This is a genomic window from Streptomyces harbinensis (assembly GCF_900116145.1).
Taxonomy (GTDB): Bacteria; Actinomycetota; Actinomycetes; order Streptomycetales; family Streptomycetaceae; genus Streptomyces; species Streptomyces carpaticus.
The window spans coordinates 112,281-168,166 of record NZ_FPAB01000004.1; the positions used below are offsets into that span (position 1 = coordinate 112,281).

Below are 55,886 nucleotides of genomic sequence, written 5' to 3' on the forward strand. Positions count from 1 at the left end.
GTGGTCGGCTGCTGGACGGTGGCGGTCGGCCTCAGCCGGATCTATCTCGGCGTGCACTATGTCACCGATGTGGTGGGCGGCTGGCTGCTCACGGGCTGCCTGGTGTCCCTGGTCCTCCCCGCCGTCCCCGCGCTGGCCCCCAAACGGATGGCCCTGCCGGTCTGACGCACCGGCGCCCCCGAACGGCGCGCCCGGGGCCGCGCGGTCCTTCCCGGACGGTGCCCGGAAGTGGCTGACCGTGGACAGACGGGAGTGGTGCGAGGGCCTGTTTCAGCTGATCGCGTACCGAACGGTGCGGCGCACCCACCCCGCCGTGCCCGCCGCCACCGCCAGCGTCCACGGGAGAGCCGCCCACAGCGGTATCCCCTGCACCGGGGCCAGCAGCGCCAGGGTCACCAGCGGCCCGCGGGCGTACCACAGGGCGGTCTGGAAGGGGCCGGTGTTCCCGGCCGGGGTCTCCACCCCGATCATCACGTGCGGCGGGACCTGCCCCCGGTAGGAGCTGACCAGCGCCGCCCCCACCAGCGCCGGGGCGGCGACCGCGAGCAGGGCCCCGCCGGCCGCGAGCGCCGGGGCGAGCAGCAGCACCGGCAGCGCCCCGTGCCACAGGGCCAGCGTGCCGGGCGCGTACGGCAGTTGGCCGGCCCGCCGGGTGTCGTCGCTGTCCAGCCGGGCGGGTTCGGTGAGCGCCCCGGCCGCCGGGTAGCCGGCGATCAGCGCGGCGAGTGGCCAGCCGGCGTGGGCCAGCAGGACCGCGAGCGCCGCCCACAGCGCCGCCGTCACCAGCCGTCCGGGGGCCCGCAGCAGTCCGGTGGCGTCCCGCCACGGGATCAGCAGCGCGGGCCGCCGGGGGAACGGCAGCCGCAGCCGCGGCGGTCGCGCGGGTGGCCGGCCGGTGTCGCGCACCACCGCGCGAGCCTGCCGCAGATTGCCGGTCAGGACCGAGGCGGCCAGCAGCGAGCCGGCCGCCGTGCGGGTACGCAGTGCGGCGGCCGGGATCGCGCCCGCCGCGCGATGGGCCACCAGCAGCAGCCACCCGGTGCCCGCCGAGCCGGCCAGCACCGCCAGCGGCCACCACGCGGCACCGCCGAGGCCGAGCGCCGCCGCCAGCGGCGCCACCGCCCAGCCCCACGGCCCGCTCCACAGCAGCCCGGCCCCCGCTGCCGCCGCCAGCCCCAGCACGGCCACCAGGGCCGCCGCCGTGCGGAACAGCCACCGGCCGTGCCGGGCGACCGCGCCCTCGTACCGTTCGACGAGCGTGCCGGCCGCCACCGCCAGCAGTCCGGTGAGCAGTCCGCCCCACGCGCCGGCCGCCACGGCCGGGGCCCAGGCCGCACCGCCGCCCGGCACCATCGCCCGCAGCAGGAACCCGGCAGCCGCGCCCGCGAGCAGCGTCGCCACCGCCACCCGGGCCAGCGCCGCCCACCAGTACGGCAGCAGCAGGCGGCGCCGGTCCACCGGGGTGGGCAGCAGCCAGCTGACCACCTCACCCGGCAGCCGCACCGGCCCGCGCCACAGCGCGGTGCGCGCCGCGCCGTACAGGGCGAGGGCCAGCGCGGCGGGCAGTACGCCCGGCAGCGCCTCCAGCAGCCAGGCCGTCCGGTCGTTGACCCACAGCCCGCCGTCCGCCTCCGTCCCGGCGGTGCGTCCGGCGTCCACCAGATACGGCACCAGCCAGAACGCGACGATCAGCGACACCCCGTACAGCAGCAGCGCGTCCCCGCGCCGCTTGGCGCGCCGCTGGGGGCCGGTGAGCCGGTGCAGATGGCGCAGCGCGTCCTGCGGCGCACCGGCCAGGTCCTCGCTACCGTCCCGCACGGGGCCTCACCGTCACCGCGCCGTCGTCGAACTCCACCAGCCGGTCCGCCAGGCCCGGTTCCGCCGCGAGCGCCGCGTCATGGGTGGCCAGCAGGATCGCGGTACCGGCCGTCCGCTTGCGCCGGGCCAGCCGGGCGCCGAGCGAGGCCCTGGCGCGGGCGTCCAGCCGCTGCTCCGGCTCGTCGAGGACCAGCAGGTCGTGCGGCCTGACCAGCGCGGCGGCCAGCAGCATCGCCTGGGTCTGGCCGGAGGACAGCGCGCGGGGCAGCACGTCGGCGCGCTCGGTCAGCCGGTGTTCGGCCAGTTGATCCGTAACGGCCCGCTCGGCGGCCTCGCCGAGGCCGTGGGCGAGGGCGATGAGCATCAGATGCTCGCGCACCGTCAGATCCGGGTAGTACGCGGTGGGGTCGAGCGCCGTGGCGATCCGGGCCCGGGTGCCGGGGTCGTTCTCGTCCACCGGCCGGCCGGCGAACAGCACCTCGCCGGTCGTCGGCCGCAGTTGCCCGGTGGCCAGCCGCAGCAGGGTGGACTTGCCGCAGCCGTTCGGGCCCAGCAGCACCACGCACTCCCCGGGCGACAGATCGAGCGACACCGAGTGCAGAACCGGGGTCTCCCCGTAGGCGTGGCCGACCTCGCGCAGCGTGAGCAGCGCGGGTTCCGGTCCGGTCATGCCAGGAATTCCCGGACCGCCCGCGCCGTGCCCGCCGGGTCCTCGTCGTGAATCCAGTGGCCGGTGCCCGGGAACTCCAGCAGCCGGGTGCCGGGCCGCCGCGCGGTCATCTCCCGCGCCAGCGGCGCGGGCAGCAGGGTGCTGTGCTCGCCGTGCAGGACCAGCGCGGGACAGCTGGAGCCGAGCCATGCCTCCCACCAGTCGCCGACGCCGCCCCACTGGACCTCCATCATCGTGTCCCAGTCGAACAGCAGCCGCCAGCCGCCCTGTTCCGGGTCCTGGACGGCGCTGGCCATGAAGTAGGTGGCGTCCGGCACTCCGGCCGCTTCAATGGCCGCCGCGAGTGCCTCGCGGGTGGGCGCGGTGGCGGGCCAGCCGCGGACGTCCAGCACGGGGTGGGCGATCTCGGGCCGCCGCATCACCGGGCCGACGTCCTCGATGATCAGCGCCGAGACCAGGTCGGGGCGGTGGGCCGCCAGCCGGTAGGCGATGATCCCGCCGAGGGAGTGGCCGAACACCGCGATGGGCCGGCCGAGGTCCAGTTCGGTCAGCAGCCGTTCGGCGTCCGCCACGAACCGGTCGATGCCGAAGCCGCCCTCGCGGGGCGGGCAGTGGCCGTGACCGCGCTGGTCGGGGGCGATGACCCGGAAGGCCGGGCCGAGATCGGCGGCCAGCCGTTCGAAAACCGCGCCGCGGCCGAAGCTGCCGTGCAGCGCCAGCAGGGGTATGCCGTCACCGCCGGAATCGAGTCCAGGTCCTGTCCGTCGCATGATCGCAGCTTCTCATTCCCGGGCGGCGGACGGCCCGCGCTTTTTTCCGGGCCGCCCGCACGCGCGGGGGCCCGGTGCGGATACCGCACCGGGCCCCACCGCTGTCGGTTCAGCCGCGCCGCTCGGGGCGCCACACCACGACGGCGCCCTGGTGGGTGACGTCCTGGTACGGCACGAGATCGCGCCGGTAGGAGGCGTGCACCTGGGCCTCGCGCTGCCGCATGGCCAGCGCCGCGCCCTCCAGCGCCTGCTGCATCTCGGCGACCTGGGAGCGCAGGACGGCCACCTGGTGCTCCAGCTCGATGATGCGCTTGATCCCGGCGAGGTTGATGCCCTCGTCCTGGCTCAGCCGCTGCACCTCGCGCAGCAACTGGATGTCGCGCGCGGAGTACCGCCGCCCGCGCCCGGCCGTGCGGTCCGGGCAGACCAGGCCGAGCCGGTCGTACTGCCGCAGGGTCTGCGGGTGGAGACCGGACAGCTGGGCCGCGACCGAGATGACGTACACCGGGGTGTCGTCGGTCAGCGGGCCGGGGCCCGGCCCGCGGCCTCCACCTGGTGAGCGGGGCCCGGTTCCTGGTGCGTTCCAGCCGTCCATCTCGTCACTCTCCCTTCGCGGCCTCGAACAGCGCCGCCCGGGGATCCTCGTCCCCGGCTGCCGCTCGGTACTCCTCCAGGGCCTTGCGCGCCGGCTCGCTCAGATCGCGCGGGACCACTACCTCTATCGTGACCAGCAAATCACCGAGCGAACCGTCCTTGCGCACCGCGCCCTTGCCCCGGGCGCGCATGGTGCGCCCGCCGGGGGTACCGGGCGGCAGCTTCAGCGTGACGGGCGGGCCGCCGAGGGTGGGCACCGAGATCTCGCCGCCGAGGGCCGCCTCGGTGAAGCTCACCGGCACGGTGATGGTCAGATTGTCGCCACGGCGGCCGAAGACCGGGTGGTCGTCCACGTGCACGACCACGTACAGATCACCGGCCGGACCGCCGCGCTCGCCCGGGGCGCCCTTGCCGCGCAGCCGGATGCGCTGCCCGTCGCCGACGCCCGCCGGAATGCGCACCTGCATGGTGCGCGAACTGGTCGCCCGGCCACTGCCCCGGCACACCGAGCACGGGTCCTGGGCGATCAGCCCCCGGCCCTTGCAGTCCACGCACGGATCGGTGAGCGAGAACCCGCCCCCGCCGCCCCGGCTCACCTGGCCGGTGCCGACACAGGTCGGACACACCCGGGGGGTGCCGTTCTTGTCACCGGTACCCGAACACGCCTTGCACGCCGCGCTGGAGGACATCCGCAGCGGCACGGTGGCGCCCGAGACCGCCTCGGTGAAGCTGAGCGTCACCTCGGACTCCACGTCCTGCCCCCGGCGCGGCGCGGTGGTACGGGTCCCCGCGCCGCCCCGGTTGAACAGTCCGCCGAAGACATCGCCGATGCCTCCGCCGCCGAAGCCGCCGGCCGGGCCACCGGGCCCGCCCGGCGCGCCGGGACCGCCCTGGGTGCCGCCGAAGAGGTCACCCAGGTCGAAGTTGAACTGCTGGCCGCCCGCCCCGGGACCGGGCCGGAAGCCGCCACCGCCGAACAGGGCGCGCGCCTCGTCGTACTCCTTGCGGCGCTTCACGTCGCCGAGCACGTCGTAGGCCTCGGAGACGTCCTTGAACCGCTCCTCGGCGCGGGCGTCGCCCTTGTTGGCGTCCGGATGGTTCTCGCGGGCGAGCTTCCGGTACGCCTTCTTGATCTCCGCCTCGGTGGCGTCGCGCGGGACGCCGAGGACCTTGTAGTAGTCCTTCTCGATGAAGTCCTTGGTGCTCATCCCCGGCATCCCTCCTCCCCGATCGGTCCGTTCAGCAGCCGCATTCCCTCCGCCTCAGCCCTCGTCCGAACCGGCGGCACCGCTGCCGCCGGCCCCGTTCTCCGGCTCGGTGGACGATGCGCCGTCCTCCGGCTGGTCGGGCTTCGCCTCGTCCCCGGACGGCCCCGCCGCCTGCGCGGGGGCGCCCGGCTGCGGCTCGGCGACGCCGACCCGCGCGGGGCGGATCGTCCGGTCGCCGATCCGATACCCGGGCTGGAGGATCTGCACGCACGTCGTCTCGGTGACGTCCGGCGAGTAGCTGTGCATCAGGGCCTCGTGGATCGTCGGGTCGAAGGGCTCGCCCTCCTTGCCGAACTGCATCAGGCCCATCTTGGCCGCCACCGTCTCCAGCGACTCGGCCACCTGCTTGAAGCCACCCACCAGCTCGCCGTGGTCCCGGGCGCGGCCGATGTCGTCCAGCACCGGCAGCAGCTCGGTGAGCAGGTTCGCGACCGCGATCTCCTTGACGGCGACCCGGTCACGCTCCACCCGGCGGCGGTAGTTCTGGAACTCCGCCTGGAGCCGCTGGAGGTCCTGAGTGCGTTCGTTCAGCGCCGAGCGGGTCTGGTCGAGCTGCGCGGTCAGCGCCACCTCGACCGAGGGCTGCCCGGCGTCACCGCCCGCGCCACCCGGACCGGCGCCCTCACCCGGGCCCTGCGCCGCCCCGCCGTCCGGCTGCTCCGGCTCGGCGGGGGCGGCGTCCGGGTTCGGATGCGCGGCCTCGGCGTCGGGGACCTCGGGCTCCTTGTCGAAGCCCTGCGGGTCCTGGGTCACGCCGCACCACCCTTCGGCTTGTCGTCGTCCACGATCTCGGCGTCGACGACATCGTCGTCGCCGCCGGCCGCACCGCCCTGGGCACCGCCGGCCGCGCCCGCGCCCGCACCGGCACCCGCGCCGGCCGCCTGGGCGCCCTGCGCGTCGGCGTACATCGCCTGGCCCAGCTTCTGGCTGGTGGCGGCGACCTTCTCGGACGCCTCACGGATGGCCGCGGTGTCCTCGCCCTTCAGCTTCTCCTTGAGGTCGGCGACCGCGGTCTCCACCTCGGTCTTCACCTCGCCGGGAACCTTCTCGGCGTTCTCCTTGAGGAAGTTCTCCGTGGTGTAGACGAGCTGCTCGGCCTGGTTGCGGGTCTCCGCGGCCTCACGGCGGCGGTGGTCCTCGTCCGCGTACTGCTCGGCGTCGCGCATCATGCGCTCGATGTCGTCCTTCGGCAGCGCGGAGCCACCGGTGACGGTCATCCGCTGCTCCTTGCCGGTACCGAGGTCCTTGGCGGAGACGTGCATGATGCCGTTGGCGTCGATGTCGAAGGTGACCTCGATCTGCGGGACGCCGCGCGGCGCCGGCGGCAGACCGGTCAGCTCGAACATCCCGAGCTTCTTGTTGTACGCGGCGATCTCGCGCTCGCCCTGGTAGACCTGGATCTGCACGGACGGCTGGTTGTCCTCGGCCGTGGTGAAGATCTCCGAACGCTTGGTCGGGATCGTGGTGTTGCGCTCGATCAGCTTGGTCATGATGCCGCCCTTGGTCTCGATACCGAGGGACAGCGGGGTGACGTCCAGCAGCAGGACGTCCTTGACCTCACCCTTGAGCACACCGGCCTGGAGGCTGGCGCCGATGGCGACGACCTCGTCCGGGTTGACGCCCTTGTTGGCGTCCTTGCCGCCGGTCAGCTCGCGCACCAGCTCGGCGACCGCGGGCATCCGGGTGGAGCCACCGACGAGCACCACGTGGTCGATCTCGGACAGCTGGATGCCGGCGTCCTTGATGACGTTGTGGAACGGGGTCTTGCAGCGCTCCAGCAGGTCCGCGGTCAGCTGCTGGAACTGCGCCCGGGTGAGCTTCTCGTCCATGTGCAGCGGGCCCTCGGCGGACGCCGTGATGTAGGGCAGGTTGATCGTGGTCTCGGTGGACGAGGACAGCTCGATCTTGGCCTTCTCGGCGGACTCGCGCAGCCGCTGGAGGGCCATCTTGTCCTTGCTGAGGTCCACGCCGTGCGCGTTGGCGAACTGGCGCACCAGGTGGTCCACGACCCGCTGGTCCCAGTCGTCACCACCGAGGTGGTTGTCACCGTTGGTGGCCTTGACCTCCACCACGCCGTCGCCGATCTCCAGCAGCGAGACGTCGAACGTACCGCCACCGAGGTCGAAGACCAGGATGGTCTGGTCGTCCTTCTCCAGGCCGTAGGCGAGGGCGGCGGCGGTCGGCTCGTTGACGATCCGCAGCACGTTCAGGCCCGCGATCTCGCCGGCCTCCTTGGTGGCCTGCCGCTCGTGGTCGTTGAAGTACGCCGGGACGGTGATCACCGCGTCGGTGACCTTCTCGCCCAGGTATGCCTCCGCGTCCCGCTTCAGCTTCTGGAGGATGAACGCGGACATCTGCTGCGGATTGAAGTCCTTGCCGTCCAGGTTCACCTTCCAGTCGGTGCCCATGTGACGCTTGACCGAGCGGATGGTCCGGTCCACGTTGGTGACGGCCTGCCGCTTGGCGACCTCGCCGACGAGCACCTCACCGTTCTTCGCGAAGGCGACGACGGACGGCGTGGTCCTGGCGCCCTCGGCGTTGGTGATGACGGTGGGCTCACCGCCTTCGAGAACACTGACGACGGAGTTCGTCGTGCCCAGGTCGATGCCGACCGCTCGTGCCATTTCGGTTTCCTCCAGCACTGTTGAGTGAATCTGACTCAAGAGTGCCGCAGGCGGTGACCCACGTCAAATGACCTGAGCGAAGCAGGCTCAACTCTTATCCGTTCCTTACGCTCAAGGGGGCCCGGACGGCATCCGCGGCTCCTTCCGCACCGCCTCCTCCCCGGGCACGTCCGGCGCGTCCGGCGCCCCCGCCCCGCCACCGGCCAGGGCCTGCGCCGCCTCCGACCGCAGCCGGGCGGCCTCCGCCCGGATCGCCGGCAGCGCCGCGTACAGCGCCTCGCCGGGACAGTGCGTGTACGAGGTGTCGCGGTGCCCGGAGATCACCTCCACCTCCACCGCCGCCCCCTCCGCGAACCGGCTGTCGCCGTTCGTCGACACCAGCTGGGTACGCGCCCGCGGATCCACCCCCGAGCGCAGCTTCCAGGCGGCGATCCGGGCGATCGCGTCCAGCACCTCGCGCGGCGGCTCCAGCTGGTCGTAGGTACCGAGCACCGCGACCCCCACCGTGTCGCTGTTGAAGCCCTCGGTGTGCGCCCCGTAGGCGTTGCGCTCCAGACCGCCGGAGCGGCCCTCGTAGATCGTGCCGCACTTGTCGACCATGAAGTTGTAGCCGAGGTCGTCCCAGCCGCGCAGCCCCACGTGGTACGCGTACATCTCGCGCAGCAGATCGGGCGCCTCGGCGCAGTCGTAGGTGTCTGGGTGCGCGGTGTGGTGCACGAAGACGGCCTTGACGGCGCCGGTGTAGGTGGTCGGCCCCGAGCGCAGCGTCTCGTCCGCGCCCCACTCCGCCCGGGTGACGATCCCGGGCGGGCGGGCGATCGCCGCCTGCGTCACGGCCTCGGCGTCCTGCGCCCGCTCGCCGCCCGCCTCCTGCGGCCCGGCGCCGCGCACCCCGTCCCAGGTCACCAGCAGGGCCAGCGGCAGGACGGCGGCGGCCAGCGCGAAGCGGCGCCGGGTCGCCCCGGCGGCGGTGATGTCGGTCGTCTCCCTCACGCCACCCCTAGGAAATGATCTTGAGCGCGCCGGCCCAGTCGAAACCGAGCCGGTCCTGGACCGTCATGAGCAGGAACTGGAACCCCTCCAGCTCCCGCGCCCGGCGCAGCGGCCCGACGTCCAGCGGACGCAGCTCGCCGGAGGAGACCAGCTCGGCGACGGTGGCCTTGGCCCCCTCGTCGTCACCGGCGATGAACACATCCAGCCGCTGCCCGGCCACCTCCCCGGCGAGCAGCGTGCCGGCGAAGGTGGTGTTGAACGCCTTCACCACCGGCACCCCGGGCGCGGCCTCGGCGGCGATCTCCTCGGCCGCCGAGAGACCGAGGGGGGTGACGAGCGCGTCGAAGGTGCGGAAGTCCACCGGGTTGCAGATGTCGACGACGACCGAGCCGGTGAGCGCCGTGCCGTAGTCGGCGACCACCTCGCGCCCGGCGGGGTACGGCACGGCGAGCACGACGATGTCGGCGTCCTCGACGCCGATGGCGTCGGAGGGCTGCACATGTCCGGCCGGGTGCGCCTGGCGCAGTTCGTCGGCGAGGGCGCGCGCCTTGTCGGCGGAGTGGTCGATGAGTCGTACGGTGTGCCCGCCGACCAGGGCGCGGGTGGCGATGCCCCGCGCCATGCTGCCGGCGCCCACGATGGTGACGATCATGGGCATATCGCACCACGCGGGCCGGAACCCCGCATGTCGGCCCACCCGCTCGGGGGACCCGCAAGCCATGGAATCGTCCGCGCGGGGCAGGCATCGCCCATGATCCGCTCCACCTCCCCGCCCCGGCGGCACCACACGCCCGGACGCGGCCGGGCGGGCGGTCGGGCACCGCCACCGTCCGCCCGTACCGGCCGGGGTTGCCGGGCCGGTGCACCGGATGTTTCCGCGCGGGCCGGTGAAGTGGGTACCCTCATACGAAGCCGTCAAGTTACTGCCCAGTAAGACCGACAGGAGCTGACATGCAACTGGCCGCCATCGTTGTCTCGCTGGTGCTCACCGCTGTCGCCGTGGCGCTGTTCGCCCGGGCAGTCGTGGAGATCGTCCGCTTCGTCCGGCTGGGCCAGTCCGTCCCCGCGGGCACCCGGACGGACGACCCCGGAGCGCGGACCCTCACCCTGGTCAAGGAGTTCCTCGGCCACACCCGGATGAACCGCTGGGGCGTCGTCGGCGTCGCCCACTGGCTGGTCGCGCTCGGCTTCCTCACCCTGGTCCCCACCCTCGTCCAGGCGTACGGCCAGCTCTTCCGCGCCGACTGGCTGCTGCCGGTGATCGGCGGCTTCACCCCGTTCGAGATGTGGACCGAGTTCTTCGCCGCCGGCACCGTCGCCGGGATCCTCGTCCTCATCACGATCCGGCTGCTGAGCCTGCCGGCCCGGGCGGGCCGCAAATCACGCTTCACCGGCTCGACGGCCTGGCAGGCGTACTTCGTCGAGTACGTCATCCTCACCATCGGCGTCGCCATCCTGCTGCTGCGCGGCCTGGAAGGCGCCCTGCACCACGCCGACGGCTACCAGGCGGCCTACTTCCTCTCCTACCCGCTGGTCGCCGCCTTCGACGGACTGAGCGTCGGCACCCTCCAGAACCTCGTCTACCTGGTCGCGCTCATCAAGATCAGCGTCTCCATGGTGTGGGCCATCACCGTCGCCCTCAACACCTCCATGGGCGTCGCCTGGCACCGCTTCCTCGCCTTCCCCAACATCTGGTTCAAGCGCGAGGCCACCGGCGGCACGGCGCTCGGCGCCCTCCAGCCGATGACCTCGGGCGGCAAGCCGATCGACTTCGAGGACCCGGGCGAGGACGACCAGTTCGGCGTCTCCCAGGTCGAGCACTTCTCCTGGAAGGGCCTGCTCGACTTCTCCACCTGCACCGAGTGCGGACGCTGCCAGTCGCAGTGCCCCGCCTGGAACACCGGCAAGCCCCTCTCCCCCAAGCTGCTGGTCATGTCGCTGCGCGACCACGCCCACGCCAAGGCCCCCTACCTGCTGGCCGGCGAGGAGGCGCCGGAGCGCCCGCTGATCGGCACCGAGGCCGAGGGCGGCGTCATCGACCCCGACGTGCTGTGGTCGTGCACCACCTGCGGCGCCTGCGTCGAGCAGTGCCCGGTGGACATCGAGCACGTCGACCACATCGTGGACATGCGCCGCTACCAGGTGATGATCGAGTCGGCGTTCCCCAGCGAGGCCGGCACGATGCTGAAGAACCTGGAGCGCAAGGGCAACCCCTGGGGGCTGGCCAAGAAGAAGCGCCTGGAGTGGACCAAGGAGGTCGACTTCGAGGTCCCGGTCGTCGGCCAGGACGTCGAGGACCTCACCGAGGTCGACTACCTCTACTGGGTGGGCTGCGCCGGCGCCCTGGAGGACCGGGCCAAGAAGACCACCAAGGCGTTCGCCGAACTGCTCCACACCGCCGGCGTGAAATTCGCGATCATGGGCGGCGACGAGACCTGCACCGGCGACTCGGCGCGACGCCTGGGCAACGAGTTCCTGTACCAGCAGCTGGGGCAGCAGAACGTCGAGACGCTGAACGAGGCGTTCGGCACCGTCCCCGTCAAGCGCATCGTGGCCACCTGCCCGCACTGCTTCAACACGCTCGCCAACGAGTACCCGCAGCTGGGCGGCCGGTACGAGGTCATCCACCACACCCAGCTGCTCCAGCACCTGATCGACGAGGGCCGGCTGGTGCCCGTCACCCCGGTCGAGGGCCTGATCACGTACCACGACCCCTGCTACCTGGGCCGGCACAACAAGGTCTACACGCCGCCGCGCGAGATCATCGGCAAGGTGCCGGGGCTGCGGAACGAGGAGATGCACCGCCACAAGGAGCGCGGCTTCTGCTGTGGCGCCGGCGGCGCCCGGATGTGGATGGAGGAGCGCATCGGCAAGCGCGTCAACGACGAGCGGGTCGACGAGGCGCTCTCCCTCAACCCGGACATCGTCTCCACCGCCTGCCCCTTCTGTCTCGTGATGCTGACGGACTCGGTGAACGGCAAGAAGGAGAGCGGCGCGGCCAAGGAGAACCTGCAGGTCGTGGACGTGGCGCAGCTCCTGCTCAGCTCGGTGAAGACCCCGGAGGCCGACGCCGAGCCGGAGTCCACGGTGGAGAACCCCGTCAGCTGACACCGACCGGGATCGGGAGGGGGCCGGGAGGGGGTACGTTCGTACTTGTGCCCGGACAACGAAGGAAGCGCGAGCAAGAACCGCAGCAGCCGTATCCGTCGCCGTACCAGGCCGAGCCGTACTACGACGACGGACACGGCGACGGCTACGGCCACGGCTACGGGACGCCGGCGGCGGCCGGCCCCGCGGAGCCCCCTCCCCCGCCGCCGCAGCCCCCGCTGCCGTGGAAGGAACTGCTGCCGTCCCTGATCCTCAAGCCGGACCCGACGTTCTGGCGGATGCGGGACTACCCGATGTGGGGCCCGGCCCTGATCGTCACGTTCCTGTACGGCACGGTGGCGGTCTTCGGCCTGGACAAGGCGCGCGAGGACATACTCAACACCACGGTCTCCAACGCCGTGATCTATCTGCTGATCACCGGCGTCGCCATGGTGCTGGGCTCGCTGCTGCTCTCTACGGTGACCCACAACCTGGCCCGGCAGTTCGGCGGCAACGGCCTGTGGGCCCCGACCACGGGGCTGGCCATGCTGATCATGGCGCTCACCGATGTGCCGCGCCTCCTGGTGGCGATCTTCGTGGGCGGCGCGACCCCGGTGGTCCAGATACTGGGCTGGGCGACCTGGCTGTTCGCGGGCGCGCTCTTCACCATGATGATCGCCCGCTCGCACGAACTCCCCTGGCCGCGCGCCCTGGCGGCGTCGGCGATCCAGCTGCTGTCGCTGCTGATGCTGGTGAAACTCGGCACGCTGTGACGCTGTAGCCTTCGGGGGTGCTTCTCTCAGACAAGGACATCCGGACCGAAATCGACGCCGGACGGGTACGGATCGACCCGTACGACCCGTCGATGGTGCAGCCCTCCAGCATCGACGTACGGCTGGACCGCTTCTTCCGGGTGTTCGAGAACCACCGCTACCCGCACATCGACCCCTCGGTCGAGCAGCCGGACCTGACCCGGGTGATCGAACCGGCGGGCGACGAGCCGTTCATCCTGCACCCCGGGGAGTTCGTCCTGGCCTCGACCTACGAGGTGGTGACGCTCCCCGAGGATGTGGCCTCCCGCCTGGAGGGCAAGTCCTCCCTCGGCCGGCTCGGCCTGCTGACCCACTCGACGGCCGGCTTCATCGACCCGGGCTTCTCGGGCCATGTGACGCTGGAGCTGTCCAACGTGGCGACGCTCCCGATCAAGCTGTGGCCGGGGATGAAGATCGGCCAGCTGTGCATGTTCCGCCTGACCTCGCCGGCCGAGCACCCCTACGGATCGAGCGGGGTCGGCTCTCGCTACCAGAACCAGCGCGGGCCGACCCCGTCCCGGTCATACCTGAACTTCCACCGCACCCAGGTCTGAGACGGGCACGGCACTGCGCAGCCGCGCACACCGCGGACACCTCAACAACCGCGCGGGCCCGATCCGGTCCCGCCGCAGCTGCCGCAGCGGAAAACGGGGGGCGGCGAACACATGCCCCTCGGCACAACGGACAACGGTGACCTGCAAAGCACCCCTCCAGAGACGCCGACAACGCGGCCACACTAAGGGATGCCACCGACACCGGTCCCCAGCCACTCCAGAGATGCGCTAAACTAGCTCCAGCTCCCGGCGGGCGTAGTTTAATGGTAGAACATGAGCTTCCCAAGCTCAGAGCGCGAGTTCGATTCTCGTCGCCCGCTCCAACGGTTAAGGTCCAGGTCAGGGACGTGATCCCCGACCTGGGCCTTCGTCGTGTTCGAACCGATTAGGACTCCCGCACCACTCGAGCACCAGATGGGTTGATCTTGTTCCGCATGACGCGCACGTGAGCGTCGATGCCGGCGGCCACTTCCCGTTGCCGTTCACGGTCCGAGTGCTGGTAGATCAACGCCGCCTTCTCCGAGGATTGGCCCGCGCGAACCATCGTGTCCCGCAACGTCGCCCCACTGCGGGTCGCCAGGGTGTGACCGGTGTGCCGCAGGTCGTAGAAGCGGAAGCCCTCCGGCATCCCCACCTTGTCCCGCGCCCTCCGCCACTTCCGCCCGAAGGTGGACCGGCGGAACGGCTTGCCACGCTCCCCCACGAACAGCAGTCCGTCCGGCCCCTTCTCCGCGTACCAGTCCAGATGCCGCCTCAGCTCTTTGGCCAGAAAGGCGGGCAACACGATGAACCGCTTCCCCGCCTCGGACTTGGTGTCGCCGACCGCACGCCGCCCGGTGGTCAGCTCGGGAGCAGCCCGGCGCACCCAGACGCCGGGCACTTCCACGTCCACATCCCGCCGCCGCATCTCCGCCAGTTCCTCCGGCCGCGCGGGACCGTAGGCCGCGATGTACACCATCAACCGTCAACGCGGCCCCATCACGTCGGCCAGGGCGTCCACCTGGACTACGGTGGCGATCGGACGCTCAGCCGCCGACTCCTTACCCGCTCCCCTGATCCGGCACGGGTTGCGGCGAATCAGCTCGTCATCGGCGGCCGTCTCCAGGACCGCCTTCAACAGCCGGTAGGACTTCGCAACGGTCGTCGCCCCCGTCGCCTTCAGCAGCTCGGCCCGCCAGGACCGAACCCGGGGCGGCGTGATCTGGTCGAGGTCGAGCGCGCCGAAGGTCGGTAGCAGGTGCAGCCGCAGGAGCCGTTGGTACAACTCCTCCGTCGTCGCGGCCAAGTCCCGTTCCTCGACCCACCGCACTGCGTACGTCCCGAAGTCCACCTTCCCGGCATCCGGGTCCCGCCAGTCTCCTCGCGTCAGGTCCGCTCGCACTTGGGCCAGCCACACCTCGGCATCCGTCTTGGTGGCGAACGTCTGAGGCGAGCGGCGTTCCTCCCCGTCCGGGTCCCGGTAGCTGGCGGTCCACCGACCTGAGCGGTACTGCCGCACGGCGCCGAAGTTCCGCCGAGAGCCCTTCTTGTTCCCCATCAGGCCGCCTTTCCGTAGCGGCGACCGCGCCGTTGAACCGGGCGAACGGTACGAGCTTCCAGAAACTCCCTGAGGGCGCTTTCCGGGATGCGCACATGTCTCCCGACCTTGACGAAGGTGATCCGACGCTCGGCGATCAGCCGCCGGGGGAACCGGACCGTCGTCCCCAGAACCTCGGCCACTTGGTCCACGCTGAGGAACCGGTCATTCATCGGCGTACCCCTCTCCGGAATCGTCGGCCAGCGAAGCCGACAACCACGCTTCGGCGGGACTGAGTCCGGTGCCGGCGTAGGTCCAGTGCGCGAGGACAAGCGTGGTTTCCTCGGGGCCGTGGTCGCCCGCTTGTTGTCTTCTCCATTCGGCACGGGCGTTGCGGAGTGCGGTGAGGGTGGTGGAGTAGTGGCGGGATTTGGTGGAGAAGTGGCCTCGGAAGCCGAGCATGTGGGCCCAGGCGCGGAGGCGTAGGTGTTCGAGTTCGGTACGTGCGCCGAGGTGCCAGGCGGTTCGGATGAGGCGTCGGGCGTGGTCGGAGATGTCCAGGGGCGCCAGCTCGGCGAGGAATCTGAGTGGCCGGTCAAGGGTGCCGGTGGTTGTTTCGGCGCCTTTGGTGGCGTACTTGGCGATGTAGCCGGCAACAGCTTGGTCGGTGAGTTCGGTGTCGCCGTCGAGGTCGGTGGAGCGGATGGTGCGGACGTCGGTTTGGCGGCCGAAGGTGAGGGTGTGGGTGCGGCCGTCGAGGGTGGGGCCGGTGAGGTGGGTGCGTTGGGCGGCGGTGTGGATGGCGTCGGTCAGCAGTTCGGCTGTTGCCCACAACGGGGGCGGAGAGGAACCGCCCTCAGGGCCGTCGAGGCGGATGACGGCGTGGAAGTGGACGGCGCCGCGCTTTTGGAACTCGGCGACCTTGGCGAACGAGACGCGGGCGTGGTCGGCCAGGGCTCGTTGGGTGAGTCCGGCGCGGGCGGCGATGGCGCGTCGGAGGTGGGTGGTGAAGCGGCGCCAGAGGTGGCCGGCGTGGGCGTTCCAGAGCACCGCGGATGCGTAGTCGTACCAGTCAGGATCGAGCGGTTGGCCGAGTCGGGCGTCGTCGGGGTGGTGGGTGGTGCCGCAGCGGCAACGGCCATGCGGGTTGGTTCGGTTGTGGACGGGGCCGAAGCTGGGCGCCGTGAGGTCGCGAACACGCGCGGGTGTGTGGCGACGCGTTCGGGGGTGCCCTTGCCGCCTTTGAGGCCGGCGGTGATGAGGTGGTAGGTGTCGCGGCGGTAGGTCTCGGCGCAGGCGGGGCAGCGGGTGGCGCGGCGGTTGTTGCAGCGGGTCAGCAGGTTCCCGGCGGGCAGCTCGGTGGAGACCAACGACCGCACGGGAGCGCCGATCTCGCCTGTGGTGGTGTCGACGGGGTGTTCGGTGCGGTGTCCGTTGAGGCGGACGGGGCGGGTGCAGCCGCCGAGGCCGGCGAGTTGGTGGCCGAGGGCGGGCAGGGTTCCGGTCGCGGCGAGCTTTCCGAGTTCGGGCAGCGGGGGCGGGATGGTGCGGGTGATGATGGGACTGCTCCTTCTGCGTGCGCGTGGGTGGAGTCGGGGTCCCGGGGGCGGTGGATGCTTGGCGGTATCGGTTCCGCCCCGGGGCCTTCGCTCTGCGGCTCGTTGGCTAGTTGTCTAGTCGTGTTGGTCGTTGACGATCTCGACTCCGGTGCGGGTGCCGTTGTCGATGGCGGGGGCGGCGAAGGTGTCGGCGAGGTAGAAGCCGAACAGGGCGATCAGGGCCACGGCCCACGGGCGGATGCCCAGCAGGCGCACGGCGGCCCAGGCGGCGAGGCCGAAGACGACGACCACGGGCAGGTTCACGTCCACGGTGCGGACTCCCTCAGCGGCGTTCAGTGGGCGGAGCAGCGGTGTGTGGTGGCGGCGAGTTCGGCGGCCGAGCGGGTGTCGTACTCGGCGGAGAACCCGCAGCGTGGTGCGGTGCAGGCAGCCGTGTGCTTCTCACGGCCACGCTGGTCGTAGCCGGTGGCGACCTGGACGGGGCCGACGCGGGCGAGGTTGCGGAAGCGGCGCAGCATCAGGGCGTGATCTCCCTCGTTCAGAGGTGTTGGTTGATGGCCTCGGCGAGGGGTGTGGAGACGCCGAGCCGGGCGCGGAGGGTGTGGGTGTCGATGGGTTGGCCGGTGCGTTGTTGATGTTCGGCGGCGACCTTCCGCGCGTGCTGGACCAACGCGCCCGGAACGGGAGGAGGCGAGGCGACAGCTGGGGCGACCTCGGGTCTTCTCTCGGGCTCAGCCGGGCCGGCGGTTGGCGTTCTTCGGTGGGCGTGTGGGCGAGGAGGGTGCCGCCGAGGAAGGCGAGGGCGGGCCAGCCGGCGACCAGGACGCGGAGCAAGTCGGGCACGTCGCCCAGGTCGAGGAGTCCGGCGGTGGCGATGTTCGCGCCGAGGGAGGCGGCCAGGGCGATCAGGAAGCAGCACCACCCAGCAGCCACCTCGCTCTCAGAGCGCAGCCGACGCCAGGCAGCCACCAACAGCAGGTCAACGGAGATCGGGTAGGCCCACGCCTTCCATCCGTCCTGTCCGGCAGCCGCCGCCAGGTCGTGAATGTGCGCGAACGACAACGCGGCAGCGATCACGGCCTGAACCAACACCGGGTCCGGCCTGATCAGTTGAGCGCGCATCGCGATCAGCTCCCCGTAGATTCGGACTCGACCGCCGTCGAGGCCACGGGCCGGAAACGAGCCAGGGACGGTAGCGTCGGGGCACGGTAGGCGTGGATCGCGCAGTGCGTGGCAGCGTCGGTCAGGGACAGGTACGGCGTGCGCACCCGTGTCCAGCGGCCGGAGGAGTCGGCGGCCACGGCGAGGCCGGGGCGTTCGGCGGGGATGGTGCAGGCGGCCATGACGGCTTCGGGTGCGATGTCGCCGAGGGCCATCTTGGCGGACGCTTCGTCGTTGACGCGGTGGCAGACCCGTCCGGTCAGTTGGGCGCGGAGCATGGTGGCGCCCTTGCCCAGCTCGGCGCCGAAGCGCTGCCCGCAGACTTCCAGGTAGATGCCAGCGGCGCGGCCGAGCTGGGCCAACCGAACGAGATGCGTCACCAACTCGTCCCGCCGTTCCTCATCCTTGCGCGTCGCGGTCAGGAAGAGCTCCGCCACCTCATCCACGAACACCACCACCGGCACCGGCCGCTCTTCCTCAGGCAGCCCCCACACATCCGACGTCGCGCCGTCGTGGCGTTGCCGGGCGCGTATGAGGTCGTAGCGTTCCTCCATCAACGCAACGAGCGCGGGCAGGAGTTCGCCGGTTTCGGCCGGATCGGTGGCCAGGGCGGACAGACGGGGGGCGAACGGCGCCAGCTCAACGCCCCGCTTGCAGTCGATCCCGACCAGCGCGACACGCTGCGGGGCAAGGCCGGCGACCATGTGCCGCAGGTACATGGACTTCCCCGACAGCGTTGCTCCGAGAGTGAGTTGATGCGGAACGGTGCGGTAGTCACGCACAAACGGCGTGGCGTCCTCCCGCAGTGCGACCGGCACCCGCAGGAGCCCGCCACCGCCGCCCGTTCTCGGCATCCGCACGTCGTTCAGCACGTCGAAGCCGACCAGGCGCAGTTCCGCCACCCCCGGTTTGATCTCGGCAACGTGGACGGCGTGAACGCTCCACGCGTGGCGGAGGCGTTCGGTCGCGGCGGCCAGGTCGGCGACTTCCTGCCCGGGGGCGAGCCGTAGCCGGACCCGCAGCCCCGTGGCCGTCGGTCGGACCAGGCCGCGCCGAGGTGGAACGGGGCGGACCTCGCGGCGCGTTGTCGCCCGGACGGCCAACGTTCGTAGTCGGGACGGGGGAACGGTCAGGCCGCAGGCGTCCATGACCGATCCGTAGGTGGCCAGCAGGCGGGCGGCCGACCACGGCAGGCCGACCGTTGACCAGTACAGACGCGGGTACCTCTCGCGCGCTAGGGCGGCGCCCCCGGCAGCCGCAGCCACCGGGGCGGCCGTGCTCAACAGCGTTACCAGACCTGACACTTCAGACCCCCGTCGAGGCCGGGAGGGCGGCCGGGGTGACGGCGGCAGCGCGGAAGGCGATGCCGTGGCGGGACTGGCCGTTGAAGACCGACTCCCACGGCCGGGCGACCAGCCCCGGCAGCGCGACCGGACCGCCCAGGGCCAGGCCCTCGGACACTCCGGACTCGGGAACGGTCACCTGGAGGAGCGAGGACTCCCCGTCCTCCAGGTAGACCACGCCGACCTTCATCAACGCTTCGCCCGTCACGGCGTCCTTGGCGATCTCGCCGGTCTGCCGGTCACGGACCTTCGGGGCCGGCTCCTCGGTCAGCAGGATGGTCGCGGCGGAGGTCTCAACTCAAATGGTGCGCACGTTTGTTACTCCTCGTACGTTCCTCACCGACCACATACAGCTAGTCGTCTAGACAAGATGCGACCGGGTGGCCCCACGGATGCGGTGGCGTGGTCCAGTGTGCCACACACCTGACCACTCGTCTATACGAGTATGGGTGTTGGTCTGTACGAGTCGTTCCGACGGGCCCGCCGAGTCGTGCTCAACCCGCCGGTTGGTCAGGCGTTTTCAGTTGGCGGGGAGCTGGTAGGCCAGCACGTAGGCGTCGGCGGCCATGACGGTGTCGCAGACCTCGACGGCGCGGCCCTCGGTGTCGTAGGCGGTGCGGACGAGGTGGATGACGGGGACGCCGGCGGCCAGGTGGAGGGTCTTGACCTCGGCCGGGGTGGGCATCCGGGCGCGCACCTCTTCGTCGAAGTGGTCGAGGCGGTGGCCGAGTTCTTCCAGCCGGGCGTAGATGCCGCCGGGGCCCGGGTTGGGCTGGGCGATGGGGGTGTCGCGGGCGATGTCCAACGGCAGGAACGAGGCCGCGAACTCGACCGGCCGCCCGTCCAGTAGATAGCGGCGCCTACGAGCCAGCACCTTGCGTGGCTCACCCAGCCGGGTGGCGATGTCGCGGGTAGGGCGTTCCTCCTTGACCTGGAGGTTGTCCACCTCGGGACGGCTCCCGGCGGCCTCGGCCTCTACCGTGAAGGCGGACTTCCCCTGATCCCGGTGCCGTCGCGCAAACCGGTCCGAGGCGAGACGCCGCACGGGTGGCCGAGGGCGGACGAAGACGCCCTTGCCGTGCTCGGAGTGCACCAGTCCTTCCCCTTGGAGGACGGAGAGCGCGTTGCGGACGGTCATCCGGGAGACGCCGAAGCGCTCCACCAACTCGGACTCGGACGGCAGCTTGGCCCCCTCCTTGAACCGCCCCTTGTCGATCGCCTCACGCAGCTGGTCGGCGATCTGCCGGAAGACCGCCCGGTCACTGGTGGAGTCCAGCGAGCCGAGAACACCGGAGGGTAGAGGCGCCATGTGATTACTCCTTTAGGTATCTAGACGAGAAGTCGAGTTCTGTTGCTACGGTGGGAAGCCTAGCCAGTAGAGAGGGCCGAGGAACATGAGTCGTGAGCGTCCGCACTCCGTCAGCGTTGCTGGAGTGATCGTGGACGATCAGGGACGCGCACTGTTGATCAAGCGGCGCGACAACGGCAAGTGGGAACCGCCCGGGGGTGTCCTGGAGGCCGGGGAGACGATCCCCGAGGCCCTGGAACGCGAAGTCCTCGAAGAAACCGGTGTGAAGATCGCCGCGCCGGCGACCCTGACTGGCGTCTACAAGAACATGACCGGGCTGATCGTCTCCCTGGTCTTCCGTTGCCAGGCCATCGACGGCCAGCCGACGCCCGGGGAGGAAACCAGCGAATTGCGCTGGGCCACCCGCGAGGAGGTCACGGCGCTGGCCGACGAGGCATACGCGGTCCGCGTCACGGACGCCCTGGACGGGGCCAACCCGCCAGCCGTCCGCGCGCACGACGGCGTGCAACTCGTCTAGCACGAACCCGTACCCCATAGCCGCCTACCAGCACGGAGACACTTGTATGCACGAGTATACGAGCACACGTGAGACAGGTAAATGGCCTCGGAACCATCGGGCCAACAAGCTGCCCCCGAACACGGTGACCGGGTGGCTGCGATGAGCCCGGCGATCACCACCAGGGGCACCGTCCCCTACATCACCCAATGGACCGGCGAACAGACAGCGGCCATGCCCGTAGTGACCCGACGCGGGCGCCTGGCCTACGCCGACGAACGCTCCTACGACCGCGACGCCGGCGGCGTCCTATGGCGCCGCGTCCCCTCCACCCCGGGCAAGGGCAAGCCCGAGTTCGGCGCGGTCCACCCCCTACGCCAACGCATCGCTATGGCTGGCCTGGTGTGCCAGGTTTGCGGAGGCCCCGCAGACCGCAACGAAGACGGCGTGCTCTGGCTCATGGGCGACGCCTCGGACAACCCTGGTGACTGGCCCCAAGGACTGGAAACAGCCCACCCACCCGTCTGCTTGCCCTGCGCGACGCTTGCCGTGCGGGCCTGCCCACACCTACGACAACGCTTTGTCGCCCTACGCGTGCGCACATGGACCTTGGCCGGGGTCCACGGCGCCCTCTACCAACCCGGACTCAACGGCCCAATCCTCACCGACGCCACGGGCATCCCCTTCGACCACCCCGCCATAAAGTGGATCATCGCTAGCCAACTCATCGCCACACTGGACCGCTTCACCTTCACCAACATCGGGGCCGAGGCAACCCGCAGCGTGAGTAACAACCTTCCCTACGACATCAAGGCGCCGCGCAAGCGCGGCGCGCACGGCAGCGGCGGCCCCCGGGCCGCCGCTCCTGTCTCCGCCCCGCTCCGGCCCGAAGCCGCCAGCCGCGCACCACAGTGCAGTTCGTGGAGGGTTGCTGTCTTGGGCGCCGTCGTGGCCGGGGGTCGGCTCCACGGCTTTACGCACCTGCCGGGCTCGGGGCCCGCGTCGGGCAAGGACAGGGGGCCATCGGCCGGATTAACCGGGCAGGGCTCCGCCCCGCCCGATCAGCTGAGCAAGCGTACGGCCCCCTGCCCATGCCCGACCCCAACCCCGACAGGACACCGCCCAAACCCGCTCCACCGACTTGAGTAAGTCGCACCCGCAGGGAGCAAGCCCCCGACCTGGCCAAGCCTCAACTAGGGCTGACCGCTCGGACCCCCGTCAGCACATTCATCCGCTCTGCGGGCTAGTGATCGCTAGACATGGGTACCGTCACATGTAGATACTCAGTCCGACCAAGGTGGTGAACCGAGATGGCTCGACAAGGCCGTAGGTTGACGTCTGTCTTAGTGGGTGGCGGGTCAGTACTTGACCTGTCAGGGGTAGGGACCTACCAGGCGCTCCGTAAGATGCGCAAGGCTTCGCGAGAGGGCTCTGAGTGGAGCAACGTGGGGGAGGACCTGAGGCGAGCGATGCTCCGGACAGCGAAGCGGATTCCAGACAAAACGACTTAGTTCCTGTCCAGCGTTCGGATGAGTCTGGCAGCGTCGCCGCAAGGGCGGGTGACGATAGTTCCGTTTTAGAGCCAGAGCCTAGCCTCGGTGAACTGCAAGCGATCCGGCGTGATGTCCAGCTCATACGGCGCGAGACTAGGCAGCACCGTGGCCCCATACCTGACCCTCAGACACTCGGTGATTACGAGTCGGCTTTCCCGGGACTGGCTGAACGCATCGTCCTGATGGCGGAGCGCGATCAAGGGCACCGCCATCAGGTAGAAAAGCTGGAAATTCAGCACGCGTTCCAACTGAGTCGCGGCGGGCAACGCACCGGTTTCTTCGCTTTACTGGTAATGGCGTCTCTGGCCGCTTACGTCGCATTCTTAGGCCACCCTGAGTGGGCAGCAGCGATCGCGGGCGCCAATATCGTGGCGGTGGTCGGCGTCTTTGTTACTGGCCAACTTCGCAGTCGCATAGGTAATGCGGAGAATGACCACGGAAGCGAGATCCCAGTTCCTTCGGATGACGCGCTAGACAGGCAGAGTCAACACGCGGTCGAGGGGCGGCCAAGCGCAGATAATGGCAGCGCGAATCTGGACACACGGGACGCGGAACGGTAAGTTCGGCACGGCAGCGAAGGTACGCGCGCCGACCGTAGCCGCCACCAGAGCACAGCAGCCGTACACGATCAGTTCGAAAAGCCTGAGGGCCCCACCAGATCCCGCACGCAGTCCGTGCCGGCCGCACCAGATGCGCACCAGATCGGGCGGGGAATAGCGGTCAACGGCGGGTATCTCAGGCAGTTCACGAGGCCGCCCGAAAGGGCATCTCCGCAGGTCAGGCGCCAGTTGACGCCCCAACCACCGCTGATTCCCAAGTTCAGAGCGCGAGTTCGATTCTCGTCGCCCGCTCCATCTCAGACCCCCAAGTCAGCGGCTTGGGGGTTTCTGCTGAGCGAGGCCGTGGCAGACGTTGTCGCGTGACCCGGCGGGCTCGGCCGAAGGCCGAGCCCGCCACGTCGGCTCCATGCCGGAGCCGGAGTCGTGTCACGCCGTCAGCGCTGCAGTGTCAGCAGGCCCGGGCGGTAGGGGAGGAGACCGTAGTCGCCGCCGGAGTTGGGGCTGCGCCCCTGATAGAGGAACTGCAGATTGCAGGGGTCAATGGTCATGGTCTGATCGGGGCTCGTGCGCAGCAGTTCGCCGTGGCTGATGTCGTTGGTCCAGGTGGCGCCGCTGTTGGCCTTGCCGGCGAAGGGGTTGTTCTCGGTCACCGCTTGGGGTGTCCACGAGCCGTTCAGGCTGGTGGCTGTGAACGAGCGGAAGTAGCGGCCCTGCGAGCCGATCGCCTCGACGATCATGAGGTAGCGGTTCTCACCCTGAAGCTTGTAGACCTGCGGGCCTTCGAACAGGTTGTTCTGCGTATCGCTCATGATCACGGTCGAGGTCGAGCCGAAGCTGCTCGGGAAGTTCCCGATCGGCATACTGGCCCGGTAGATCCTGCCGTTGTCGCCGGCGAAGAACAGGTACATGTTCGTGTCGTCGGCGATGAGCGTCTGGTCGATGGGACCGGTCGGGGAGTCGGAGATGGTTCCGGAGAAGAGCTCCTGCTCGGCCGACCAGCCGTTCGGGTTGGTGGGGTCGCTCGAGGTCCGGTAGGAGAAGGAGGTCCTGCCCCACTGGTAGGCGAGCACCCAGATGTCCTTCGGCGCGAAGTAGAAGAGCGTGGGCGCGACGGTGGAAGCTGACATCGTGTTCTGGCTGGCCGAGGCCATCTGCGACCAGTCGCCGAACAGGCTGAAGTTCATCGAACCCCAGCGCGTCCCTGTGTCGTGCGTCGTCGCATAGACGAGGTGCTGGCCGTTGTAGGGGGCGACGGTGAAGTCCTTGAGCGAGACCCACCCCGGCTTGGGCTGCGCCAGCGCGCCCGTTGATGTCCAGCGGTATGTCGATGGCAGAGCGCACGGGCCGGGGTTGCCGGCGCCGACCTTGACGAGCTGCCACTGCTGATTGGCGCCGTTCCAGTCGTCGTACTGGACGATGTTCGCGCTGTCGGCGGTGGAGCCGCCTTGTACTTCGAGGGCCTTGCCGCTGTGGCGCGAAATGAACCTCACATAGCCGTCGGAGCTGTCGGCCAGCCGCCACTGCTGGTTGGTGCCGTTCAGGTCGGCCCACTGGACGATCGATCCGCCGTTCTGGGTGGACCAGTTGTGGACGTCCAGGACCTTGCCGGAGTGGCGGGACTTGATGCGGTAGTAGCCGTTGCCGGAGTCGACGAACTGCCACTGCTGCTGGGCCTGATCGTTCCTGGCCCACTGGGTGATGCGGGCGCCATCGCCGGTCGCCTGGTTGTAGACGTCCAGGGCCTTGCCGCTGTTGCGGTTGACCAGCACATACGAGGCGTGGGGGTCGACGGTCGCCGCGCTGGCGGGCTGGGCACCGAGGAAGGTGGCCACGAGCAGCAAGGGCGCAAAGATGGCGAGCAGGCGTCTCAGGCGGAGCGGGGACGGACGGCGAAGCCACATAAGAGGCATCCCTTCTGGGGTCGGGGGGGGGGAGGTGACCCCGATGAACCGCAACGGCCGCCCCGGGGGTCAGGGACGGGAGAGGTGCGAAAACGGCCGCGTGTGCCGAAGAGTTGGTGCGCTGGGCGCTCAGCCGGAGCACTTCGCCGTGCACGGAGACGAGAGATACCTCCAGTCTTCAGCCGTCCCAGCTGACGACCCGGTGTGACGGCTACCGCCAGGGGGCCGCCACACCGGCGGATCCACTGGGGGTCCGGTAGGTGTTGCCCATGGAGACCTCCGAGGCGGCAAGCGTCAAGCACCGAAAACTTTCGAAGCTTCACGGACTCCTTGGCGCCACAAGGTAGAAACATGTGACCTCTCGGTCAAGAGCTGTCACCCGTCTGTCCACAAACAGCGCCTCTCCTTCGGGCTTGACGGAGCACGTCCGACCCCGGCCGGCACTCGGCCTCGCGCGTTCGGCCGGCACATGGACCTGCCGCCTCAGGGACCGCCTGAGCTCGCCGACCTGCTGTTTCGGTCCTTTCGCCGGGGCCCGTGCCAACGGCCCCCACCGACGGCGGTGCCGGCGGTCCGGCCGTCCCCGTCGAACGCATCAGGCTTCCGGAAATTTTCGGTCGAGATACGGAACATTCCGCGAGGAGGATTGACGATCCACCGTCAACACCTCAATCTCAACGCCTGAGACGGCAGTTGCCGTTCGCACGTCGAACAGTCCGCCCCGAGCAATCCGTGGCGGACAGCAGAGCCGCACCACAGCACCCGCACCACCCCGTTACCGATCCGGTGAGTTTCACGCCGGCGCATCCTGGCTCTTCGCACCATGGGAGAGGTAAGCGACGCCGCGTGGCGGTCCGCCGGTTGAGCCGCCATGGAGTACCCCATGCCTCTGTCGCAACCCCGCCATGGCCCCGCGTCCGGTACGCGCGGCCGTGGTCGTCCACGACGGCCTGGCGTCGTCGTCGCTCATCGTCCACGCCGGATCCGCTGCCCTTCGACGCGCCCATGGTGTCCGGTCAGCCCGTAATGCCCTGGTTCCGGCCCGCCGGATCCGCCCGCCGCGTGGGGCGGACGACGCCTCCGCCGCACCTCAGCCCTTCCGTGACGTCTACCCAGGAGGCACAGTCATGGGCTCGTACGCCATATCTCCACCCACCGCCCGCCGGAAGTTCCACGGTCTGCTGATAGCGCTGATCGTCGGCGTCCTCGGGGTGGTCAGTGCACTGGTCACCCCGCCGAGCGCACACGCCGCCGAGAGCACGCTCGGCGCCGCGGCGGCGCAGAGCGATCGCTACTTCGGCGTCGCCATCGCCTCGGGCAGGTTGAACGACTCGGTGTACACGAGTATCGCGAACCGCGAGTTCAACTCGGTGACGGCCGAGAACGAGATGAAGATCGATGCCACCCAACCCCAGCGCGGACAGTTCAACTTCACCGCCGGTGACCGCGTCTACAACTGGGCGGTGCAGAACGGCAAGCAGGTGCGCGGCCACACCCTGGCCTGGCACTCCCAGCAGCCCGGCTGGATGCAGAGCCTCAGCGGCGGCGAGCTGCGCCGGGCGATGACCGACCACATCACCGGTGTGATGACCCACTACCGCGGCAAGATCGTCGAGTGGGACGTCGTGAACGAAGCCTTCGCCGACGGCGGTTCGGGAGCCCGGCGCGACTCCAACCTGCAGCGCTCCGGCAACGACTGGATCGAGGTCGCCTTCCGCGCCGCGCGCGCCGCCGACCCGGCAGCCAAGCTCTGCTACAACGACTACAACGTCGAGAACTGGAACTCGGCCAAGACGCAGGCCATGTACGCCATGGTCCGGGACTTCAAGCAGCGCGGCGTGCCGATCGACTGTGTCGGCTTCCAGGCGCACTTCAACGAAGGCAACCCCTACAACAGCAACTTCCGTACCACCCTGCAGAGTTTCGCCGCGCTCGGCGTCGACGTGTCCGTCACCGAGCTCGACATCCAGGGCGCCTCGCCCGCGACCTTCGCCAACGTGACCAATGACTGCCTGGCGGTCGCGCGGTGCGTCGGCATCACCGTCTGGGGTGTGCGCGACAGCGACTCCTGGCGATCGCACCACACGCCGCTGCTCTTCAACAACGACGGCAGCAAGAAGCCCGCCTACGACGCCGTCCTCAACGCGCTCAACGGCGGCTCGTCCACGCCCATTCCGGGTGGGCAGATCAGGGGCGCCGGTTCGGAGCGGTGCCTGGACGTGCCCAACTCCAGCACCACCGACGGCACCCAGGTCCAGCTGTGGGACTGCCACGGCGGCACCAACCAGCAGTGGACGCACACCGCCAACGGCGAGTTCAGGGTCTACGGCGACAAGTGCCTGGACGCCGGCGGCACCAGCAACGGCACCAGAGTCCAGATCTACAGCTGCTGGGGCGGCGACAACCAGAAGTGGCGCGTGAACTCCGACGGCTCCATCGTCGGCGTCCAGTCCGGCCTCTGCCTCGACGCCACAGGCTCCGGCAACGGCGCCCAGCTCCAGCTCTACTCCTGCTGGAACGGCAGCAACCAGCGCTGGACCGTCACCTGATGGGGCCCGTCGCTGACAAAGGAGTGCATCGATGAAGATCCATGGTGCGGCTCGCTCCGCCCGCCCACACGGATCTCGATGGTGGTCCCGGATCACCGCCGTGCTGGCGACGGTCCTCGCGACCGGTCTGCTCACCTCGGTGATCACCACGCCCGCCCAGGGGCTGTCGGCCTCCGCCGAGGCCGCGGCGGTGGACACAGACGCCTGGTACGTCCTGGTCAATCGCAACAGCGGCAAGGCACTGGACGTCGCGGGCGCCTCGACCACCGACGGCGCCGCGCTCCAGCAGTGGACGCGCCACGACGGAACCAACCAGCAGTGGCAGTTCGTGGACGCCGGCAACGGCTTCTACCGGCTCAAGGCCCGGCATTCGGACAAGGTTCTCGACATCGCGGGCGCCTCGACCGCGGACGGTGCCGCGGTCCAGCAGTGGGCCGACCACAACGGGGCCAACCAGCAGTTCCGCCTGGCCGACTCGGACCCGGACCACGTCCGGATGATCAACCGCGGCAGCGGCAAGGCGGTAGAGGTGCGGGACGCCTCCACCGCCGACGGCGGCGGCATCATCCAGTACGCCGACTGGGGCGGCACCAACCAGCAATGGCGAATGATCAAGCTGTCGTCCGGTGGCCAGGGCGGATGCGGCAGCGCCCCGGGGCTGACGAGCGGCACGCACACGATCCAGAGCGGCGGCAAGAGCCGCAGCTTCATCCTCCGAGTCCCCGACAACTACGACAACAACCGTCCCTACCGGCTGATCTTCGCATTCCACTGGCGAGGCGGAACCGCCCAGGACGTCGCCTCCGGCGGAACGAGCGGGAACGCCTGGTCCTACTACGGCCAGCAGGAACAGTCGAACAACACCGCGATCCTCGTCGCCCCCCAGGGCCTCGACAACGGCTGGGCCAATGCGGGCGGTGAGGACATCACCTTCGTCGACGACATGATCCGGCGCATCGAGGCCGGCCTCTGCGTCAACCCGGCACAGCGTTTCGCCACGGGATTCAGCTGGGGCGGCGGCATGAGCTACGCGCTCGCCTGCGCCCGGGCGAACGACTTCAGGGCCGTCGCGGTCATCGCCGGCGCCCAGATCAGCGGGTGCAGCGGCGGCAACGAGCCCATCGCGTACTTCGGCATCCACGGCATCAGCGACTCCGTTCTCAACATCGCGCAAGGACGGTCCCTGCGCGACAGGTTCGTCGGCAACAACGGCTGCACTTCCCAGAGCCCGGCCGAGCCCGCGCCGGGCAGCCGAACGCACATCACCACCACGTACGCGGGCTGCCGTGCCGGATACCCGGTCCAGTGGGCCGCGTTCGACGGAGGCCACATCCCCGGCCCGGTCGACGGCTCCCCCGACGAAAGCGGCGTCGCCACCTGGACCAAGGGAGAGATCTGGAGGTTCTTCGCACAGTTCGAGTGACACACCCGCGTAGGGTCTGGCAGGCCGCGCGGGCCCCTGCGGCCGGTGAGCCGTGCCCGCTACGTGCCCGTGAGGGCGGTCGTTCACGATTAACGGCGGTTCCCCGTGGCCTGCCGGACTGTCGCCGTCGGCGGCAGTCCGGCGGGCCGGCGACCACGGGCCAGCCAAGAGCTCAGTGCTTCCCGAGCTCAGAGCGCGAGCTCGATTCCCGTCGCCCGCTCGTACGACGTAGGCCCAGGTCACGGACACCGTCCAGGACCTGGGCCTTCGTCGTGTTCGCATCCGCTGGGCGCTGCGTGCCAGATCCGTGTCAGAGCGCGCGTTGGTGTGCGTGGTCTTCCGGGCCATCGGCCCGTCAGGGGGCGAGTGCGGCGCGCAGGCGGTCGTCAGGGCGTGGGCGGGGGCCAGGTGACGAGGGTGTCGAGCGACGGGGGTTGGTAAGCGGGGCCCTTGAGGACCTTGCCGTCGGGGCGGCGGAGGACCTGGCCGTGCTCGTCGAGTTTGCTCATGTTGGAGCGGTGGACCTCGGTGAAGACGGCCGGGAGGTCGATGCCCAGGGCGTCGGCGGTGCCGTAGGTGACGTAGAGGACGTCGGCCAGTTCCTTGGCCACCGCGCGGTAGGCGGTGACGGGGTCGTCGCCGTTGCGCAGGGCGCGGGCGAGGTCTTCGAGGGCCTCGGCGGCTTCCCGGGACTCCTCGGCCAGCAGTGTCCGGCGGTGTGCGGCGGTTTCGGGGCGGGCGGCGTCGGCGGTGCCGTCGAACGTCCGGCGGAACTGGGCGACGCGGCGCATCGGCTCGTGGTCCATGGGGCGACCCTATGTGTGGGCCGGGATGCCGAGGTCCGCCAGCAGAGTGCGGACGCGGTGTTCGATCGCGTCGCGGATGGGGCGGATCCGGTCCAGGCCGTGGCCGGCGGGGTCTTCGAGGGGCCAGTCGAGGTAGCGCTTGCCCGGGAAGACCGGGCAACTGTCGCCGCAGCCCATGGTGATGACCACGTCGGAGGCCAGGACCGCCTCGGTGGTGAGCACCTTGGGGGTCTCGGCGGCGATGTCGATGCCGGTCTCGGCCATGGCGGCCACGACGGCCGGGTTGACGGTGTCGGCCGGGGCGGAGCCGGCGGAGCGGACCCGGACGCGGTCGCCCGCCAGGTGGGTCAGGAAGGCGGCGGCCATCTGGGAGCGGCCGGCGTTGTGCACGCAGACGAAGAGGACGGACGGGACGGTGCGGTCAGACATGGGCCGGAACCTTCTCGGTGGTGAACCAGCGGCGGGCGTAGCGGGCGACGTGAACCAGGCCGATCAGCACGGGCACTTCGATGAGGGGCCCGACGACACCCGCGAGGGCTTGGCCGGAGGAGGCGCCGAAGGTCGCGATGGCGACGGCGATGGCGAGTTCGAAGTTGTTGCCCGCCGCGGTGAAGGCGAGGGCCGTGGTACGGGGATGGTCCAGGCCGATGGCGCGGCCCAGCAGCATGGAGCCCGTCCACATGAGTGCGAAGTAGAGCAGCAGGGGAACGGCGATGCGGGCCACGTCGAGGGGGCGGGAGGTGATGGCCTCGCCCTGGAGGGCGAAGAGGATCACGATGGTGAACAGCAGTCCGTGCAGGGCGAGCGGGCCCAGGCGCGGGAGGAGTGTCGTCTCGTACCAGGTGCGGCCCCGGGCGCGTTCTCCGATGCGGCGGGTGAGGTAGCCGGCCGCGAGCGGGATGCCGAGGAAAATGATCACGCCGCGGGCGATCTCGCCGAAGGAGATGTCGAGACCGGTCCGTTCCAGGCCCAGCAGGCCGGGCAGGGCGGAGAGGTAGAACCAGGCGAGGGCCGAGAAGGCGATCACCTGGAAGAGCGAGTTCAGCGCGACCAGGACGGCGGCGGCTTCGCGGTGGCCGCCGGCCAGGTCGTTCCAGACGATGACCATGGCGATGCAGCGGGCGAGGCCCACGATGATCAGGCCGGTGCGGTACTCGGGCAGGTCCGGCAGGAAGGTCCAGGCGAGCGCGAACATCAGCGCGGGGCCGAGGATCCAGTTCAGCGCGAGGGAGGTCAGGAGCAGGCGCCGGTCGCGGGTGACGGTGTGCAGGCGGTCGTAGCGGACCTTGGCCAGCACCGGGTACATCATCACCAGCAGGCCGAGGGCGATCGGCAGGGACACCTCGGCCACGGTCACCGCGGCGAGCGCGTCGCCCAGGCCGGGGACCAGGCCGCCGAGGCCGAGGCCGGCCGCCATCGCGGCGAGGATCCAGACGGTGAGGTACCGGTCGGTGAAGGACAGCCGCGGGGTGCCGGTCACGGGGTGGCCAGCGGCAGGCCCGCCGGGCGGGTGAGGATGGCCGCGAGGCGGTCGGTCGTTTCCGGTACCAGCCGGTAGTAGACCCAGGTGCCGCGTCGTTCGGAGTCGATCAGCCCGGCCTGGCGCAGCAGTTTCAGGTGGTGCGAGATGGTCGGCTGGGAGAGGTCGAAGGCCGGGGTGAGGTCGCAGACGCAGATCTCGCCGCCGGCCCGGGAGGCGATCAGCGACAGCAGGCGGACGCGTACCGGGTCGCCCAGTGCTTTGAACACCTTGGCCAGTTCGGCCGACTGGTCCTCGTCCAGCGGTGTCTCCAGCAGGCTGGGGCAGCAGGCGCTGCTCCGGGACCGGGCCACCGGGCTCTGATTCGACATGCTTCTATGTTGACAGATCTCGATTCAGCGCACAAGCTTGCATCGACAGACATCGATACAAGGGAGTCACGCCATGTCCCGTGTCCAGCTCGCCCTGCGCGTCAGTGACCTGGAGGCCTCGGTCGCCTTCTACACGCAGCTGTTCGGCACCGGCCCCGCGAAGCGGCGCGAGGGGTACGCCAACTTCGCCGTCGCCGAGCCTCCGCTCAAGCTCGTCCTCCTGGAGGGTGAGCCGGGAGCGGAGACCCGCCTCGACCACCTGGGGGTGGAGGTGCAGTCCACCGAGGAGGTCACGGCCGCCGCCGGGCGGCTGAAGGAGGCCGGCCTGGCCACCTTCGAGGAGAACGACACCTCCTGCTGCTACGCCGTCCAGGACAAGGTCTGGGTGCACGGGCCCGGCCGGGAGCCCTGGGAGGTGTACGTCGTGAAGACCGACGCCGACACGCCGGGCAGGAGCGCCGTGGCGGCGCCGGAGGGGTGCTGCGCCACCGGGCGGTAGCGGCGGCAAGGGCCCCCGGGGGGCGCGGCGCGGCGGTGTCCAGGTGGGTGTTCGGATCGTGAGACGGATGGTCCTCGGCAAGGTGCTTGACTTCAAGGTTTGTTGAGCTTTTAGCGTGAGCGCACTGTCGCTTTCGCCGTCCCGTCGGGTCGGCAGGAGGGAACGATCGATCATGACCAGCGAGGCCATGCGGCTCGAAGTGATCACCGGAAGTGTGCGGGAGGGCCGGGTGGGACCCGTGGTGGCCTCCTGGTTCGCCGGGCAGGCGCGGCGGCACGGGGAGTTCTCCGTGGGGCAGATCGATGTCGCCGACTACGCGCTGTCCACCTCCATGTCCGGCAGCCCGGAGCAGGCCACCCGGGACGCGCTGGACGCGTTGTCGCCCCGGCTGCACGCCGCGGACGCCTACGTGGTGGTGACCCCCGAGTACAACCACAGCTACCCCGGCGCGCTGAAGAACGTCATCGACTGGCACTTCGCCGAGTGGCACGCCAAACCGGTCGGCCTGGTGTCCTACGGCGGGATCTCCGGCGGGCTGCGGGCCGCCGAGCATCTGCGGCAGGTGTTCGCGGAGCTGCACGCCACCACCGTGCGGAACACCGTCAGCTTCCACGGGCACGGCCCCTGGGACGACTTCGGCGGCGCCGGGGAGGACGAGGCCGCGGGGGCGGCGCGGGCGCTGCTCGATCAGCTGGGCTGGTGGGCGCTGACCCTCCGGGAGGGGCGCGGGGCCCGGGCCTATCGGGCGTGACCAGCCGTTTCTCGTATGCCGGACAGGTGTTTCGCTCTGTGGTCGGGGTGGCTACTGTGACGCGCAGGTCAAGAGTGCCAGCGCGAAGACCCGGCTAGCTGGCCGGCAACCCTCCTGCACGGTGGGGTGCCCCCGGGGAAAGACCCGGCCGCGGTGAAGCGGCAAGCGTGCTCCTGACGAGTTCCCGGGCTCCGTCCCGGACGGTGCCGGCGCGTTTGCCGCGTGTCGCGGTCGCCCCTGCGAACCCTGCACGACGAGGCGGACCCATGAGCACCATCGGCGACACCACGCAACCGGACGACATCGGGCGGATCGCCGCCCTGGACGAGCGGATCGCGGTCGCCCGCGCCGGCAAACCGCTGGTGGTGCGCCGCGCCCAGGAGGCCGGGGAGGCGCTGTTCGACGGGCCCGCGCCGGTGAGCGCCCCGGTACGCCGGGGGCTCGCCGCGCTCGCCGCCCGCTGGCACGGGGTCCCCGAACTCGTCGAGCACCACGCCGAGCGCGGCGCCGACCCGCTGTACGGCGACGACCTGCCCGCCGACCCCGCGCTGCGCGCCGCCGCCGCGCACATCGACCTCATCACCGTCTCTCCCGCGCTCGCCACCCGCGCGGACCTGGCCCGGCTGACCGAGGCCGGCTGGTCCCCCGACGCGATCGTCACCCTCTCCCAGACCGCCGCGTTCACCGCCTTCCAGGCCCGCGCCGTCCTCGGCCTGCGGCTGCTCCAGGGCCGCGAGCCCGGCCCGTACCGGCCGCCCGCCCGCACCACCCCCGGGCACGGCCGGACCAAGAGCGCCGCTCGCACCGCCTCCAACGGCCGGGAACGTCCGGTGGAGTACACCCGCGAACTGCTCTCCTGGACCGCCTGGGTGCCCCCGGTCCCGGTCGACGAACTCACCCCCGAGCAGGAGGACTCCTTCCGGGGCAAGACCAACGGCGAGTACTTCCGGCTGCTGTCCCGACTGCCCAAGGTGCTGGCGGCCCGTACCGCGCTGGACACCGCGATCTTCGCCACCCGCGAGGGCCTGCCGCGCGCCGAGCGCGAACTGGCCGCCGCCGCCACCAGCAAGGTGACCGACTGCGTGTACTGCGCCTCCGTGCACGCCCGCAAGTCCGCCCAGATGTCCAAACGCGAGCAGGACGTCGACCGGCTGCTCGGCGTTTCGCTGCCGCGCGGCGCCGACTGGGTGCCCGAGGCGACCGCCGGGCTCGCCGAGGGGCAGGACGAGCGGTGGAGCGCCGTCATCGCGTTCGCCGCCGCGCTCGCCACCACCCCGGTCAGCGCCACCACCGCCCACGTGGACCGGCTGCGCGCCGTGGGCCTCACCGACGCCGAACTGACCGATCTGGTCGCGGCCACCGCCTTCTTCACCTGGGCCAACCGGCTGATGCTCAGCCTCGGCGACCCCTACTGGCCCGACGCCTCCCGCTGAGACCACCCAGAACGGAACCACCATGAGACACCGCATGGCCCGCGCCCTGTCCCTCGCCGCGGCGATCACCGTCGTGTCCACCGCGAGCGCCTGCGGCACCGTGGTCACCGAGGACGGCGCGAAGGACACCGGCAGTGGCACCTCCGAGGGCGCGATCACCGTCGTGGACGACGCCGGCCGCACCGTCGAACTGGCCGGGCCCGCCGAACGCGCCGTCGTCCTCAACAGCTACGGCAACGAGTTCGCCCAGGCCATCGGGGCCGGCGACCGCGTCGTCGGCTACGACCGGGTCTCCCAGTCCCGGCTGCCCTACCTCGGCATAGCCGACGACCAGGTCGTCAGCGAGGACCTCCAGGAGATCAACTACGAGTCGGTCGTCGAACTCGACCCCGACGTCTTCATCCTCCCCCGCAACGGCGCCTGGCAGGAGGCCGCGCGGCAGCTGGAGTCCTTCGGCATCCCCGTGGTGGTCGCCACCGCCTGGGACTTCGACGTGTTCCACGAGACCGTCGACCTGCTCGGCGAGGTCTTCGGCGAGCCGGAGGGCGCCGAGCGCGTCGCCGGCTTCTACGACGAGATCTTCGGCCTGATCAGCGACCGGGTGGCCGGCACGGAACCGGTACGGGTGTACTGGGAGACCGAACAGCCCTACCTCACCGGCCTCCCCGGCTCCGGCTTCGACCAGATCATCGTCGCCGCCGGCGGCCGGAACATCTACGGCGACCTCGACACCGGCGGCGATCAGCAGGCCGAGACCACCGTCGACCCCGCCTCGCTCCTGGAACGCGACCCCGAGGTCGTGGTGCACGAGTTCGGCCCCTCCGCCGCGCCCACCGGCGACGACCGGTTCGCCACGGTCGCAGCCGACCTCACCGGCCGGGCCGGCTGGCAGGGCCTCACCGCCGTCCGCGACGGCAACGTCTTCGTCACCAACGGCTGGGCCACCAGCGGCCTCTCCAAGGCCATCGGCGCGCTCTACCTGGCCACCTGGCTGCACCCGGGCGCGTTCGCCGACACCGACCCGGACGGCTACCTCCAGCGCTGGGCCGAGGAGTTCCAGGGCATCGAGGACTTCGCCGGCGCCGGCGCGTACCTCCAGAAGGTGGGCTGACCCGCCATGACGCTCACCCAGACGCCGCCGCGCGAGGCGGCGCCCGACGCCCCGCCCCCGGCCCGCCCCGCCTGGCGCGGCCGGCCGGCGGTGCTGTGGGCCGGTACGGTGCTGGCCGTCCTCGTCACCGGCTGGTGCGTCACCGCCGGCACCGCCGACGCCGGGCCCGCGGACGTGTGGCAGGCCGTCCGGCTCGCCGTCTTCGGCGGCGTGCTGCGCGAGGACTTCGCCCAGACCTACTCCATCATCATCAACCTGCGGCTCCCCCGGGTGCTGCTCGCCTTCGCCGCGGGCGCCGCGCTCTCCCTCGCCGGTGTGGTGATGCAGGGGCTGCTGCGCAACCCGCTCGTCTCGCCGTTCACACTCGGCGTCTCCCCGGCCGCCGCCTTCGGCGCCGCGCTGGCGATCCTGCTGACCGGCGGCTCGGCCGGCTCCGGTTCGTGGCTGGTCATCGGCAGCGCGCTGGGCACCGCGCTGGCCGTCTCCGCCGTGGTGCTCGGCCTCGCCTCCGCCAAGGCGATGTCCGCCGCCACCCTGCTCCTGCTGGGCATCGCGCTCACCCAGCTCTTCGAGGCGATGACCGCCGCGCTCCAGTTCGTGGCCGACGAGAACACCCTCCAGGCCATCGTCCGCTGGACGTTCGGCTCGGTGAACGACGCGGGCTGGCAGGACGTCACCGTCGTCGGCGCCTTCGCGCTGGCCGCCCTGCCGCTGCTGCTGTGGTACAGCCGCGACCTCAACGCCATCGCCTTCGCCGGCGACGACGCCGCCAAGAGCCTCGGCGTGAACGTCACCGCCGTACGCGTCGGACTGATCGTCGTCTCGGTGGTGCTGGCCGCCGTCGTGGTGTCCTTCTGCGGCGTCATCGGCTTCGTCGGCCTGGTCGGCCCGCACATCGCGCGGCTCGCCATCGGCGCCGACCACCGCTACCTGCTGCCGTTCTCCTTCCTCACCGGCGGGCTGCTGCTGGTGATCGCCGACACCGTGGGACGTACCGTACTGGCACCGTCCGTCATCCCGGTCGGCATCGTCGTCGCCTTCATCGGCGCCCCCGTCTTCATCAACCTCATCCTGACCAGGAGAGGAGCCGCGCAGTGAGCCTCGATGTCGCGTCCGTCCGGTTCGGCTACCGGCGCACACCGGTCCTGGAGGGAGTCGATCTGCGGGTGGCGGAGGGCGGGTTCTGCGCCCTGCTCGGCCCGAACGGCTCCGGCAAATCCACCCTCACCAAGATCATCGCCCGGGTGCTCACCCCCGCCGCCGGCTCGGTCTCCTTCCACGGCCGGGACCTGCTGGCCGCACCGCGCCGCGAGCACGCCCGGGTGGTGGCGTACGTTCCGCAGTCCGGCCCGGCGCCGTTCGAGCAGACCGTACGGGAGGCCGTCCTGCTCGGCCGCACCCCGCACATCGGGCTGCGGCCCACCCGCCGGGACCGGGACATCGTGGCGGCGGCCATCGACCGGCTCGGGCTCGGCGCGCTCGGCGACCGTCCGATGTCCCAGCTCTCCGGCGGCCAGGCGCAGCGGGTGCTGATCGCCCGCGCCCTGGCGCAGGAGCCGCGGGTGCTGCTGCTGGACGAGCCGACCTCGGCGCTCGACCTGCGCTACCAGATCGAGACGCTCCAGATCGTGCGGTCGGTGACCCGCGAGGAGGGCGTCACCGCGCTGATCGCCATCCACGACCTCAACCACGCCGCGCACTTCTGCGACCAGGCCGTCCTGCTGGACGGCGGCCGGGTGGTGGCGGACGGGCCGCCGGCCGAGGCGTTCGACGCGGCGGTGCTCAGCCGGGTGTACGGGCTCGACGTGCGGGTCACGCGCGGCGAGCAGGGCGTGGAGGTACGGCCCTCGGCGCTGGAGGCCGCGTGAGCACCGGGGTGGACGCTGACGCGTGCTTCGACGCGGTCGTGGTGGGCGGCGGTCCGCGCGCGGTGTCGGTGGTGGAACGGCTCGCCGCCCGGCACCCGGACGGGGCGCCCCCGGTGCGGGTGGCCGTGCTGGACCGGGTGGAGGTGGGCGCCGGGGCGACCTGGCGCACCGATCAGTCGCCGCTGCTGCTCAACAACACCTACAGCGCGCACACCACCGTCTACACCGACGAGTCCACGCCGATGGACGGCCCGGTCACGCCGGGCCCCGACCTGATCACCTGGGCCCGGGAGAGCACCCCGCCGCCGGACCGCCCGGCGTGGGTGGCCGCGGAGGCCGCCGCGCTGCGGCCGTGGTCGTATCCGTCCCGGCGCATCCAGGGCGTGTACTACCGGGAGCAGCTGGCCCGGGCGGAGGCGACCGGGCGGGTGCTGGTCACCCGGGTGCTCGGCGAGGCGGTGGCGCTGGAGCGCGACGGCGGCGCGGACGGGGACCGTACCGTACGGCTGGCCGACGGGCGCGCGCTGCGCGGCCGGATCGTGGTGCTCGCCCAGGGCATGGTGCAGGCCAAGCGGTCGGCGCGGACCGCCGCCCTGGTGGCGGCGGCCGAACGCGACGGGCTGGTCTACATCGAGCCGGGCATGCCCGCCGAACGCGACTGGGACCGGGTGCCGGGCGGCGAAACTGTCCTGGTCACCGGGCTGGGAGCCAACTTCTTCGACGTCGTCGCCCTGCTCACCGAGGGCCGCGGCGGCACCTTCGAACCCGCCGGGGACCCGGCCAGGCCCGCCCGGCTGCGCTACCGGCCCAGCGGGCGCGAGCCGCACCTGGTGGCCGGCTCCCGGCGCGGGCTGCCGTACCGGTCGAAGGCGGCGTACGCGTCGGGGTTCCCGCCCCGGTACGTGCCCCGGCTCGCGACCGCCGACTGGTTCGCGGGCATCGCCGCCGGGCGGGGACAGGATTTCCGCCGGGATGTGTGGCCGCAGCTCGCCCGCGAGTTCGCGTGGGCGCACCTGTCCACCCTGCTCGCCCACCACCCCGGGGCCCTGGTGCCCGGCACCGGCGCGGCCGACCTGCTCGACCGGCTGCGCGCCGCGCCCGGTGAGGCCGCGGTGGACGAAGTCATCGCCCGCGCCGTCGCCGACCCGCGCCGCGCCCTGGCCGTGGGCCGCCTCGACCGGCCGCCCGCGCCGGGCCCGGTGGACGCAGGCACCTGGCGGCGGTGGGTGCGCGAGCACGCCGAGGACGAGCTCGACGCCATGCACGACCCGCTCCGCCACCCGCGCAACACCGTCAACCGCGCCATGGCCGCGCTGCGCGGGCCGGTACGGAAGCTGGTCACCGCCGGAGCGCTGGACGGGGAGAGCGTCGCCCGGGACCTCGACGGCTGGTTCACCGCGCTCGGCCTCGCCCTGGCGTCCGGGCCGCCGCCGCACCGCACCGCGCGGGTGCTGGCGCTGATCGACGCCGGGGTGCTGGAGCTGCTGGGCGAGGACAGCGAGGTGCGGTACGAGGACGGCGCGTTCACCGGCCGCTCGGCGGTACGGCGCGCGGCGCCGGTGCGGGCGCGGGCGTTCGTGGAGACCCGGATGTCGAAGGGCGTCGTCACGGACACCGACGACCCGCTGCTGGACGGGCTGCTGCGCGCGGGACGGGCGCGGCTGCACCGCTGGCCGAGCGGGCGCGGGCCGGGGCCGGCCAGCGGCACGCTGGATGTGACGCCGGACGGCTACCAGTTGCTGGACGCGGCCGGGGTCGCGGACGAGCGGGTGATCGTCCTGGGCATCCCGGCCGAGGGCGTCCAGCCCGGCTCGGCCATCGGCGCCACCCCGGGCGTCCCGTCCCCGCTGCTGGCGGGGGCGGACCGGGCGGCGGCGCGGGTGCTGGCGGCGCGGGCGGCTGCCGCGGAGGCGGGGGGAGCGGGGGCAGCGGGGGCGGTCAGCCCGCCCGGCGGCCCGGGCGCTGCGGACGCCGGTCCTTCTGCTGCTCCTGCTGCTGGGCCTTCCGTTCCTTCTGCTCCTGCTGCTCCTTGACGCGCGCGGCCTCCTTGCGGACCTCGGCCTGGGTGGCGCGCTCCTGCTGGAGCCACTCGGGCGGGTCGGCCTTGAGGGCGTCGATCTCGGCAGTGGTGAGGGCGTCGGTGACGCCGCCGCGGGCCAGGCCCGCGATGGAGACGCCGAGCTTGGCCGCCACCACCGGGCGCGGGTGGGGGCCCTCGCCGCGCAGCGTCCGCAGCCACTCGGGCGGATCGGCCTGCAGCGCGTTCAGTTCGCTGCGGGTGACGACGCCCTCCTGGAACGCGGCGGGGGTGGCGGGGAGGTACACACCCAGCTTCTTCGCCGCCGTGGCGGGCTTCATCGTCTGGTCGGTCCGGTTCGAGCTCATGGCGCCAAGGGTAGCGATAGCCTGATGCGGTGACGGACTCGGAAGCGGCCCCTGCGTTCCGGCTCGGCTATGTGCCGGGCGTAACGCCCGGCAAGTGGGTGCGGATCTGGCAGGAGCGGCTGCCGGACGTACCGCTCGTGCTGTCCGGGGTGACGGCCGCCGAGGCGCCCGGGACGCTGCGCGCGGACGGGCCGGAGGCGGCCGACGCGGTACTGCTGCGGCTGCCGGCGGACCGGGACGGGCTGAGCGTGATCCCGCTCTACACCGAGACGAGTGTGGTGATCGTCCCCAAGGACCATGTGGTGGCGGCGGCCGACGAGGTGACGGCCGCCGATCTCGCGGACGACATCGTGCTGCATCCGCTGGACGACACCCTGGAGTGGGAACGGCTGCCGGGCCGGCCCGCGCTGGAGCGGCCCGCGACGACGGCGGACGCCGTCGAGCTGGTGGCGGCGGGGGTGGGCGTGCTCGTCGTCCCGCAGTCGCTGGCCCGGCTGCACCACCGCAGGGATCTCACCTACCGGCCGGTCACCGACGCGCCCGTGTCGCGGGTGGGGCTGGCGTGGCGGGAGGGGCGTACGAGCAACCTGGTGGAGGAGTTCATCGGGATCGTGCGCGGCCGGACGGTCAACAGCTCGCGCGGCCGGCAGGCCGAGGAGCCGCAGCGGAAGCTGAGCGCGCGGGCGAAGGCCAAGGCGCGGGCCGAACGGCGGGCGGCGGCCGGTGGTGCCGGGAGCGGTGGCGGGGGCGGCCGGGGCACCGGCGGTGGCCGGGGCGCGGGCGGCTCCGGCGGGCGGCAGCAGCCGCGCGGCGGCGGGCGGAACGGGCGGCGCTCCTCGCGGTAGCGGGCGCCCGGGCCGTCGGCTCCCGGCCCCGGGTCGGTCCCGCGCGCCGGTCCTGCGGCAGTCCCCGGCCCGTTCACCGGGCGGAACCACCGCCCTCAGCGCGCCCCGTCCCCGTCGATCCCCCGGCCGGGGAACGTCCGGTCCAGCAGCCCGAGGAGCGCCCGCCAGTGCCGGGCGTCCGCCGCCGGGTCGTACGCGACGGTGTCGGCCTGGGTGAAGCCGTGCCGCGCGCCCCGGTAGACCTCCGTCCGGTACCGCACCCCGGCCCGGGCCAGGGCGGCGTCGAGGCGGTCGATCTGCTCGGGCGGCAGGGACGCGTCCTGGTCGGCGTGGCCGAAGTACACCTCGGCGGTGATCCGGCCGGCGAGCCGGTGCGGACTGTCCTCGGCCTCGGTGGCCAGCCGGGCGCCGTGGAACCCGGCCACGGCCGCGACCCGGTCCGGGAAGCCGCCGGCCGTGCGCAGCGCGAGCCCGGCGCCGAAGCAGTAGCCGGTGACGGCGACCGGTCCGCCGGTGGTGAGCGGTGAGGCGGCCAGCCAGTCGAGACAGGCGCCCGCGTCGCGCCGTACGGCGTCGGGGGTGAGGGCGCGCAGCGCGGGGCCGAGGCGTTCGAAGAGGTCGGGGCGGGCCGCGGTGTCGATGCGCTCGGGCAGGTCGAGGAGCGGGGCGGGGCCCTGCCGGTACAGGACGTTGGGCACCAGCACGGTGCAGCCGGCGGCGGCGAGGCGGTCAGCCATGGCGACGAGGTGGGGGCGGATGCCGAAGGCGTCCATGTACATGAGGACGGCGGGGTACGGGCCGCCGTCGCCGGGGTGGGCGAGGTAGGCGTCGGCGGTGCCGTCGGGGGTGGGGACGGCGGCGTTCGTCAGCGAGGCGGTCACCGGGCCACCGTAGCCCGGGGCGGGTCGCCCGGGCGGCCGGCGCCGCCCTGCTCGCCGCCGCCGTCGGCATCCCGGTGGGCCGACCGCTGCACGGGGGTTCTGCAAAGCCGTGACGGCCGCTATTTTGGAGTGCGGGAGCGCTCCCATGCACGGACTGAAGTACCGGCGACGGGCCGTCGGTACCCCCGGCCCGTACGACCGACTGGGCCGGTGCTGCCGCATGCCCGTCACGGTCCATCCCCACAAGGAGAACCGTGAGCACTCAATCCCCCACCACGCGCAGGGCCCGGTTACTGGCGGTCCTCGGCGCCGCCGTGCTCGGCCTCGTCGCCGCGCTGATCCCCTCCCCCGCGTCCGCCCACGGCGCCACGATGATGCCCGGCGCCCGCACCTACCTGTGTTACCTGGACCTCCAGCGCAACATGGGCACCCAGATGCCGACCAACCCCGCCTGCGCGGCGGCGGTCCAGGAGAGCGGCACCGGCCCGCTGTACAACTGGTTCGCCGTCCTCGACTCCAACGGCGCCGGCCGCACCGCCGGGTACATCCCCGACGGACAGCTGTGCAGCGGCGGCAACCGCGGCCCGTTCGACTTCTCCGCCTACGACGCGGTCCGCGGCGACTGGCCGATCACCCACCTCACCTCGGGTGCGAACATCGAGCTGCGGCACAGCAACTGGGCGCACCACCCCGGTGACTTCAACGTCTACATCACCAAGGAGGGCTGGAACGGCGGCGCCCTGGGCTGGGACGACCTGGAGCAGATCAGCTCCGTGACCAACCCGCCGCAGCGCGGCAGCGTCGGCTCCGACAGCGGCCACTACTACTGGGACGTGCAGCTGCCGCAGCGGACCGGCACGCACATGCTGTACGTGCACTGGATCCGTTCCGACAGCCAGGAGAACTTCTACTCCTGCTCGGACATCGTCTTCGACGGCGGCAACGGCGAGGTCACCATGGGCTCCGGCGACACGCTGAGCGCGGAGGAGGTCACCGAGCTGGCCGACGCCGCCGACGCGGCCGCCGCCTCCCACGCGGCGCACGCCGAGCACACCGACCACAGCGCGCACGCGGGCCACGCCACGGCCACGGGCGCCGCGGCGGTGGGCGCGGGCGTACGCACCTTGGCGGGCACCCTGTTCTGACCCGGGCCCCGGTCCGGCACCACCCCGCCCGGGCCCGGCGGAGCCTTCACCCCCGGCTCCGCCGGGCCCGGTACGTTCCCCGGGTCCGTGGTCCATGGGGCCGCCGAGGGGTGGTCCGTCCTGTCGTACGCGCCGGTGTCGTGCGCGGTTTGCCCGCGCTTCGGGGGCGTGCGCGGGGCGCTCGGGAAGGTCTCCACACCTCCGATATCCCATCGTTATGGCCCGGTCGGCAACGGACTTCCCGGTTCGCGCATCTTTACTGCTGAGACCTACGAATCCTTCAGGGGGACATGGTGCGCTCCGCGCTCAGGCACAGAACGTCCGTCGCCGTCGCGGCCATCGCCGCGGCGGCTCTGCTGCTGACCGGGTGCGGGGGCCAGGGCGGTGCCGAGGACGAGAGCGCGCCGCCGGCGAGTTCGGCACCCGAGGCCGACCAGGTGGACGACAAGCCGGCCGACGAGGAGCCGGAGGAGGAAGAGACCGAGCCGGCCGAGGAGATCGTCCTCGAATTCGGCGACGAGTCCGACCAGGTGCGGGAGTTGCAGGCGCGCCTGGCCCAGCTGGACCACTTCGCCGCCGACCCGACCGGGTACTACGGCGACGTCACGGTCGGCGCGGTTGCTGGGTTCCAGGAGGCGCAGCAGCTGGAGGTCTCCGGCACCGTCTTCGAGAGCACCTGGGCCGCCATCACGGAGCTGAGCACCGCCCCCAGCCAGCAGGAGCTGTATCCGCCGCAGCTGGTGATGGGCTACGGCGACAACAACGACCAGGTGCGCGAGCTGCAGGCGCGGCTGATCCAGCTCGGCCACTTCGACGAGAAGCCGACCGGGTACTACGGCGACGTCACCTCCTCGGCCGTGCGCGCCTTCCAGCAGTCGGCCGGCATCGAGGCGACCGGCCAGCTGGACGAGAGCACCTGGAGCGCGCTGAAGGAGCAGACGAGCGCCCCGGCGCAGGACGACATGTTCCCGCCGATCGAGGTGCCGGAGGTGGAGACGCCGGCCAACCTGGACGAGCGCTGCATGACCGGGCGGGCGCTGTGCATCTCCAAGACCACCAACACGCTGTCGTGGGTGATCGACGGCCAGGTGAAGACGACGATGGACGTGCGGTTCGGGACCGAGGAGTACCCGACCCGCGAGGGTGAGTTCGACGTCTACTGGAAGTCCCGCAACCACCACTCGACGCTGTACGACTCGCCGATGCCGTACGCGATGTTCTTCGACGGCGGCCAGGCGGTGCACTACTCGGAGAACTTCGCCGCCAACGGCTACAACGGCGGCTCCTACGGCTGTGTCAACGTCCGGGACGAGGCGGCGATCGCCGCGCTGTTCGACGAGGTGCGCGAGGGCGACAAGGTCATCGTCCACTGGTGAGGCGGGGGACGCCGGTCCCTCAGTGATGGAACGCGGGGCGCTGCTCGGCTGTGGCCGCCGGATGGCGGGCCAGCTCGGCCAGCGCCCCGCGCACGTCCGCGAGCAGCAGGGTGGTCAGATCGCGGCTGACCCCGTGGCGTACCACCACCCGCTGCACGACGGTCTCCTCGCGGTCGGCGGGCAGTGGGTAGGTGGGGACCTGCCAGCCGCGCAGCCGCAGCCGTTCGGCCAGGTCGTACAGGGTCCAGCCGGCCCGGTCGGCGGCGCGTTCGGGGGTGAGCGTCCAGCACACCACGGGCAGTCCGGCGCGGCCGTCGTGCAGCACCTGGAAGGGGCCGAGCCCCGCGATGCCGTCGGCGAGCGCGACGGCGGTGTCGGCGCAGGCGCGCTGCACGGCCTGGTAGCCGGTGCGGCCCAGCCGCAGCAGGTTGTAGTACTGGGCGACGATCTCGCCGCCGGGGCGGGAGAAGTTGAGCGCGAAGGTGGGCATGTCGCCGCCGAGGTAGTCGACGTGGAAGACGAGTTCGTCCGGCAGGTCGCCGGCGTCCCGCCACACCACCCAGCCCACGCCGAGCGGGGCGAGGCCGAACTTGTGGCCCGAGCAGTTCACGGACTTCACCCGCTCGATCCGGAAGTCCCACTTCAGGCCCGGCTGGAGGAACGGCGCCACGAAGCCGCCGCTCGCCGCATCCACGTGGATCGGTACGTCGGTCCCGGTGCGGGCCGCGAGCGCGTCGAGGGCGGTGGCGATCTCCTCGACCGGTTCGTAGGCGCCGGTGAAGGTGACGCCGAGGGTGGCGACCACGCCGATGGTGTTCTCGTCGCAGTACCGGGCGAGTTGCGCGGGGTCGGAGGTGGTGCGGCCGGGCAGCAGCGGCATCCGGCGCAGCTCGATGTCGAAGTAGCGGGCGAACTTCTCCCAGCACACCTGCACCGGGCCGCACACCAGGTTCGGCCGGTCGGCGGGCAGCCCGGCGGCCCGGCGCCGGGCCCGCCAGCGGCGGTGCAGGGCGAGACCGCCGAGCATCGCCGCCTCGCTCGATCCGGTGGTGGAGCAGCCGACGGCGGCGGCGCCGTGCGGGGCGTGCCAGAGCGCGGCGAGGATGTGGACGCAGCGCGCCTCCAGTTCGGCGGTCTGCGGGTACTCGTCCTTGTCCACCATGTTCTTGTCGAGGGTGTCGGTCATCAGGGCCCGTACCTCGGGTTCGGACCAGGTGGTGCAGAAGGTGGCCAGGTTCTGCCGGGAGTTGCCGTCCAGCGCGAGTTCGTCGCGGATCAGCTGGTACGCCTCGCGGGCGGGCATCGGCCCCTCGGGCAGGGTGTAGCGCGGCAGGGCCCGGCCGCTGCCGGGCAGCGCGTACAGGTCGGCGCTCCGGTCCGTACGCTCCTGGGTCACACGGTGGAGGGGCACGTCCTCCACGCTGCGGGCGCGGGCGCCGGGCCGCAACCGTGCCGCCGCCGAAGAGGCGACGGCGGGGGGCGGTGCGGGGTGGTGGGGTGATGATGGGGCGTATGCGCTACATCATCATCGGAGCGGGAGCGGTCGGCGGAGCCATCGGCGGGCGGTTGCACGAGGCGGGTCACGAGGTCGTCCTCGTGGCGCGCGGTGCCCACTACGCGGAGCTGCGCGACGGCGGCCTGCGGCTGCGGACCCCCGACGCCTCCCTGACCCTGCCCATACCGGCGGCCGACCGGCCCGAGGCCGTCGAGCTGCGCCAGGACGACGTGCTCGTGCTGGCCGTCAAGACCCAGGACACCGTGGCGGCGCTGGAGTCCTGGGCCGGCCGCCCGGTGGCGGGCGGCGGGACGGCCGGGGAGCGGCTGCCGCTGCTGTGCGCGCAGAACGGGGTGGTGAACGAACGTCTGGCGCTGCGCCGGTTCCGGTACGTGTACGGGGTGTGCGTGTGGCTGCCGGCGCAGTTCCTGGCGCCGGGGGTCATCACCGCGCCGTGTGCGCCGCTGACGGGGATGCTGCACATCGGCCGGTTCCCGGACGGGACGGACGAGGTGGCGCGGCGGGTCGCGGCCGATCTGGAGACGGCGTACTTCCTGGCGCCGGTGGCCGGGGACGTGATGCGGTGGAAGTACGCCAAGCTGCTGTCGAACCTGGCGAACGCGGTGGAGGCGATCACCGGTTCGGCGAGCGAGCCGGGTTCGGCCGAGTTGGCGGCGCGGGCCAGGGCGGAGGGCGTGGCGGTGCTGCGGGCCGCCGGGATCGCGTTCGCGTCGGAGGAGGAGCAGGCGGCGCTGCGCGGGGAGCGGATGCGGATGCGGCCGGTGCCGGGCGGCGACCCCGCGCACGGCTCGTCGTGGCAGAGCCTGCGGCGCGGCGCGGGGTCGATCGAGGCGGATTATCTGAACGGGGAGATTGTGCAGCTGGGGCGGCTGCACGGGGTGGAGACGCCGGTGAACGAGCTGCTCCAGCGCACCGCGAACCGGTTCGCGCGGGAGGGGCGGGCGCCGGGGTCGCTCGCGGCGGCCGAGCTGCGGTGAGGCCCGGCCGGCGGCGCGCCGGGTCAGCGCTCCGCCGGGTCGGCGTCCGGGACGGTGGTGGCGGGGGCGCCCGGGGCGGCGTCCGGCAGTCGTTCGCTGAGCCGGGCGAGCCGCTGGCGGGCGGCCTGGGGTGTGCCGAGCCCCAGGCCGAAGGCGATCTCCTGCCAGGTGAGCCCGCGGCCCCTGGCCATGGTGATCAGCCCGGCCTCCACCTCGTCCAGCTCGGCGCGGGCGCGCGGCAGGAGGGTGAGGGCGGCGGTGATGTCCGCCCGGTCCACCTCGGGCTCGCCGTCGGCGGGCAGCGCGGCGCCGCTGAGCAGGAACGCCACCAGCCGCACCGCCTCGTGCGGCGCGAGCACGGCGGGATGGGTCTGCCGGGCGCGCTGGGCGTCGTCGGCGGCGTGCCGCTCGGCGATCCGGAAGAGCGCGGCGTAGGCGCGCCGGGCGGCGGCGGTGCCGGGGTCGGGGGGTGTGAAGGGGTCGTCGGTCATGCCGCCATCCTCAGTGAGAGCACGTTCCCTTGTCAACGAATTGCAGTGAACAGAATGTTCACAAGATCGCCGCTCAGCTGCCCGGACCGCCCTCGCGGTAGGCGTGCGGGGTGTGCCCGGTGTGCCGGCGGAAGACGCGGGTGAAGTAGGCGCGGTCGTGGAAGCCGACCGCGCGGGCCACGGTCTGGATGGTGTCGTCGCTGGTCCGCAGCCGGGCCATGGCGCGGCGGATGCGCAGCCGGGTCAGGTACTCCCACAGGGTCAGTCCGATCTCGCGGTGGAACAGCCGCCCCAGGTGGTCCTCGCTCATGCCCGCCGCCTGCGCCACCTGCCAGCGGGTGATGTGCTGCCGGTAGTGCGCCTCCAGATAGGCGAGCGCCGCGCGCACCGGCGCGGGCGCCGGTTCCGTGCGCTGGGTCATCGTGGTGAGCAGGACGGCCGTCTCCGCCGCGCTGAGCACCTGGCGCCCCAGCAGCACCAGACCGGGGTGGGGTTCGGCCCGGCGGAGGTCCGCCGCCGTGAACCCGTCGTCGCTGAGCAGCAGGACGGGGGTGGCCGCCGGTGCGCCGGTGAGGTCGCGGGCCTGGTCGACCAGGTCGAAGCCGTCCATGTCGGGCAGCACCCGGTCGGTGACGATCAGGGCGGGCGGCCCGGCGTCCTCCGCCAGCAGGGCGAGCGCGGTGGTGCCGTCGGCGGCGGCGCGCACGGTGCGGCCCGGCAGGACGGCGGTGAGCAGCCGGCGCAGTTCCTCGCGGGTGGCCGGCACGGCGGTGGCGATCAGCGCGGGCCGGGTGGGTCCGGGCGGGCGCAGCGCGGTGAGGGCGGTGTGCAGGTCGGGGCGGCCGAGCGCGGCGGTGCCCTCGATCCCGTACAGCAGGAACGGGGTGTGGCGCAGCGCCGGGTGGTCGTGGAGCCGGCGGATCACCGACCACTCCTGGGGGCGGGTGTGGGCAGCGTCCCAGGCGATGGCGGCCGGGCCGGGCGGGGCGGTGAGGGTGGCGAGGTCGTCGTCCGGGTGCAGGTGGTGCGGCAGCAGGCCGTGGCGGCGGGCGAGCGCGGTGAGGTCGGGGGGCGGGGCGGTGGCGGCGGCGATGAGCAGGGTACGGCTGCCGGCGGCGCCGGCCGGCGGCAGCGCGTGGACGGCGTCGGGGGGCGGGGCGGGCAGCGGGAGTTCGAGGACGAACGCGCCGTCCGCGAAGCCGAGCGCGCCGCCGTGCAGGACGGCGAGCCGGCGGGCGATGGCCAGGCCGAGGCGGTTTCCCGGCCGGCCGGTGGCGAAGGGCTGGAAGAGCTGGTCGGGGTCGCCGGGCGGCGCGGCGGTCCGCAGGCCGGGGGCGGTGAGGCGCAGGACGAGGTACGGGGGCCGCAGGTCCGCGGTGAGCCGGCTGCCGGGGCCGGCGGCGGCGCGGTGCAGGTTGCCGAGGATCTGCCGCAGCCGGGCGGGGTCGGCGACGACGGCGGGCAGCCGGGCCGGGAGGCGGGCGGTGCAGACGTCCGTGCACGTCTCGATCAAAAGCGGTCGGGGATCGATCAGTTGTCGATTGAGGTCGAGCGCGTCGATCTCCGAACGGGACAGGTCCAGCAAGTCGTCGATCAGCAGCAGTAACTGGGCGGCATCCGCGTGCCCCGGGTCGCCGGGCCGCAGCCGCCGCAGGATCGCCTCGACGGGGGTGCGCAGTTCGTCCGTGGCGTTGTCCAGCAGCCGTGTCTTGCCGCGGCTGGCCCGCTCGGCGGCATCCCGGGCCCGGCGTACCTCCTCGAACAGCCGCACACCCTTCAGCGTCGCGCTGATCTGGTCGCCCAGCGCCCGGAAGAGCGCTCCGTGCCGGGCGGCGGCCCGGAGCGGGCCGGTCTCGAAGAGCGCGAAGCCGAGATGTTCGGCGCCGATGTGCAGCGGTTCGAGAACGGCCGTCCAGCGCGGCCCGTCCGCCGGGGGCAGCGGAAGGCCGGACGGTACGGGCGGGGCGGGCGCGTCCGGTGAGGCGGTCGCGTCGGGCGGGGCCGGCGCCGGGTCGAGCAGCAGCCGGACGGCCGGGATGCCCAGCGGCGGCAGCCGGCGATCCAGCGCGCCGGTCAGCGCGGCGGTGTCGGTGACCGTGGTGAGCGCGGCGGCCAGTTCCTGGAGTCCGCGTGCCTCCTGCTCCTTCGTCCAGCGCTCGTACTCCAGCAGCCGCTGGGTCTTGTCGGCCACCATGAGCCGGGCCTGGCCGAGCAACCGCTCCCGGCGCGCGTCGCCCGGTACGGGCGCGGCGGCGCGCAGGGCCACCAGGGCGCGGTCCCACGCGGCGGCGTGCTCCGGCGCGTGCACCCGGCTGCTGATCAGCCGTTCAAGACCGGCGAGGAAAGCGGTGCCGGTGGTCTCCTCCAGCGCGGGCAACAGGCCGGCGAGCCCCGGCGGCAGATCGCCCGGGCCGCCGCCGTCCGGGCCCCGGTCCACCTCGCCGACCAGCGGTGAGTGGCAGCCGCAGGACCGGCGGATCATCAGCGTGCCGGGCACGGCCCGCCGGGCGGGCGGCGCGGTGCCGCGCAGCCGGGCCAGCAGGGTGTCGACGGCGAGCGCGCCGAGCGCGCCGAACGGCAGGGCGACGGAGGTGAGCGGCGGATCGCTGATCCGGGCCTCGGCGGAGTCGTTGAAGCTGATCAGCGCCACGTCCTCGGGGACCCGCACGCCCCGGTGGGTGAGGAAGCGCAGCGCGTCGGCGGCCAGCGCGTCGCTGCACACGATGACGGCGTCGAAGTCGCGGCCGGGGCGCAGCCCGCGGACGTCCAGCAGCACCCGCATCGCGGCGGCCCCGGCGCCGGGTGCGAAGTCGACGGAGGCGCCGGTCAGGGCGCGGTCGTACGGCAGGCGGTACCGGGCGAGGGCGTCGGTGTAGGCGCGGAACCGGTCCACGGAGACCGGGTTGGCCAGCGGGCCGCGGATGCAGGCGAGGCGGCGGCGGCCGTGTTCGCGGGTGAGGTGGCCGACGGCGCGGCGCATGCCGGTGTTGCTGTCCAGCCGCAGCGTCTCGTGGTCGTCCAGGGCGCGGTTGAGGCTGACGACGGCGCCGAGCGCGGCGAGGCGTTCGGTGAGCCGGGCGGCCGGGGCGGTGCCGGGGGCGGGCAGGCCGAGGGTGGAGGTCCAGCAGATCGCGCCGTCCAGGTGGTCGGGGGAGATCAGCCGGTAGAGGGCGTTGCGGGCGGCGCCGTCCGCGCCGTCGGGCCGGATGGCGCCGCCGGGGAAGCACAGCAGGTTGACGTCGTTGCGCTCGGCCGCCTCCAGGACGCCGGCCCACAGCGTGGCGCCGACGCCGAGGTGGATGTTGGCCGTGACGAGCCCGATGGTGGGGCGGGGCCGACGTCGTGCCATGGAGAACTTCCTCGTCCGCCGTGGGAAACGTGCGAGGAAGATAACCCCATGACCGTACCCGGACAAGGCCGGGGCCGGTCCGGGCACGGGGGTGGTGCGGGTGGTGCGGGGGTGGTGCGGGCCGGGTCAGATCTTTCCGGCGCCCGCGCCCGACTGGACGATCGACTTGACGCTGGAGGCCGCGTCCAGGCTGTAGCTGTAGGGGATGCCGTTCACCGAACCGCCGGCCTGGCCGGAGCCGGAGTTGACGAAGTGGTTGTTGCGGGCGACGAGGGTGCCCGCCGGGGAGGAGCCCTCACCGAGATGGAACGGGTCGCGGGTGTTCTCGAAGTAGTTGCCCTCGACCAGGACGCCGGCTTCCCTGGTGGAGGCCACGCCGTAACTGGTCACCCCGCCGTAGTAGTTGTTGTAGACGTGCACCGGGTTGCCGAAGCGGACCCGGGGGTTGCGCTGGTTGGTGCCGTCGAACCAGTTGTGGTGGTAGCTGACCCGCAGCTTGCCCCGGTCCTCGGAGGCGTTGCCGTCGTCGTGGCCGAGCAGCATCGTCTTGTCGTGGCCGTACACCCGGTTCCACGAGACGGTGATGTTGTCCGAGGCCCGCTTGATGTCGACCAGGCCGTCGTAGGCGTTGGTCAGGGTGTTGTGGTCGATCCAGACCCGGGTCGAGCGCTCGATGTTGATCGCGTCGTCGTTCGAACCGGAGAACGTCAGGTTCTGGATGATGACGTTGGAGACGCCGCTGATGTTGAGGCCGCTGCCGGTGACGCGGCCGTTGTTGCCGACGCCGATGACGGTCTTGTTGGCGGCGACCTTGGTCATCGAGCTGAGCTGGATGGTGCCGTTGACCCGCACCTCGACCGCGCCGGAGCGCTGCACGGCCTCGGTGAACTGGCTGGCGTTGGTCACGGTCACCGTGGTGCCCCCGGCGCCGCCGGTGGTGCCCGCGCCGAAGCCGGTGGGGGTGCCCACGGCCAGGGTCGACACGGTGTCCTGCGGTACCTCGGCGGCGGTGCCGCTGGAGGCGGTCAGGGCGCCCAGTGTGGCGACGGCGGTGGCGACGGCCGTGACCGAGGCCAGCTTGAACCTTGCGCTCGTCCTGCGCATGCGATGCTCCGTCCGGATGTGGGGGGTGGAGGGGGATGGGTCGCGCGGCTCGCACACGTGCAATGCCCTGATGCTAGGGCGGGACCGTGTGGACGATGACGGCCCGCCTGTGGACTATTGCGCGCTTGTGTTGTGCGACTCTGCGCTGAGCTGGGCGTTGTCGGTGCCGCGCGGCACACTGGAAGCATGTGCAGAAGCATCAAGACCCTGCGGCCCCCGATGGCCCCTGATGTCACGGAGCAGGACATCGAGGCGGCGGCACGGCAGTACGTACGCAAGGTGTCCGGCTTCCACCGGCCGGCCGCCCACAACGAAGAGGTGTTCGAGGCGGCGGTGCGGGACATCACCGCCGCCACCGAACACCTGCTCGCTCACCTGGAGGTCAGGAACACAGCGCGCTCTCGATGAGCGCCCGCGTCGCGTCACCCTCCGGCATCGGGGTGTCGCCCTCGGGCAGCAGGACGTTGGTGTTGACCGACACGGCCACACTGCGGGTGCCGTCCTCGGTCACCCCGTCGCGGGTCATGAAGCCCTGGATGTCGCCCTGGTGCGCCCACACATCCCCGCACTCCAGCGGCAGCCGCATCAGGCCCAGACCGTACTCGGCCGCCGGCCAGGACGCCTCCAGTTCCGGCGCCGGCACCGTCTCCTTCATCAGGGCCAGCTGCGCCTCGCCCAGCAGCTCGCCGCCGAGCAGCGCCCGCAGGAAGGTGGTGGCGTCCTCGGTGGTGGTGACGATCGCCCCGGCCGCCCACGGCACGTCCGGGTTCAGCTCCGTGACGTCGAGGGGATCGCCGAAGACCGGCGTCTCGTCCGTCATATCGACGACGAACCGCGCGTAGCCCCTGGCGTGCGGCTCCGGGAGCCCCTTCTCGCCACCGGTGGGCACCGAGGTGCCGGACAGCCCGAGCGGCTCGACGATCCGCTCCCGCACCTCCTGGTGCCAGCCGTTCCCGGTGACCTGCTCGATGATCATCCCGGCGAGCACGTAGTTGGTGTTGGAGTACTGCCAGCCCTCTCCCGGCGCGAAGGCCGGCGGCTGCGCCACGGCCAGAGCGATCAGCTCCTCCGGGGTGTACTCCGCGTCCTGCGCCGGACCGAACCCCTCCTCCGTGAACATCTCCGGCAACCCCAGCAGGTACTCCGGCAGCCCGCTGGTGTGCTGGAGCAGCTGCCGCACGGTGATCGCGGAGCCGTCGATGCCCTCGCCCTCCACCAGACCCGGCAGCCAGTCCTCGACGCTGTCCTCCAGGTCGAGCGCGCCCTCCCCCACCAGCTGGAGCAGCACCGTCGCCACGAACGGCTTGGTGAAGCTGCCGGCCCGGAACGCCGCGTCCCACGGCATCGGCGTCTCCTCGGCGACATCCCCGTACCCGCTGCGGACGGTGATCTCCTCGTCCGGTGTGACGACCGTGGCCAGCACCCCCGGCGCGCCGAGATCCAGCAGGGCGTCGGCCTCCCGCTGGAGCGCCGCCTCCCCGGCCGGGGGAGCGTCCGGAACGGTCTCCTCCTCGTCGCAGGCGACCAGGGCGGCCGGCAGGATGGCCAGGGCTATCAGGGTGCTGACACGTCGGTTCACACCACCCGACGCTACGAGGCGCGGGGACGGGCGGCGTCCCCCGCGGACGGTAACTTCGCCTACCCCCACAGGGGTAGGCGGACAGTCGGCTGACTACGGTGGGGCGGGTGGGCACGAACTTCCGGCAGCTGCGAATGGATGTGTTCCTCGCGGGCGTGCTCACCGTCCTGTCGCTGATCACCACCGCCCACACCCCCGGCGCCGGGCCCGCCGCCGGCACCCTGGCCGCGCTGACCGTGGCCCCGGTCGCCCTGCGCCGGGTGGCCCCGGTCGCCACCATGACCGTCATCATCGTGGCCGAGCTGCTCTACGCCCTGCTCGGCCACGGCGACTTCCCCAACGCGGGCGCCGGCCTGCTGGTCGCCATGTTCACGGTCGCGATGATGTGCCCGCGCACCACCGCCGCCGTCCTGTGCGCCGCCATGGCGCTGCTCACCGTCCTGGTGTACGAGATCTCCGCCACGCCACCGCTCTGGTCGGAGGTGGTCCAGGCCGTCCTGGTGACCGTCATCGCCTGGCTGCTGGGCCGGGCCACCCGCAACTGGGCCCGGGAGGCCGGCCGGGCGGCGGCCCGCGAACGCGCCAGGATCGCCCGCGAACTGCACGACGTCGTCGCCCACCACATGTCGGTGGTCTCCCTCCAGGCCGGACTCGCCGGGTACGTCCTGGACCGCGACGCGCCCACCGCCCGCAAAGCCATCGCCACCGTGGGGGAATCCAGCCGCGAGGCGCTGACGGAACTGCGCCGCCTGGTGGACGTGCTGCGCGTGGAGGACGAGGACCCGGCCCCGCCGGAGGACATCGCCGAACTGGTACGCCGCACCCGCGCCGCCGGACTCGCGGTCGAACTGACGGTCACCGGGGAACGCCGGGCCGTCCCCGCGGACCTCGCGGTGTGCGTGCACCGGGTGGCGCAGGAGTCGCTGACGAACGTCCTCAAGCACGCGGGCCCCGCCGCCACCGCCCGCGTCCGGCTCGACCACGGCGCCCGGGAGGTGACCCTGACCATCAGGAACACCGGCGCCCCGGCCGCCGCGCCCGCCCGGGAGCCGCGCCCCGGGTCGTACGGCATCACCGGCATGCGGGAACGGGCGGCGCTGCACGGAGGCGAACTGAGCGCGGGCCCGCACCCGGACGGCGGCTTCGAGGTCCGGCTGCGGCTGCCGGCCGGAGCGGCCCGGTGAACACCATCCGGGTCCTGGTGGCCGACGACCAGCCGCTCATCCGGGCCGGCCTGGTCGCCCTGCTGAACGCCACCGACGGCATGTGCGCCGCCGGCGAGGCCGGCACCGGCGACCGCGCCGTGCACCTGGCCGCCGAGCAGCGGCCCGACGTCATCCTGATGGACATCCGGATGCCCGGTATGGACGGCATCGCGGCCACCCGCGAAATCCTGCGCGCGGCCGGCGCCGCGCCCCCGCGGATCATCATCCTCACCACCTTCGACCTGCCCGTCTACATCTACACCGCGCTCGGCGAGGGCGCGGCGGGCTTCCTGCTGAAGGACACCCCGCCCGACCGCATCGTCTCCGCGGTCCGCGCCGTCGCGGCCGGCGACATGCTCATCGCGCCGCGCATCACCCGGGACCTGGTCGAGACCTACGCCCACCACCACCGCACCGCCCCGCCCCGGCACGACCGCCCGGGCCTGGACGTCCTCACCCCGCGCGAGACGGATGTGCTGGAACTGGTCGGCCGCGGCCTGACCAACGCGGAGATCGCCACCCACCTGGTCCTGAGCGAAGCCACCGTCAAGACCCATGTGAAGCGCCTGATGAACAAGCTCGCCCTGACCAGCCGGGCCCAGGCGGTGGTGACGGCCTACGAGTCCGGCCTGATCACCCCGGGCGGCCCGCCCCGCCCGTAGGGCACCGCCGCGCCGTCCGCCGGCCCGCACCTCAGGCCGCCACGGTGGTCCCCGTCCCCGCCGTCCCCGCCGACCGTGCCGAGATCGCGCCGCTGATCAGGACGGCCCGCCGGCGGGTGGTGAAGCGGGGCAGGCCGACCACCAGCCCGTTGAGGCGGCCGGACTGCACACTGGGCCGTCTGCCGCGGTCGAGAGCCCGCAGCGCGGTCGCGACCACCTGCTCGGGGGTCTGGTATCTGCCCCGGTAGGCGCCGCTGCCCAGACCGTCGAAGAACTCGGTGCGGGTGAGCCCCGGGGCGAGCGACAGCACCCGCAGGCCGGTGCCGCGCGCCTCGTGCCACAGCGCCTCGGTGAAGCTGAGGACGAACGCCTTGCAGGCACCGTAGACCGCCATCCCGGGCATGGGGGTGTAGGCAGCCATGCTCGCCACATTGACGAGGACGCCCCGCCCCGAGGCACGGAGCGGTCCGATGAAGGCACGGGTGAGATCGACGAGATTGGCCACGTCGACAGTGATCTCGTCGGTGAGCCGGCCGGGATCCTCCGCGTGGAACGGGCCGTCGGTGCCGAACCCCGCGTTGTTCACCAGTCCGTCGACCGCTATGCCCCGCCGCTCCAGCTCGGCGGCCAGCCGCCGGCCCGCCCCCGGCTCGCTCAGGTCGAGGGCGACCGGCTCGGCCCGCACCCCGTACCGCTCCCGCAGCTCCGCGCCGAGCTTCTCCAGCCGGTCGCGCCGCCGCGCGACGAGGACGACATCGGAGCCGCGGCCGGCCAGCGCCCGCGCGAAGGCGGCACCGATGCCGGAGCTGGCGCCGGTGACGATCGTGGTCTGACCCGTGAAGTCGATGGAACGCATACCCGTACTCTAGGCAGACTCTTGCACTGAGTGCAAGACCCTGCACCGCATACGTCTTCCTACACTGGAAGCATGGCCGACACCCCCACGCTCCGAGAGCGGGCACGCAGCGCGGCGCGCGCGGAGATCGCCGCCACCGCCGTACGGCTCTTCGCGGAGCACGGCTTCGAGGCGACGACCGTCGATCAGATCGCCGCCGCCGTCGGCATCTCGCGCCGCTCGTTCTTCCACTACTTCGGCAGCAAGGAGGACGTCGTTCTCGGCGACACCGACGCGCTGGGCGAAACGGTGCGCGCGGCGCTGGAGGCCCGTCCGCCGGAGGAATCGGCGTGGACGGCCATCCGGGAGGCGTTCAAGGAACTGCGGCGCCGCGCGGGCAGCGAGAAGGAACAGCTGATCCTCGCCGGCATCCACGACCAGGCACCCTCCCTGCGCGCCCGGCACCTGGAGAAACACCTGCGCTGGCAGGAACTGCTCGCCCCCGAGATCCAGCGCCGCCTCGGCCTGCCCCCCTCGCCGGACCCCGACCCCCGCGCCCTGGCCTTCGTCGCCGCCGCCCTGGCCTGCCTCGACGCGGCCGTCGACGCCTGGTACCGCTCGGGCGGAACGGACGACATCGAACGCCTCTTCACCGAC

51 protein-coding genes, 1 tRNA gene, 4 pseudogenes and 1 riboswitch (2 of these 57 cut by a window edge) are annotated in these 55,886 nt (G+C 72.0%); of the genes and pseudogenes, 24 read left to right on the forward strand and 32 right to left on the reverse strand.

All coding sequences use genetic code 11. The features are described from left to right. Nucleotides 1-165, forward strand: the 3' end of a protein-coding gene (locus BM385_RS11915) for a phosphatase PAP2 family protein (protein ID WP_093843022.1). It extends 480 nt beyond the left edge of the window; only the last 165 of its 645 coding nucleotides appear in the window; its start codon lies off the left edge, out of view; its stop codon occupies nucleotides 163-165. Nucleotides 166-270: 105 nt separating this feature from the next. Here the strand turns inward: BM385_RS11915 and BM385_RS27115 are convergent, their stop codons facing one another. From BM385_RS27115 to BM385_RS11960, 9 genes are all read right to left on the reverse strand, one after another. Continuing rightward, a complete protein-coding gene (locus tag BM385_RS27115) occupies nucleotides 271-1,818 on the reverse strand; it encodes a hypothetical protein (protein ID WP_093843023.1) in 1,548 nt (515 codons plus the stop codon). After that, nucleotides 1,805-2,488: an ATP-binding cassette domain-containing protein gene (locus BM385_RS11925; RefSeq protein ID WP_093843024.1), complete on the reverse strand. Its 684-nt coding sequence runs from the start codon at nucleotides 2,486-2,488 to the stop codon at nucleotides 1,805-1,807. The genes BM385_RS27115 and BM385_RS11925 overlap by 14 nt, the downstream gene beginning before the upstream one ends. Next, a complete protein-coding gene (locus tag BM385_RS11930) occupies nucleotides 2,485-3,258 on the reverse strand; it encodes an alpha/beta fold hydrolase (RefSeq protein WP_093843025.1) in 774 nt (257 codons plus the stop codon). Before BM385_RS11930 ends, BM385_RS11925 begins: the two co-directional genes overlap by 4 nt. 109 nt (nucleotides 3,259-3,367) lie before the next feature. Next, nucleotides 3,368-3,853 (reverse strand): heat shock protein transcriptional repressor HspR, encoded by a 486-nt coding sequence (locus tag BM385_RS11935; protein ID WP_037755266.1) that lies wholly within the window; start codon nucleotides 3,851-3,853, stop codon nucleotides 3,368-3,370. Nucleotides 3,854-3,857: 4 nt separating this feature from the next. After that, the gene (gene dnaJ, locus BM385_RS11940; protein WP_019432008.1) at nucleotides 3,858-5,060 is read right to left on the reverse strand and encodes a molecular chaperone DnaJ; all 1,203 of its coding nucleotides are present in this window, start codon (nucleotides 5,058-5,060) and stop codon (nucleotides 3,858-3,860) included. A gap of 54 nt (nucleotides 5,061-5,114) precedes the next feature. Continuing rightward, nucleotides 5,115-5,873, reverse strand: coding sequence for a nucleotide exchange factor GrpE (gene grpE / locus BM385_RS11945; protein ID WP_019432009.1), 759 nt, complete (start codon nucleotides 5,871-5,873; stop codon nucleotides 5,115-5,117). Beyond that, on the reverse strand, nucleotides 5,870-7,744 hold the full coding sequence (dnaK, locus tag BM385_RS11950) for a molecular chaperone DnaK (protein WP_019432010.1): 1,875 nt from the start codon (nucleotides 7,742-7,744) through the stop codon (nucleotides 5,870-5,872). Before dnaK ends, grpE begins: the two co-directional genes overlap by 4 nt. A gap of 111 nt (nucleotides 7,745-7,855) precedes the next feature. After that, the gene (locus tag BM385_RS11955; RefSeq protein ID WP_093843026.1) at nucleotides 7,856-8,737 is read right to left on the reverse strand and encodes a peptidoglycan recognition protein family protein; all 882 of its coding nucleotides are present in this window, start codon (nucleotides 8,735-8,737) and stop codon (nucleotides 7,856-7,858) included. Nucleotides 8,738-8,744: 7 nt separating this feature from the next. Further along, nucleotides 8,745-9,389, reverse strand: a complete 645-nt coding sequence (locus BM385_RS11960) for an NADPH-dependent F420 reductase (RefSeq protein WP_019432012.1) — start codon at nucleotides 9,387-9,389, stop codon at nucleotides 8,745-8,747. 299 nt (nucleotides 9,390-9,688) lie between these two features. Between BM385_RS11960 and BM385_RS11965 the strand changes: the two genes are divergently transcribed. From BM385_RS11965 to dcd, 3 genes are read left to right on the forward strand one after another with little or no spacing between them, the layout of a single operon-like run. Further along, entirely contained in the window at nucleotides 9,689-11,845 is a 2,157-nt protein-coding gene (locus BM385_RS11965) for a (Fe-S)-binding protein (protein WP_093843027.1), read from the forward strand. A 47-nt stretch (nucleotides 11,846-11,892) separates the two neighbouring features. Further along, nucleotides 11,893-12,597, forward strand: a complete 705-nt coding sequence (locus BM385_RS11970) for a Yip1 family protein (protein ID WP_374312414.1) — start codon at nucleotides 11,893-11,895, stop codon at nucleotides 12,595-12,597. A gap of 17 nt (nucleotides 12,598-12,614) precedes the next feature. Next, on the forward strand, nucleotides 12,615-13,190 hold the full coding sequence (dcd, locus tag BM385_RS11975; protein WP_019432015.1) for a dCTP deaminase: 576 nt from the start codon (nucleotides 12,615-12,617) through the stop codon (nucleotides 13,188-13,190). Here dcd and BM385_RS27745 read toward each other — a convergent pair. Next, the gene (locus BM385_RS27745) at nucleotides 13,158-13,337 is read right to left on the reverse strand and encodes a hypothetical protein (RefSeq protein ID WP_276034922.1); all 180 of its coding nucleotides are present in this window, start codon (nucleotides 13,335-13,337) and stop codon (nucleotides 13,158-13,160) included. The genes dcd and BM385_RS27745 overlap by 33 nt on opposite strands. 102 nt (nucleotides 13,338-13,439) lie before the next feature. Between BM385_RS27745 and BM385_RS11985 the strand changes: the two genes are divergently transcribed. Beyond that, nucleotides 13,440-13,513 (forward strand) — tRNA-Gly (locus BM385_RS11985). A 62-nt stretch (nucleotides 13,514-13,575) separates the two neighbouring features. Here the strand turns inward: BM385_RS11985 and BM385_RS11990 are convergent. From BM385_RS11990 to BM385_RS12030, 9 genes and pseudogenes are all read right to left on the reverse strand, one after another. Next, a pseudogene (locus tag BM385_RS11990) lies at nucleotides 13,576-14,727 on the reverse strand (tyrosine-type recombinase/integrase). Then, complete coding sequence (locus BM385_RS11995; protein ID WP_093843028.1) at nucleotides 14,727-14,939, reverse strand: excisionase family DNA-binding protein; 213 nt, start codon at nucleotides 14,937-14,939, stop codon at nucleotides 14,727-14,729. The pseudogene BM385_RS11990 and the gene BM385_RS11995 overlap by 1 nt, the downstream one beginning before the upstream one ends. Next, nucleotides 14,932-16,265 (reverse strand): annotated as a pseudogene (locus BM385_RS12000) (replication initiator). The gene BM385_RS11995 and the pseudogene BM385_RS12000 overlap by 8 nt, the downstream one beginning before the upstream one ends. A 114-nt stretch (nucleotides 16,266-16,379) precedes the next feature. Then, a complete protein-coding gene (locus BM385_RS12005) occupies nucleotides 16,380-16,574 on the reverse strand; it encodes a hypothetical protein (protein ID WP_093843029.1) in 195 nt (64 codons plus the stop codon). 23 nt (nucleotides 16,575-16,597) lie between these two features. Continuing rightward, nucleotides 16,598-16,783 (reverse strand): mobile element transfer protein, encoded by a 186-nt coding sequence (locus tag BM385_RS12010; RefSeq protein ID WP_093843030.1) that lies wholly within the window; start codon nucleotides 16,781-16,783, stop codon nucleotides 16,598-16,600. Between the two features lie 20 nt (nucleotides 16,784-16,803). Beyond that, a pseudogene (locus BM385_RS12015) lies at nucleotides 16,804-17,387 on the reverse strand (DUF2637 domain-containing protein). A 5-nt stretch (nucleotides 17,388-17,392) separates the two neighbouring features. Continuing rightward, nucleotides 17,393-18,730, reverse strand: a complete 1,338-nt coding sequence (locus BM385_RS12020; protein ID WP_093843031.1) for an FtsK/SpoIIIE domain-containing protein — start codon at nucleotides 18,728-18,730, stop codon at nucleotides 17,393-17,395. 1 nt (nucleotide 18,731) lies between these two features. Next, a pseudogene (locus BM385_RS12025) lies at nucleotides 18,732-19,067 on the reverse strand (SCO3933 family regulatory protein); the annotation flags it as partial. Nucleotides 19,068-19,289: 222 nt separating this feature from the next. Beyond that, nucleotides 19,290-20,078: a GntR family transcriptional regulator gene (locus BM385_RS12030; RefSeq protein ID WP_093843032.1), complete on the reverse strand. Its 789-nt coding sequence runs from the start codon at nucleotides 20,076-20,078 to the stop codon at nucleotides 19,290-19,292. An 85-nt stretch (nucleotides 20,079-20,163) separates the two neighbouring features. Between BM385_RS12030 and BM385_RS12035 the strand changes: the two genes are divergently transcribed. Continuing rightward, the gene (locus tag BM385_RS12035; protein ID WP_093843033.1) at nucleotides 20,164-20,595 is read left to right on the forward strand and encodes an NUDIX hydrolase; all 432 of its coding nucleotides are present in this window, start codon (nucleotides 20,164-20,166) and stop codon (nucleotides 20,593-20,595) included. A gap of 1,414 nt (nucleotides 20,596-22,009) precedes the next feature. Next, complete coding sequence (locus BM385_RS28180) at nucleotides 22,010-22,687, forward strand: DUF2335 domain-containing protein (RefSeq protein ID WP_093843034.1); 678 nt, start codon at nucleotides 22,010-22,012, stop codon at nucleotides 22,685-22,687. 434 nt (nucleotides 22,688-23,121) lie between these two features. On the opposite strand, the gene BM385_RS12050 is transcribed toward BM385_RS28180, so the two are convergent. Beyond that, nucleotides 23,122-24,588, reverse strand: coding sequence for a non-reducing end alpha-L-arabinofuranosidase family hydrolase (locus BM385_RS12050; RefSeq protein WP_093843035.1), 1,467 nt, complete (start codon nucleotides 24,586-24,588; stop codon nucleotides 23,122-23,124). A 1,127-nt stretch (nucleotides 24,589-25,715) separates the two neighbouring features. Between BM385_RS12050 and BM385_RS12060 the strand changes: the two genes are divergently transcribed. After that, nucleotides 25,716-27,137 carry an endo-1,4-beta-xylanase gene (locus BM385_RS12060; protein WP_093843037.1) on the forward strand — a complete coding sequence of 474 codons (1,422 nt, stop codon included), beginning with the start codon at nucleotides 25,716-25,718 and terminating at the stop codon, nucleotides 27,135-27,137. Between the two features lie 31 nt (nucleotides 27,138-27,168). After that, complete coding sequence (locus BM385_RS12065) at nucleotides 27,169-28,560, forward strand: RICIN domain-containing protein (RefSeq protein WP_254791531.1); 1,392 nt, start codon at nucleotides 27,169-27,171, stop codon at nucleotides 28,558-28,560. A 386-nt stretch (nucleotides 28,561-28,946) separates the two neighbouring features. Here BM385_RS12065 and BM385_RS12070 read toward each other — a convergent pair whose 3' ends face one another. From BM385_RS12070 to BM385_RS12085, 4 genes are read right to left on the reverse strand one after another with little or no spacing between them, the layout of a single operon-like run. Beyond that, on the reverse strand, nucleotides 28,947-29,366 hold the full coding sequence (locus tag BM385_RS12070) for a pyrophosphohydrolase domain-containing protein (protein WP_093843039.1): 420 nt from the start codon (nucleotides 29,364-29,366) through the stop codon (nucleotides 28,947-28,949). Between the two features lie 9 nt (nucleotides 29,367-29,375). Then, nucleotides 29,376-29,795 (reverse strand): arsenate reductase ArsC, encoded by a 420-nt coding sequence (locus BM385_RS12075; protein WP_093843040.1) that lies wholly within the window; start codon nucleotides 29,793-29,795, stop codon nucleotides 29,376-29,378. Next, entirely contained in the window at nucleotides 29,788-30,846 is a 1,059-nt protein-coding gene (gene arsB / locus BM385_RS12080) for an ACR3 family arsenite efflux transporter (RefSeq protein WP_093843041.1), read from the reverse strand. The genes BM385_RS12075 and arsB overlap by 8 nt, the downstream gene beginning before the upstream one ends. Next, nucleotides 30,843-31,217: an ArsR/SmtB family transcription factor gene (locus tag BM385_RS12085; protein WP_093843042.1), complete on the reverse strand. Its 375-nt coding sequence runs from the start codon at nucleotides 31,215-31,217 to the stop codon at nucleotides 30,843-30,845. The genes arsB and BM385_RS12085 overlap by 4 nt, the downstream gene beginning before the upstream one ends. A 73-nt stretch (nucleotides 31,218-31,290) precedes the next feature. Between BM385_RS12085 and BM385_RS12090 the strand changes: the two genes are divergently transcribed. The 7 genes from BM385_RS12090 to BM385_RS28185 all read left to right on the forward strand — a co-directional run bounded on the left by BM385_RS12090 (nucleotide 31,291) and on the right by BM385_RS28185 (nucleotide 38,912). Continuing rightward, nucleotides 31,291-31,716, forward strand: a complete 426-nt coding sequence (locus BM385_RS12090; protein ID WP_093843043.1) for an ArsI/CadI family heavy metal resistance metalloenzyme — start codon at nucleotides 31,291-31,293, stop codon at nucleotides 31,714-31,716. Nucleotides 31,717-31,888: 172 nt separating this feature from the next. Then, on the forward strand, nucleotides 31,889-32,467 hold the full coding sequence (locus BM385_RS12095) for an NADPH-dependent FMN reductase (protein ID WP_093843044.1): 579 nt from the start codon (nucleotides 31,889-31,891) through the stop codon (nucleotides 32,465-32,467). A gap of 66 nt (nucleotides 32,468-32,533) precedes the next feature. Next, nucleotides 32,534-32,641, forward strand: a riboswitch (SAM riboswitch). 92 nt (nucleotides 32,642-32,733) lie between these two features. Beyond that, a complete protein-coding gene (locus BM385_RS12100; RefSeq protein WP_019432026.1) occupies nucleotides 32,734-33,900 on the forward strand; it encodes a peroxidase-related enzyme in 1,167 nt (388 codons plus the stop codon). A gap of 22 nt (nucleotides 33,901-33,922) precedes the next feature. Further along, nucleotides 33,923-35,011 carry an ABC transporter substrate-binding protein gene (locus BM385_RS12105; RefSeq protein WP_106438341.1) on the forward strand — a complete coding sequence of 363 codons (1,089 nt, stop codon included), beginning with the start codon at nucleotides 33,923-33,925 and terminating at the stop codon, nucleotides 35,009-35,011. A 6-nt stretch (nucleotides 35,012-35,017) separates the two neighbouring features. Then, on the forward strand, nucleotides 35,018-36,109 hold the full coding sequence (locus BM385_RS12110; RefSeq protein ID WP_019432028.1) for a FecCD family ABC transporter permease: 1,092 nt from the start codon (nucleotides 35,018-35,020) through the stop codon (nucleotides 36,107-36,109). After that, the gene (locus tag BM385_RS12115; protein ID WP_019432029.1) at nucleotides 36,106-36,879 is read left to right on the forward strand and encodes an ABC transporter ATP-binding protein; all 774 of its coding nucleotides are present in this window, start codon (nucleotides 36,106-36,108) and stop codon (nucleotides 36,877-36,879) included. The genes BM385_RS12110 and BM385_RS12115 overlap by 4 nt, the downstream gene beginning before the upstream one ends. Continuing rightward, the gene (locus BM385_RS28185) at nucleotides 36,876-38,912 is read left to right on the forward strand and encodes an FAD/NAD(P)-binding protein (protein ID WP_093843045.1); all 2,037 of its coding nucleotides are present in this window, start codon (nucleotides 36,876-36,878) and stop codon (nucleotides 38,910-38,912) included. The genes BM385_RS12115 and BM385_RS28185 overlap by 4 nt, the downstream gene beginning before the upstream one ends. On the opposite strand, the gene BM385_RS12125 is transcribed toward BM385_RS28185, so the two are convergent. Then, complete coding sequence (locus tag BM385_RS12125; RefSeq protein ID WP_093843046.1) at nucleotides 38,818-39,264, reverse strand: DUF5997 family protein; 447 nt, start codon at nucleotides 39,262-39,264, stop codon at nucleotides 38,818-38,820. The genes BM385_RS28185 and BM385_RS12125 overlap by 95 nt on opposite strands. A 29-nt stretch (nucleotides 39,265-39,293) precedes the next feature. Here BM385_RS12125 and BM385_RS12130 point away from each other — a divergent pair, with 29 nt between their 5' ends. Further along, nucleotides 39,294-40,109: a LysR family transcriptional regulator substrate-binding protein gene (locus tag BM385_RS12130; protein WP_093843047.1), complete on the forward strand. Its 816-nt coding sequence runs from the start codon at nucleotides 39,294-39,296 to the stop codon at nucleotides 40,107-40,109. Between the two features lie 95 nt (nucleotides 40,110-40,204). On the opposite strand, the gene BM385_RS12135 is transcribed toward BM385_RS12130, so the two are convergent. Further along, on the reverse strand, nucleotides 40,205-40,990 hold the full coding sequence (locus BM385_RS12135; protein WP_093843048.1) for a dienelactone hydrolase family protein: 786 nt from the start codon (nucleotides 40,988-40,990) through the stop codon (nucleotides 40,205-40,207). A gap of 254 nt (nucleotides 40,991-41,244) precedes the next feature. Between BM385_RS12135 and BM385_RS12140 the strand changes: the two genes are divergently transcribed. Both BM385_RS12140 and BM385_RS27760 read left to right on the forward strand, forming a co-directional pair. Beyond that, nucleotides 41,245-42,135 (forward strand): lytic polysaccharide monooxygenase auxiliary activity family 9 protein, encoded by an 891-nt coding sequence (locus tag BM385_RS12140; RefSeq protein WP_380979668.1) that lies wholly within the window; start codon nucleotides 41,245-41,247, stop codon nucleotides 42,133-42,135. Between the two features lie 290 nt (nucleotides 42,136-42,425). Continuing rightward, complete coding sequence (locus tag BM385_RS27760) at nucleotides 42,426-43,511, forward strand: L,D-transpeptidase family protein (protein WP_086024423.1); 1,086 nt, start codon at nucleotides 42,426-42,428, stop codon at nucleotides 43,509-43,511. A gap of 19 nt (nucleotides 43,512-43,530) precedes the next feature. Here the strand turns inward: BM385_RS27760 and gad are convergent, their stop codons facing one another. Next, nucleotides 43,531-44,922 carry a glutamate decarboxylase gene (gene gad / locus BM385_RS12155; RefSeq protein ID WP_093843326.1) on the reverse strand — a complete coding sequence of 464 codons (1,392 nt, stop codon included), beginning with the start codon at nucleotides 44,920-44,922 and terminating at the stop codon, nucleotides 43,531-43,533. Nucleotides 44,923-45,023: 101 nt separating this feature from the next. On the opposite strand from gad, the gene BM385_RS12160 reads away from it, so the two are divergent. Then, nucleotides 45,024-46,004, forward strand: coding sequence for a ketopantoate reductase family protein (locus tag BM385_RS12160; protein ID WP_019432036.1), 981 nt, complete (start codon nucleotides 45,024-45,026; stop codon nucleotides 46,002-46,004). A gap of 23 nt (nucleotides 46,005-46,027) precedes the next feature. Here the strand turns inward: BM385_RS12160 and BM385_RS12165 are convergent, their stop codons facing one another. From BM385_RS12165 to BM385_RS12175, 3 genes are all read right to left on the reverse strand, one after another. Next, nucleotides 46,028-46,495 (reverse strand): hypothetical protein, encoded by a 468-nt coding sequence (locus tag BM385_RS12165; protein WP_019432037.1) that lies wholly within the window; start codon nucleotides 46,493-46,495, stop codon nucleotides 46,028-46,030. Between the two features lie 73 nt (nucleotides 46,496-46,568). Continuing rightward, nucleotides 46,569-49,844, reverse strand: coding sequence for a substrate-binding domain-containing protein (locus BM385_RS12170; RefSeq protein WP_093843050.1), 3,276 nt, complete (start codon nucleotides 49,842-49,844; stop codon nucleotides 46,569-46,571). A 126-nt stretch (nucleotides 49,845-49,970) separates the two neighbouring features. Continuing rightward, entirely contained in the window at nucleotides 49,971-50,948 is a 978-nt protein-coding gene (locus BM385_RS12175; RefSeq protein ID WP_093843051.1) for a pectate lyase family protein, read from the reverse strand. Between the two features lie 186 nt (nucleotides 50,949-51,134). Here BM385_RS12175 and BM385_RS12180 point away from each other — a divergent pair, with 186 nt between their 5' ends. Beyond that, on the forward strand, nucleotides 51,135-51,356 hold the full coding sequence (locus BM385_RS12180) for a DUF2277 domain-containing protein (protein ID WP_026047136.1): 222 nt from the start codon (nucleotides 51,135-51,137) through the stop codon (nucleotides 51,354-51,356). On the opposite strand, the gene BM385_RS12185 is transcribed toward BM385_RS12180, so the two are convergent. After that, nucleotides 51,331-52,527 (reverse strand): serine hydrolase domain-containing protein, encoded by a 1,197-nt coding sequence (locus tag BM385_RS12185; protein WP_139275169.1) that lies wholly within the window; start codon nucleotides 52,525-52,527, stop codon nucleotides 51,331-51,333. The genes BM385_RS12180 and BM385_RS12185 overlap by 26 nt on opposite strands. A gap of 107 nt (nucleotides 52,528-52,634) precedes the next feature. Here BM385_RS12185 and BM385_RS12190 point away from each other — a divergent pair, with 107 nt between their 5' ends. Further along, nucleotides 52,635-53,711 carry a sensor histidine kinase gene (locus BM385_RS12190; RefSeq protein ID WP_217650949.1) on the forward strand — a complete coding sequence of 359 codons (1,077 nt, stop codon included), beginning with the start codon at nucleotides 52,635-52,637 and terminating at the stop codon, nucleotides 53,709-53,711. Further along, a complete protein-coding gene (locus BM385_RS12195; RefSeq protein WP_093843053.1) occupies nucleotides 53,708-54,394 on the forward strand; it encodes a response regulator in 687 nt (228 codons plus the stop codon). Before BM385_RS12190 ends, BM385_RS12195 begins: the two co-directional genes overlap by 4 nt. Nucleotides 54,395-54,425: 31 nt before the next feature. Here the strand turns inward: BM385_RS12195 and BM385_RS12200 are convergent, their stop codons facing one another. Then, the gene (locus tag BM385_RS12200) at nucleotides 54,426-55,250 is read right to left on the reverse strand and encodes an SDR family NAD(P)-dependent oxidoreductase (protein WP_093843054.1); all 825 of its coding nucleotides are present in this window, start codon (nucleotides 55,248-55,250) and stop codon (nucleotides 54,426-54,428) included. A 72-nt stretch (nucleotides 55,251-55,322) separates the two neighbouring features. Here BM385_RS12200 and BM385_RS12205 point away from each other — a divergent pair, with 72 nt between their 5' ends. Then, on the forward strand, nucleotides 55,323-55,886 hold the 5' portion of the coding sequence (locus tag BM385_RS12205) for a TetR/AcrR family transcriptional regulator (protein WP_093843055.1). It continues 24 nt past the right edge of the window; 564 of the gene's 588 nt are visible here — the first part of the coding sequence; it begins with the start codon at nucleotides 55,323-55,325; the stop codon falls past the right edge of the window.

What these genes read in the sequence shown, in the direction of transcription:
- BM385_RS12050 (WP_093843035.1), bottom strand. Translation starts at nt 24,588, where the DNA reads ATGTGGCTTCGCCGTCCGTCCCCGCTCCGCCTGAGACGCCTGCTCGCC.
- BM385_RS11930 (WP_093843025.1), bottom strand. Translation starts at nt 3,258, where the DNA reads ATGCGACGGACAGGACCTGGACTCGATTCCGGCGGTGACGGCATACCC.
- BM385_RS12060 (WP_093843037.1), top strand. Translation starts at nt 25,716, where the DNA reads ATGGGCTCGTACGCCATATCTCCACCCACCGCCCGCCGGAAGTTCCAC.
- BM385_RS11925 (WP_093843024.1), bottom strand. Translation starts at nt 2,488, where the DNA reads ATGACCGGACCGGAACCCGCGCTGCTCACGCTGCGCGAGGTCGGCCAC.
- BM385_RS12035 (WP_093843033.1), top strand. Translation starts at nt 20,164, where the DNA reads ATGAGTCGTGAGCGTCCGCACTCCGTCAGCGTTGCTGGAGTGATCGTG.
- BM385_RS11960 (WP_019432012.1), bottom strand. Translation starts at nt 9,389, where the DNA reads ATGATCGTCACCATCGTGGGCGCCGGCAGCATGGCGCGGGGCATCGCC.
- BM385_RS12070 (WP_093843039.1), bottom strand. Translation starts at nt 29,366, where the DNA reads ATGGACCACGAGCCGATGCGCCGCGTCGCCCAGTTCCGCCGGACGTTC.
- BM385_RS12010 (WP_093843030.1), bottom strand. Translation starts at nt 16,783, where the DNA reads ATGCTGCGCCGCTTCCGCAACCTCGCCCGCGTCGGCCCCGTCCAGGTC.
- BM385_RS12030 (WP_093843032.1), bottom strand. Translation starts at nt 20,078, where the DNA reads ATGGCGCCTCTACCCTCCGGTGTTCTCGGCTCGCTGGACTCCACCAGT.
- BM385_RS12110 (WP_019432028.1), top strand. Translation starts at nt 35,018, where the DNA reads ATGACGCTCACCCAGACGCCGCCGCGCGAGGCGGCGCCCGACGCCCCG.
- BM385_RS12170 (WP_093843050.1), bottom strand. Translation starts at nt 49,844, where the DNA reads ATGGCACGACGTCGGCCCCGCCCCACCATCGGGCTCGTCACGGCCAAC.
- BM385_RS12065 (WP_254791531.1), top strand. Translation starts at nt 27,169, where the DNA reads ATGAAGATCCATGGTGCGGCTCGCTCCGCCCGCCCACACGGATCTCGA.
- BM385_RS12165 (WP_019432037.1), bottom strand. Translation starts at nt 46,495, where the DNA reads ATGACCGACGACCCCTTCACACCCCCCGACCCCGGCACCGCCGCCGCC.
- BM385_RS12085 (WP_093843042.1), bottom strand. Translation starts at nt 31,217, where the DNA reads ATGTCGAATCAGAGCCCGGTGGCCCGGTCCCGGAGCAGCGCCTGCTGC.
- dnaJ (WP_019432008.1), bottom strand. Translation starts at nt 5,060, where the DNA reads ATGAGCACCAAGGACTTCATCGAGAAGGACTACTACAAGGTCCTCGGC.
- BM385_RS11965 (WP_093843027.1), top strand. Translation starts at nt 9,689, where the DNA reads ATGCAACTGGCCGCCATCGTTGTCTCGCTGGTGCTCACCGCTGTCGCC.
- BM385_RS11995 (WP_093843028.1), bottom strand. Translation starts at nt 14,939, where the DNA reads ATGAATGACCGGTTCCTCAGCGTGGACCAAGTGGCCGAGGTTCTGGGG.
- BM385_RS27760 (WP_086024423.1), top strand. Translation starts at nt 42,426, where the DNA reads ATGGTGCGCTCCGCGCTCAGGCACAGAACGTCCGTCGCCGTCGCGGCC.
- BM385_RS12100 (WP_019432026.1), top strand. Translation starts at nt 32,734, where the DNA reads ATGAGCACCATCGGCGACACCACGCAACCGGACGACATCGGGCGGATC.
- BM385_RS12175 (WP_093843051.1), bottom strand. Translation starts at nt 50,948, where the DNA reads ATGCGCAGGACGAGCGCAAGGTTCAAGCTGGCCTCGGTCACGGCCGTC.
- BM385_RS12125 (WP_093843046.1), bottom strand. Translation starts at nt 39,264, where the DNA reads ATGAGCTCGAACCGGACCGACCAGACGATGAAGCCCGCCACGGCGGCG.
- BM385_RS12180 (WP_026047136.1), top strand. Translation starts at nt 51,135, where the DNA reads ATGTGCAGAAGCATCAAGACCCTGCGGCCCCCGATGGCCCCTGATGTC.
- BM385_RS12090 (WP_093843043.1), top strand. Translation starts at nt 31,291, where the DNA reads ATGTCCCGTGTCCAGCTCGCCCTGCGCGTCAGTGACCTGGAGGCCTCG.
- dnaK (WP_019432010.1), bottom strand. Translation starts at nt 7,744, where the DNA reads ATGGCACGAGCGGTCGGCATCGACCTGGGCACGACGAACTCCGTCGTC.
- BM385_RS12160 (WP_019432036.1), top strand. Translation starts at nt 45,024, where the DNA reads ATGCGCTACATCATCATCGGAGCGGGAGCGGTCGGCGGAGCCATCGGC.
- BM385_RS12105 (WP_106438341.1), top strand. Translation starts at nt 33,923, where the DNA reads ATGAGACACCGCATGGCCCGCGCCCTGTCCCTCGCCGCGGCGATCACC.
- BM385_RS12095 (WP_093843044.1), top strand. Translation starts at nt 31,889, where the DNA reads ATGACCAGCGAGGCCATGCGGCTCGAAGTGATCACCGGAAGTGTGCGG.
- BM385_RS12075 (WP_093843040.1), bottom strand. Translation starts at nt 29,795, where the DNA reads ATGTCTGACCGCACCGTCCCGTCCGTCCTCTTCGTCTGCGTGCACAAC.
- BM385_RS12200 (WP_093843054.1), bottom strand. Translation starts at nt 55,250, where the DNA reads ATGCGTTCCATCGACTTCACGGGTCAGACCACGATCGTCACCGGCGCC.
- BM385_RS11935 (WP_037755266.1), bottom strand. Translation starts at nt 3,853, where the DNA reads ATGGACGGCTGGAACGCACCAGGAACCGGGCCCCGCTCACCAGGTGGA.